The following is a 55,208-nucleotide window of genomic DNA, read 5'->3' as shown; positions in this document are numbered from 1 at the left end:
TGCCGGCCTTCGGCCATCCGTGACTTCTGGCCTAAGCGGCCAACGGCAGGCACGCCATAATCGGGGTTCCCCCACGCGGAGTCCCCCGATGCGCCGTCTATCCCTCACCCTGCTCGCCGCCGGCCTGCTGGCCAGCGGTATCGCCAGTGCCGCCACCACCATGATTCCCGCCGCGGCCGTTAAGACGGCCGAACAGCTGCGCGACCGTGCGCTGCACGACAACACCGCGTACCAGGTCACCGCCTCGCTGACCACCGAGGTCGGCGCGCGCCTGGCCGGCAGCGAAGCCGACCGCCGCGCGGTCGACTGGGCCGTGGCGAAGTTCAAGGAGCTTGGCTACGACAAGGTCTACACCGAACCGGTCACCTACCCGCTGTGGATGCGCCGCAGCGAGCACGCCGCGATCGTGGCACCGTTCCCGCAGCCGCTGACGCTGACCGCGCTGGGCTATTCGCCCGCTACGCCGAAGGGCGGACTGAGCGCCGAGGTGGTGAAGTTCGACAGCCTCGACGCGCTGAAGGCGGCCGAGCCGGCCAGCGTCAAGGGCAAGATCGTCTACGTCGACTACCGCATGGAGCGTGCGAAGGACGGCCACGGCTACGGTATGGGCTCGGCGGTACGCGTGGCCGGTCCGGTGCTCGCCGCGGAGAAGGGCGCGGCCGGCTATCTCTTGCGTTCGGCCGGCACCGACGCGCACGAGCGCGCGCCGCACACCGGCGTCACCGGCTTCCGCGATCCGGCCAAGGCGATCCCCGCCGCCGCGCTGGCCAACCCCGACGCCGACCAGCTCACCCGCGTGCTCGCCTACGGCAAACCGGTCACGCTGAAGCTCGACCTCGACTGCGGCGTGGTCGGCGAATACACCGGCGCCAACGTGATCGGCGAGATCACCGGGCGCAGGCACCCGGAACAGGTGGTCGCCATCGGCGGCCACCTCGACTCGTGGGACCTGGGCACCGGCGCGATCGACGACGGCGCCGGCGTGGCGATCGCGATGGCCGCCGGCAAGCTGATCCGCGACCTGCCGCAGCGGCCCGACCGCACGATCAGGGTGATCGCCTTCGCCAACGAGGAGATGGGTCTGTGGGGCGGCCGCGCCTACGCCGACAAGCACGCGGGCGAAGTGGCGAAGTTCCAGCTCGGCACCGAGTCGGATTTCGGCGCCGGCCCGATCTGGCGCATGAGCGCCAGCGTGAAGCCCGAGGCACGCGACGCGATCGGCCAGATCGCCAGGGTGCTGGAGCCGGTCGGCGTGGCCTACGACGCCACGCGTCCCGGCGGCGGCGGCTCGGACCTGTCGCAGATGCATGCCAAGGGCATGGCCGCGCTGTCGCTGACCCAGGACGGCACGAAGTACTTCGACTGGCACCACACGCCGAACGACACGCTGGACAAGATCGATCCCGCCGAGCTGGCGCAGAACGTGGCGGTGTACGCCGCGTTCTCGTACATGGCCGCCCAGGCCCACGGCGACTTCGGCTCCGCGCCGGGCGCGTTCGCCAAGGACGGCGCCGGCGAGTAGCTCCTGCTTTGCTCCCTCCCCTGCAAGTAGGGGAGGGTTGGGGTGGGGTCGCTCTTCGCCGCAAGATCAAAAGCCCCTCACCTGAAAGACTTTCTCCGGTCGCCTGCCTCCCCTTGCTTTGCAGGGGGAGGAGCACAGCGACGCTCACTTCGCGTAGTACGCACCCGACGCCACCAGCGGTTCGGGGATGCAGAACGTCTTCGGCATCACGGCGATCGCGATCGGCACCAGCACTTCCTTCTCCACGCCGCCCACGCTGGCGCAGGAAGCGTCCGGCGGCAGCCGGTAGTGGATGATGCGCACGGTGTATTGCGGGCAGACGTCCGAACAGGGAAATTCGGCAACCACCGGCACGTTGCGGTAGCGGCCCAGTTCCACCGTGGTGTTCATCAGCGCGGCCTTGTCCCACGGCTTGCCGGCCCAGGCCTGCAGGGCGGCGGCATCCATCTGCGCGGGCGTGCCGGCGCAGGCGGTGGCGCCGATGGCCATGCCGGCGACGGCGGCGAATACGGTGACGACCGATGTCAGGCTGCGCATGTCCGCTCCCTCGATGACGGAGCGGCCAGCCTAGTCGCGGACGGCTGAACGCTGCAAGCTACCGCGCCGGCAATGCCCGGCCCGATCGCGCGAAGCGTTGCTGCAGCTGGTCCATGTAGATGTAGATCACCGGCGTCAGGTACAGCGTGAGGATCTGCGAGAACACCAGACCGCCGACCACGGCCAGGCCCAGCGAGCGGCGCACCTCGGCGCCGGCGCCGATGCCCAGCGCGATCGGCAGGGTACCGGCCATCGCCGCCATGCTGGTCATCATGATCGGGCGGAAGCGCACGCGGCAGGCCTCGGCGATCGCCTGCGCCGGCGCCATGCCTTCCTCACGCTGACGTTCCAGCGCGAAGTCGATCAGCATGATCGCGTTCTTCTTGACGATGCCGATCAGCATCACGATGCCGACGAAGGCGAACAGGTCCAGCGAGGCGTGGAAGATCGCCAGGGTCAGCAGCGCGCCGACCGCCGCCGCCGGCAGGCCGGACAGGATGGTCAGCGGGTGGATGAAGCTCTCGTACAGGATGCCCAGCACCAGGTAGATCACGAACACCGCCAGCAGCAACAGCATGCCCATGCCCTGCATGGACTGCTGGAACGCCTGCGCGGTGCCCTGCACGCTGCCGCTGATGGTGGCCGGCAGGCCCAGCTTGCCCATCGCGCCGTTGATGCTGGCCACCGCGTCGCTGAGCGGCACGCCGGGCGCCAGGTTGAACGACACCGTCACCGCCGGCAGCTGGCCCTGGTGGTTCACCGTCAGCGCCTGCGGCTCGCGACTGAAGCTGGCCACCGCGCTGAGCGGCACCAGGCTGCCGCGGTTTGAGGTGACGTACAGCTGCGACAGCACCGCCGGGTCGTCCTGCAGCTTGCGTTCGACCTGCAGGATCACCCAGTACTGCGTGGCCGAACCGTAGATGGTGGAAACCTGGTTCTGGCCGAAGCCAATGCCCAGCGCGGTCTGCACCTGCGCCATGGTCAAGCCCAGCGGCGCCAGCTTGGCGCGGTCGACCTTGACCATGATCGACGGGCTGTTGAGGTCGAGGTCGTTGGTGACGTCCTCGAAGCCCGGCAGCGCGGCGAACGCGCGGGTCACCTTGCCGCTCCACTCGTACAACTGGTCGAGGCTCACCGACTGCAGCGTGTACTGGTATTGCGCCTTGGACTGGCGCCCGCCGATCTGGATCGCCGGCGTGTTCTGGATATAGCTGCGGATGCCCGCCACCGACGCCAGCTTCGGCCGCAGCTCCTGGATGATGCCGTCCGGGCCGAGCTTGCGCTGGTGCGCCGGCTTCAGCAGCAGCAGGATCGAGCCGTTGTTGATGGTGGCGCGCGGGCCGCCGGCGCCCACGGTGGACATGTAGCCGGCGATGTTCGGGTCCTTCGCCACGATGTCGACCAGCTGCTGCTGGCGCGCCAGCATGCCCTCGAACGACACATCCTCCGGCCCTTCCGTGTTGACGCGCAGCTGGCCGTTGTCGCCGGCCGGAATGAAATCCTTCGGCGTCGCGTAGAACAGCAGCGCGGTGGCCAGCAGGCTCAGCCCGAAACCGGCCAGCACCAGGCGCGGGCGCTCCATGCACCAGTGCAGGCTGTCCGCGTAGCCACGCTGCACGGCGGCGAAGCCGCGGTCGAAGCCGGCGATCAGCCAGTTTTTCCTGCTCTTGTCAGAGTCGCCATGGCCGTGCGCCTTGACGAAGCGGCTGCACAGCATCGGCGTCAGCGTGATCGCGACGATGCCGGAGATCAGGATCGCCACGCTGATCACCACCGCGAATTCATGGAACAGCCGGCCCACGATGCCGCCCATGAACATCACCGGGATGAACACCGCGATCAGCGACAGCGTCATCGAGAAAATGGTGAAGCCGACCTCGCCGGCGCCCTTCAGCGCCGCCTGGTACGGCGGCACGCCCGCCTCCATGTGGCGCACGATGTTCTCCAGCATCACGATCGCGTCGTCCACCACGAAGCCGACCGCCAGGGTCAGCGCCAGCAGCGAGAGATTGTCCAGGCTGTAGCCCAGCGCATACATCACACCGAACGTGCCGAGCACCGAGATCGGCAGCGCCACCGCCGGGATCAGCGTGGCGGACAGGTTGCCGAGGAACAGGTAGATCACGAACACCACCAGCGCGCCGGCCAGCAGCAGAGTGAACTGCACGTCGTCGACCGATTCGCGGATCGACTGCGAGCGGTCGTACAGCGTGTCCAGCGTGATCGACGGCGGCAGCCCGGCACGGAAGCCGGGCAGCACTGCCTTGATCCGGTCCACCGTGGCCACCGTGTTCGCGCCGGGCTGGCGCTGGATCGCCAGTACGATCGCCTGTTTGCCGTTGTACGAGCTGCTGCGCTGGTCGTTCTGCACGCTGTCGCGCGCGCGCCCGATGTCGCCCACGTGCACCGGTGCGCCGTTGCGGTACGCCACCACCACGTCGTTGTAGGCGGCCGCGCGCAGCAGCTGGCCGTCGCTGCGTATCGGCAACTGCTGGCGCCTGCCGTACAGCGAGCCGGTGGACTGGTTGACGTTGGCGTCGGCGATCGCGCTCTGCACCTGGTCGATGCCGATGCCGGCCGCGGCCAGCCGGTCCGGGTCCACGCCGATCCGCACCGCGTACTTCTGCGAGCCATACACGTTCACCTGGGCCACGCCGTCGATCATCGACAGCTGCTGCGCCAGCTCGGTCTCGGCGTACTCGTCGACCTGGGTCAGCGGCAGCGTGGAGGAGCTCATCGCCAGGTACAGGATCGCCGCGTCGGCCGGGTTCACCTTGCGGAACGTGGGCGGCGTGCTCATCTCCCGCGGCAGCTGGCGCAGCGCCGAGGAAATCGCCGCCTGCACGTCCTGCGCCGCCGCGTCGATGTTGCGGTCCAGCTCGAAGCTCAGCGTGATCGAGGTGGAGCCCAGCGCGCTGGTCGAGCTCATCGAGCTGATCCCGGCGATGGCCGACAGTCGCCCCTCCAGTGGCGTGGCCACCGCCGAGGCCATCGTCTCCGGCGAGGCGCCGGGCAGGCTGGCACTGATGCTGATGGTGGGGAAATCGACGTTCGGCAGCTCGTTCACCGGCAGCTGCGGATAGGCGACGATACCGAACACCAGCAGCGCCGTCATCAGCAGCGTGGTCATCACCGGGCGGCGGATGCAGAGCTCGGGGATATTCATCCGATCACCCCTTGACGACGGCGGCACTGCCGTCGACCAGCAGCATCTGGCCTTCGGTGACCACCTGCTCGCCGGCCTTCAGGCCCTTGTCGATGACGGTACGGCCGCCGCTGGTCGGCCCGGGGGTGACGAAGCGCTGCCGCACCTTGCCGTCGGCGCCGAGCACGAACACGAAATTGCCGCCGCTGGAACTTTGCAGCGCATGCACCGGCACGCTGACCACGTTGGCCAGGCGCGTGGTGGGCAGGCTCACCTGCACGAACTGGCCGGGGGTGAGCCGATGCCCGGCGTTGTCGAAGCGCGCCTTCAGCACGATCGTGCCGGTGGTGGCGTCGACTGCGTTGTCGATGAATTCCAGCGTGCCGGCCAGCGGCGTGCCCTTGTCGCCGGAAACGGTCACCTGCACAGCGACCGCGCCGCTGGCCAGCGCGGCGCGCACGGCGGGCAGGCTGTCCTCGGGAATGTTGAACGCCACGCGCACCGGCTCGACCTGGTTGAGCACCACGATGTCGGTGCTGTCGGCACTGATCTGCGCGCCAGGCCAGACCAGCGGCGCGCCAGTGATGCCGTCGAACGGGGCGACGATGCGCGCGTAGTCGAGCTGGGTCTGCGCCAGTTCCTGCGCGGCACGGTCGCTCTGCAGGGTGGCGCGGGCCACCGCCAGGTTGGCTTGGTACAGGTCGTAGTCCGCCTTCGAGACGAAGCCCTTGCCCAGCATGTCGGCGTAGCGCCGCTGGTCGGCCTGCGCCTTCTGCAGCAGTGCCAGGTCGCGCGCCACGCTGCCGCGTGCCTGGTCCAGCTGCGCTCGCAGCAACCGCGGGTCGATCTGCGCCAGCATGCTGCCCTTGCGCACCAGCGCGCCGGGCGTGAACGACAGCGACTGGAGCTGGCCGGAGACCCGCGCGCGCAGGCTCACCGTCGACCAGGCCTCGACCCGGCCGACCAGCTTCAGCGACAGCTCGACGTCGCCCCGGGTGGCGCTGGCCACCTCGACCGGCACCGCGGCCGGTGCCCTGGCGGCCTTGCTGCTGTCGCCGCGGCCGCGGCTGAAGTGCATGGCCAGGGCGACCGCCAGCAAGGCGGCCACGACGAGGGCGATTTTTTTCCAGGACATGCGCGAGAGCTTCTCGATCTTCGCGCCACGCGCGGTGGCGATGCGGGTTGATGCGGTCGGGGAACCGCCAGGCGGATGAGCACGCACCAAGCCCGTGACAACGCGCCCAGCGGCTTCGGGTTGACCCGGCGCGAGACGCACCAAGCGCCACTATGCCGCGATTTCCGCTGCGCAGGCCCCCGACCGATGGCACTGGCCAGCACCGCCGCAGGCGCGCCTCAGGACGTGCCGTCGCCCTGCTCCAGCGCCAGCAGGTTGTCCTTGATCCGGCCGATCACCGCCAGCGCCTGCTGCAGCTCGTCGTGGTCGATGCCGCGGGTGGCATCCTTGCGCAGCTCGCGCGCGATGATCTCCATGTCGCCCACGATCACGCGCGCCTGCTCGGTGACGTACAGCCGCCAGGCGCGCCGGTCTTTCGGATCCGGCCGGCGCTCGACGAAGCCTGCCGCCTGCAGGCGGTCGATCACCCGGCCCACCGCAATGGGCTCCATTTCCAGAAACTCGGCCAGCTCGGTTTGCCGCAGGCCTTCGCGGTGGTACAACACCTTGGTCGCACGCCACTGCGCGCGGGTCAGGCCGAATTTCACCGCGCGCCGGTCGAAGTGCTTGCGGAACAGCAAGGTCACGTCGCTGAGCAGGTAGCCGAAGGAAAGGTCTTCCGTTTTCGCCATGATCCGTTGCCGCTCCGCCGCGCCAATGCCTGCCCGAAGCATAAGGTAAGCCGTCGATCCATGCCCATCAAAGTCATTCATGCCGACATCACTCGCCTGGCGCCGGACGCCATCGTCAACGCGGCCAACTCCGGCCTGCTCGGCGGCGGCGGCGTGGACGGCGCGATCCACCGCACCGCCGGCCCGGCCCTGCTCAAGGCCTGCCGCGCGTTGCCGGAGATCGCTCCCGGCGTGCGCTGCCCCATCGGCGAGGCGCGCATCACGCCCGGCTTCGCGCTGCCCGCGCGCTGGGTGATCCACACGGTGGGGCCAGTCTGGCACGGCGGCGACGAGGGCGAAGCCGAATTGCTGGCGCGTTGCCACCGCAACGCGCTGCGCCTGCTGCGCGAACGGGCGCTGCGCACGATCGCGTTTCCGGCGATCAGCTGCGGCGTCTACGGCTACCCCGCCGCGCAGGCCGCCGCGGTGGCGGTGGCCACCTTGCGCGACGCGCTGGCTGCTGCGGACGACGACATCGAGGTGACGCTGTGCTGCTTCAGCGACGCCATGCGCGCGGTGTTTCAGCAGGCGCTGGCGCCGTAGGCGGACACCGCCCCGACCAGGCGAGGCAGCGCCCCCGCAGCGCAAGCCGCTCAGTGCAGCTTGAACGGATACAGCGGCGGCAACCCGGAGTCCTCGCTGGCCACCGCCGTGGCACGCCAGGCGAAGCCGCGCTTGAACGCCTCGGCCAGGTTCGCCCCGGCGTCCGGCGGCGCTGTGTCGGCGTAGCGGAGCTGCTGCAAGGCGTCGATGACGGCGCGCTGCGCCGCGTCGTCCAGTGCCGTGGCCAGTTCGCCCAGGTGCTGGATCGCCGGCCGCTCCGCGCGCGCCCATGCCAGCAGGGTGCGCGCCTGCGCGGCCGGATCGCTGCCGCGCGCCGCGGCGAGGAAGGCCAGCTGGCCACTGCGCACCGAGGTGCGCGCCGCCGCCGGCGTCACCGACGACGCGCGCCGGCGACGCCGCCACAGCCACCAGGCCAGCGCGCTGAGCAGCCACAGGCCGAGGCTGGCCAGCGCGATCCAGCGCCATGGCGTGGAGGCTGGCGCGGCGGCGGTGCCGGCTGGCGCGGCCGCGGCGCCGTGCACCGCCGCCGGTGCGGCGGGCGGCGGCGTGGCCGCCGCACTGATCGCCGGCAGCACGCTGACGCTGTGCGCCGGGATCTGCGCCACTTCCAACTTGTCGGTCAGCACGTTCCACCACTTCAGTGTGGTGGCGGGAATGGTCAGCGTGCCGGCGCGTTCGGGCACGATCGCGAACGACTGCTGGCGCCGGCCGATGATCCACTGGCCGTCCTGGCGGTTGCCGGTGACCGGCTTGTCCGGATACACCGTGGCGCCGTCCAGCGGCGGCAGGCTCAGCGCCGGCAGCGCCTCGTACGACAGCCCGCTGGCCTGCAGGTTCATGGTGAGGTTGAGCGGTTGGCCGACCCGTGGCGGCGCATTCTGCGCGGTGGGCCAGCCGTCCAGGCTCAGGCTCAGCTGGCGTGCCGGCAGCCACGCGCTGCCGCCCCAGTCGGCGGGCGCCGGTTTCACCGTGATCGTCTGCGCCGGTGCGCTGGCACTGACCGGCACGGTGGCGCCGAAGAAGCTGTTGGGATCGCGCGGGTCGGCGGCCTCGCCCTGGAAATCCACCGGGGGAATCTCGACCTGGCCGGCGTGCTGCGGGATCAGCGCGTAGCGCTGTTCCAGCACGTGATAGGTACGGCCGCCGCGCTCGGCGTCGTAGTTCAGGCCCTTGCCGAGCGCGCTGACTTCCACGCCGTCGACCTGCGGTGGTTGCGGCGCGTCGCCGCCGATGCGGTTGGCGTAGTACAGGCGCACCACGTAGGTCAGCTGCTGGCCGACGTAGCCGTGCGCCGGCTCGATCTGCGATTCCATGAAGACGTCGCGCTGCGTGGTGGCGGCCGTGGCCGGATCCGGCGCCGTCACGGTGAGCTGCAGCGGCGCGGTGCGGCTGCCGGCCACGCTCAGGGCGGGAATCTGCAGCACGCCGACGTGGCGCGGACGCAATGCCACGCCGAAGGTCAGTTCGGAGCTGGCCTGGCCGTTGATCACGCTGAGGCTGTTGTTCTGCGAAGTGCCGAGCAACTGGAAGTCCTGGCTCAGCGCGCGCAGGTCGGGCGCGGCGACGCCGCCGGTGTCGCCCTGGACGCGCACGTTGAGCGTCACCGTCTCGCCCAGTTGCACGTGGTCGCGATCCAGCGTGGCGGTCACCTCGACCGCACTGGCCAGCGCCGGGATCAGCGCCAGCATCAGCAAACAACTGCATACGACATGTCGAAACATCACGGCTGTCCATCCTCGCTCGGTGCGCCGCCGTGGCGCTGCTGGTATTCCAGTTCGAACTTGCGCCGCAGCAGGGCGCCGGGGTCGTCCGGCACGCGCTGCAGGGCGTGGCGCAGGTCGGCCGGCAGCTTCGCCTGCGGATCGTCCTTGGCCAGCGCGCCGAGTTGGTGCTCGGCCTTGCTCTCGCCCGGCTTTGCCAGCGCGGCGTCCATCTGCTGCTTCAATGCCTGTTGCGCCTGTTCCGCCTGCGCCTGCTGCTCTGCCTGCTGCTGTGTGGTCTGCGGTTTGGGCTGATCGGCGCCACCCTGCTCGGACTTGCCCTGCTGCGATGCGTTCTTGCCGGACTGATCCTGCGCCTGCGACTTGCCATCACGGCCCGGCTGGTCGGATGGCTCGGCGTCGTTCGCTGCGGATGACTGATCCTTCGCATCCTGCTTGCCGCTCTTGCCCTGCTCGCCCTGCGACGACTGGTTTTGCTTGCCGCCGTGGCCCTCGTGTTCCTTCTGGTCCGACGGCTGCTGTTGCTGGCGCAGCCAGTCCTCGACCGCCTGGCGGTTCGCCTTCGCGTCGGCGTTGGCCGGGTCGAGCTGCAGCGCATGATCGTAAGCCGCAAGCGCCTTCTGGTACGCGCCCTGCTTCGCCAGCGTGTTGCCGAGGTTGTACGCCGCGTCGCCGCCGGGCGCCTGTTGCAAGGCCTGCGCCGCGGCAGCGTAGTCGCCGGCGCGATACGCCGCCGCGCCCCGCCAGGCGGGATCGCGCGCGAGCTGTTGCGCCTGCTTCGCGTCGCCCGCATGCAAGGCCTGGGCAGCCTGCTGGTCGCGGCGCTGCCACAGGTCGTGCCACGTCGTCGCTTCGGCCGCACCCGGCCATAACGGCAGTACGACCAGCGGCAGCAACAGCAGCCAGCCGCGGCGGAACGCCAGCGCCACGACCAGCAGCAACGGCAGCAGCAGCCACGCGCCGCGATCCTGCCAGGCGTCGCCGACCTGCCCGTCGGCCAGCGTGGCCTTCGCGCTGCGCAGTTGCGCATGCAGCGCGTCGACGTCGCGCTGGTCCGCGCTCATCGCCACGTAGCGACCGCCGCCGGCCGCGGCCAGCGCAGCGAGCGCGGCATCGTCGCGACGGGCCAGCAGCATGCCGCCCTGCGCATCGCGCACGAAGCCGCCATCGGGCAACGGCACCGGCCCGCCCTGCGGCGTACCTACGCCAAGCACCGACACTCGCACACCGGTGGCGTTCGCCTTGCGCGCCGCAGCCGCGGCCGCGGCATCGGCCTGGTCGGTGATCAGCACCAGCGAACCGCCGCTGACCTTGCCGCCTTGGATCAGCGCCACGCCGCGCTCGATCGCCGCCGCCGCGTTGTCGCCGTCCACCGGCATGGTGTCCGGCGCCATCGCCTCGAGCAGGTCGTCGAGGCTGTGCGCATCGGAGGTCAGCGGCGCCACCACGAAGGCCTCGCCGGCGTAGCCGACCAGCGCGTTGAGCCCATCCTGGTTGGCGTGCAGCAGGTCGCGCGCCTTGTAGCGCGTGCGGTCGAGCCGGCTCGGCGCCACGTCGCGCGCCAGCATGCGCTGCGACAGCGAGATCGCCACCACCTGCGCCGCGCGGCTGGCGTACAGCGGCTGCTCGACGCGGCTCCAGGTCGGCCCGGCCAGCGCCAGCGCGCACAGCGTCCAGCCCAGCGCGAACAGCCACAGCGGCAGGCTGCGGTTGCCGGCACGCCCGCGCAACAGATGCGGCAGCAACTCGGCGTCGACCAGCCGCGACAGCTCCACCTGCGCCACGTTGCGGCGCACGCCGAGCCAACCCAGCGGCGGCAACAACAGCAGCGCAGCCAGCCACCACGGCCGCAGGAAATGGAATTGCTGCAGCAGCTCGCTCATGCGAGCAACCTCCGCGTGCGCGTGAAGCGGCGCGGCACGATCACCAGCAACAGCAGCGCGATCGCGGCCAGCAACGGCCAGCGGAACAGCTCATGCCGCGGACGCAGGCTGGGGCCGTGCTGCGGCATCGGTTCCAGCGCGTCGATCGCGCGATACGCATCGGCCAGCTCGCCGCTGTCGGTGGCGCGGAAGAAGCGCCCGCCGGTCTGCGTGGCGATGTCGGTGAGCATGTCCGCATCGAGGTCGGCCGAGGGATTGACCAGCTGGCTGCCGAAGAAACCGGGGATGCGCATGCGCGTGGCGCCGATGCCGATGGTGTAGATGCGCACGCCGGCCGCCTTCGCCGCGCGCGCCGCATCGCGCGGCGCGATGCTGCCGGCGTTGTTGACGCCGTCGGTGAGCAGCACCAGCACGCGCGCCTGCTCGGGCAGCGCGGCCAGCCGCTTCACCGCCACCGCGATGGCGTCGCCGATCGCCGTTTCGGTGCCGGCCAGTCCCACCGCCGCGCCCTGCAGCTGCGCGCGCACTGCACTGAGGTCGTAGGTCAGCGGCGTCACCAGGAAGGCCTGGCTGCCGAACAGGATCAGCCCCATCTCGTCGCCGCTGCGACGGCTGATGAAATCGCCGGCGATCGCCTCGACCGCGCCGAAGCGGCTGACGTCCTGGCCGGCCAGCTGCATGTCGCCGGTGCGCATGCTGCCGGACAGGTCCACCGCCAGCAGCAGGGCGCGCCCGCTGCGCTGCTGCGCCTGCGGCGGCCCCACCCATTGCGGCCGCGCCGCCGCGGCCAGCAGGCACAACCAGGCCAGCGCCAGCAGCCACGGTGTGGTGCCATGCGCGCGGCTGCTGGCGACGGTAGCCAATCGCACACCCGGCTGCGGCAGATGCAGCGCCTGCCCGGGCGCGGCCGGACGCAGCCAGCGGCGCAGCAGCCACGGCAGCGGCAGCAGCACGATCACCCAGGGCCAGGCGAACTCAGCCATCGGCGTGCTCCATCGCGGCCGGCTTCCAGCTCGCCGGCTTCAACGCCAGCCGCAGCCACGCCCGCACGGCCGCCACGCTGGCTGCATGGTCGAACGATGCGGGGGGTCGATAGATCTGCTGGTCCAGCGCCAGCAGTTGCTGCAGCGTGGCGGCATCGACCGGCACCCGCATCAGCGTCTGCCGCCAGGCGTCGCCGCGTTGTCGCGTGGCCTGCGCATCATGTTGGCGCGCCACTCGTCGGAGCAACTGGTGCAGCGCACTCGCCAACGCAAGCCCATCGCCGTCGTGCCGATGCTGCTGTGCGAGTCGATCGAGTTCGCCGAGCACCTGTCGGCGTTGACGAAGCGTGCGGCGCTGCCGTCGCCACCACCAGATGCCGGCCAGCAGCAGCGCCAACAGTAGCACGGCCAGCGTCCACCAGCCCGGCGCCGGCGGCCACCAGAACGGCTCGGGCGGCAGGTGGATATCGCGCAATGGCGGACCGGGCAACGACGCGGGCTGGGCGGACGACGGCATCATCGCGCCGGCCTCCGCGCGCCAAGCAGGCCGCTGACCGCGTCGAACGCATCGGCGGTGGTGTCGATGCTGTTCCAGCGCAAGCCCAGCGATTGCGCCAGCTCACCCAGCCGGGCCGGGCCGGCACCCAGCGCACGCTGGAAATCGCTGCGCTGACGCTCGGACTGCAACAACACTTCGCAACGTTCGCCGGCATGTTCCAGCGGATAGCGTCCCGGTGGGGCCGGTGCCAGTTCCAGCGCATCGGCCACCACCAGCACGCTGACCCCGGCATGCCGGCCCAGGTCGAGCAAGCGCTGTCGCGCCGACGCGTCACAGCTGAATCCGTCGCTGACCAGCAGCACGCGGCTGGCACCATGCAGCACGCGGCTGGCGCGGGCCAGCGCATCGGACAACGGCTCGAGGCGATCGGACGCGGCCTGTGCATCCCACTCGGCCAGCGCGCCGCACACCGCCAGGGCACCGCGCGACCCGGCCTGCGGCCGCAGCAACTGATCGGCGTGGCCAAACGCCATCACCCCGACCCGCTCGCCGGCGCGCACCGCGTACCACGCGGCGGCGGCGGCGGCGCGCGCCGCCTGCACCGACTTGAAGCGCGCCCGCGTGCCGAAACGCATGCTGGCATGGGTATCGAGCAGGATCAGCAGGCAGCCTTCGCGATCTTCCTGGAACAGTTTGGTGTGCAGCTTGCCGCTGCGCGCGGTGAGCCGCCAGTCGAGCCGACGCACGTCGTCGCCGGCCTGGTAGACGCGCGACTCGGCGTAGTCCATGCCACGGCCGTATAGACGGCTGGACTGCTGGCCGCTGCGCGCGGCACGGCTGAGCAGCGGCGCCATGCGTACGCGGCCGACCCGCGCACGCAGCGCAATCAGCTCGGCCAGCGCAACCCGGCTGCGGCCGTCGCCGTCCGCGCGATGTGAAGCGACGGCGTTCACGGCAGCGGCACGAGATCCAGCAGACGAGCGATCACCTGGTCCGGCCGCACGCCCTCGGCCTCCGCCTCGTAGCTGAGCAGCACGCGATGCCGCAGCACTTCGTGGGCGATCGCGTGCACGTCTTCCGGCAGCACGTAATCGCGACCGGCCAGCCACGCGTGCGCACGCGAACAGCGGTCCAGCGCGATGGTGGCGCGCGGGCTGCCACCCCAGGCGATCCAGCGCTTCAGTTCCGGCCCGTAGCGGCCGGCATCGCGGGTGGCCAGCACCAGCTGGGTCAGGTACTCCTCCAGCGCCGGCGCCATGTGCACCGCCATCGCCGCATCGCGCGCGGCGAACACGTCGGTCTGGCTGAGCAACGCCGGTGGCTTGGCAACGGGATGCGCGCGACGACTGGCCTGCTCACGCGCCAACTTGAGTATCGCCAGTTCGGCGACCGCATCCGGATAGCCGATCGTCACATGCATCAGAAAGCGGTCGAGCTGGGCCTCCGGCAGGGCGAACGTGCCTTCCTGCTCGATCGGGTTCTGCGTCGCCATCACCATGAACAGCTCGGGCAGCGGCCAGGTGCGGCGGCCGACGGTGATCTGCTGCTCGGCCATCGCCTCCAGCAACGCGGACTGCACCTTGGCCGGAGCACGGTTGATCTCGTCGGCCAGGACGATGTTGTGGAACAGTGGGCCGCGCTCGAACTCGAAGCTGCCGGATTGCGGGCGGAACACGTCGGTGCCGGTGAGGTCGGCCGGCAGCAGGTCGGGGGTAAACTGCACGCGGTGGAAATCCGCCTCGATGCGCGCCGCCAGCGCCTTCACTGCGGTGGTCTTGGCCAGGCCCGGCGCACCCTCGACCAGCAGGTGGCCGTCGGCCAGCAAGGCCACCAGCAGGCAGTCGATCAGGTGCGGCTGGCCGATGATGCATTGCTGCAGGTCGTCGCGCAGCTGCGCGAACGACTGTTGCAGGCGGCTTGGTGCTGGGGTTTCGGGCATATCCATGAGCGGGTTCCGTTCTTGACGTGACAGCGGCGCGACCCGGCGCGCGGCGGGGCGCAGGCCGGACCGGATGGCGTGCTACAGACCATCGGCAACGCCGGAAGTTTAATCGGCCTCCGGCAGCCTGGCCGGCGCGCACAAAAAAAGAGGCGGCCGAAGCCGCCTCTTTCACTGCAAGCTTGCGCGCTTACTGCAGCGTGTCGCTGAGGATGCGCGGCGTCACGAAGATCAGCAGCTCGGCCTTGGTGTTGGTCCGCGAGGTCTTGCGGAACAGCACGCCGACGCCGGGGATGTCGCCCAGGCCGGGCACCTTGGTCATCGTGTTGGCCTTGTTGATCTCGTAGATGCCGCCCAGCACCACGGTCTGCCCGTTGTCGACCAGCACCGAGGTGTTGATCTCGCGGGTGTCGATGGTCGGGATCTTGCCGCTACCCGGGGCGTCCACGTAGCCGGCCAGCGCATCCTTCTTGACGTTGATCATCAGGTAGACGCGGTTGTCGGCGGTGATCGTCGGGGTCACCTTCAGCTCCAGCACGGCGTCCTTGAACTGCACCGTGGCGGTGCCGCTGCCGGCGCCGCTGCCGGCGCTGTTCTGGAACGTGACGTAGCCGATTTCCTGGCCCTGGCGGATCACCGCTTCCTGCTGGTTGGCGGTGATCACGCGCGGACTGGAGATCACTTCGCCACGACCCTCGGTCTGCGCCGCGGAGAGTTCCAGGTCGATCGCGTAGTTCGCGCCGAGGATGGCCAGGCCGAAGCTGCCGGCCGCCGGGGTGACCGGCAGGTTCACGTTGAGGCCGCCCGAGGTCACGTTGCCGCCGCCGAGGCCGGCGGTCAGCGCCGGCGTGGCGGCGGCGGCGTTCTGGAACTCGGTGTTATTGATGCGGCCGTTGACGCCGAACTTCGCGCCCAGCTCGCGGGTGAAGTCGTCGCTGGCGACCACGATGCGCGACTCGATCAGCACCTGTTGCACCGGCTTGTCCAGCACCGCGATCAGCTCACGCAATTGCCTGATCTTCTCCGGCGTGTCGTTGAGCAGCAGCGTGTTGGTGCGCTCGTCGAACGAGACGCTGCCGCGCGGCGACAGGAAGCCGCGCTGGGTGTTGCCGCCGCTGCTGCCGCCGCCGCCCTGCATGCTGCCGCTGGTCAGCAGCTTGGCGATGTCGGACGCCTTGCCGTAGCTGATCGGCACGTAGTCGGTGATCAGTTCGGCGGTGTCCTGCGCCTTCAGCTTGGCGTCGGCGAGGTCCTGCTCGTACTTGGCCAACTCGGCCTGCGGCGCGACCCACACCACGTTGCCGTTGCGGCGCTTGTCCAGGCTCTTGGCGCGCAGGATCACGTCCAGCGCCTGATCCCACGGCACGTTGACCAGGCGCAGGGTGACGCTGCCGCCGACGCTGTCGGAGGCGACCAGGTTGAGCCCGGAGATGTCGGCGATCAGCTGCAGCGCCGAGCGCACCGGGATGTCCTGGAAGTTGAAGGTGACGCGCTTGCCGTTGTAGCTCGGCTCCTGGCCCAGCCGGGCCAGCTTGGCGTCCTTACTGGCGTCGGCCTTCTTCGGCGCCACTTCGACCACGTACTGGTCGGCGGTCTGGTAGGCTGAGGTCTCGACGTTGCCCTTGACCGCGATCTCCATGCGCGCGCCGCCGCCCATGCCCGCGCGGGTGACGATGGATTGCACCGGGGTGGCGAAGTCCAGCGTATCCAGACGCTGGGCGAGGTTGGCCGGCAGGTTGGCATGGTCGATGGTGACCAGCACCTTGTCACCCTTGCGGGTCATTTCGGCATTCGCGCCGCTGCCGCTGAAGTCGATCAGCACGCGGCCTTCGCCGTTCGGGCCGCGACGAAAGTCGATGTTGGAGATGGCCGGACCGGCCGCCGACGACGGCAAGGCCTTGGTCGGGTCGATCGTGGAGGCGGTGGTCACCGACTGGTCCGTGCTGCCGTTGTTGACCGTCAGCACCAGGCTGTTGCCCTCGACGCGCGAGCGGTAACTCGACTCGCGCATCAGCTCGACCACCACGCGGGTGCGGCCGCCGGCGGCCACGGCGGATACGCCGGAGGTCGAGCCCTTGCCGATGTCCAGGTGACGCGGAGCCGCATTGTCGGTGTCGGCGAAGTCGACCGCGATGCGCGGCGGATTGCCGGTGGTGAAGATCTTCGGCTGCGGCACCGGGCCATCGCCGAAGTCCATGTGCAGCTCGACGCTGCCGCCGGGCAGTGCGTCGTAGCTGATGTTCTTCAGCGTGGTGGTGGCTGCCATCGCAGCGCTGGCCCAGGTGGCGCCGGCGATCAGCAGGCCCATCAAGATGTAACGGCTCGCATGGCGCATGACACGGCCCCGGACGGATTGGATTTGGTTGGTCATTGCATCAGCCCCTGTCTACCTATTTCGCGTCGAGCGCGATGCTGGCCGGACGTTCCATCCAGCCACCATTACCGTTGGATACCAGCTCGACCAGGTCGATATGGTCTTCGCTGATCGCCGTGATGTGCCCGTAGTTCTGGCCCATGTATTCGTTGACATGGACGCGATGGATCACACCACCCGGGTCCTTGACCAGCACTTCCATGCTCGCGCCGGTACCGACTGTGCCGACCATCTTCAGGCTGTCCAGCGCGAACAGCTCCAGCGGCTGCTTGGCGCGATTGGCGTCCGGCCGCGGGCCGCTGGTGGCGACGCTGTTGTCCAGCTCGGCCGTGCTCGGGCTGAACGGGTCACGCCGGTCCTGGTCGCTGTAGGTAAAGGTCTCGAAGGTCTTGATCACAGGCAACGGCTGGATCGGTGCGCCCTTCTTGGCTTTTTCCTGGGCAACCCAGGTGCGCAGATCCGACATGCCGCGGGTGCAACCGGCCAGCACCAGCGCGGCGCCAAGCATCAGCACCAGCCGTGCGACGTTGGCGGGTTTGACGACAACAAGGTTCTTCATCACTTCGCCCCCCCGGCCGGCTTGCCCTTGTTCGCGGCGGCGCTTTCCTCGTCATCCAGGTAGCGGTAGGTCTTCACCGTACCTTGCAGGACCAGCTGGCCGCCCGAGGTGCCGTCCTTGCCCGCTGCTTTCGGCGTCAGCGAGACGTCGTGCAGGGTCAGGATCACCACCCGCGGCAGCGAGGCCACGCCGCTGATGAAGGTGCCGAACTGGTGGTAGGTGCCGGTGAAGCGCAGCGCAATGGGTTTCTCGGCGTAGAAGTCCTTCGGCGTCTCCGGGCCGGGCTGGAACAGGTCGCTCTCCAGGCCGGCGGCCTGCGCGGTCTGCGAGATGTCGATCAGCAGCTCGGGCATCTCGGTCTTGCTGGGCAGCTGGCGCAGCAGCTGGCGCAGCATGTCCTGCATCTCGTCGAGTTGCTGCTGCAGCGCCTCCAGGTTGACCGACTTGGCCTGCTTGGCGGAGAACTCCTGCTTGAGCTGGTTTTCCTTGCCGGCCAACGAATTCAGGCTGTCCTGCTGGTCGCTGACGAAGAAGTACCAGCCGACCAGCAGTACGAAGCCGAACAGCAGCGCGGTGAAGAAAATCTTGACCGTTTGCGGCCAACCACCGACGTTGTTGCGGTCGAGGTTCTGGATATCGTGGAGGAAACTCATGACCGGGCACCTCCCGTGGCGGCTGGCGCACTCACCGGCTTGGCTTCCGGGGCGGTCGTTGCCGCGGGCTTCGCCGGCGAAGCGGTCGCCGCCTTGGCTGCCGCAGCGGGCGCCGTCGAAGCCGCAGCGGTGCCGGCAGCGTTCGGCAACACCGGGGTCTTGCCGTCGGCCTCGTCGGCCTTCGGCTTGCTCAGCGTCACGTTCAGGCCGAACACGTACGGCATGCGGCTGCCATTATGGGTATTTTCGGTCTTGCGCAGATCGGCGTGCCCCATCCACGGCGAGCCCTCGATGTTGCGCATGTATTCGGCAACGCTGGCGTTGGATTGCGCCACGCCATCGAGCGACATCGACTGGCCGTTCTGCTTCAGCCCGCTCAGCCGGGCACTGGCGGGGATCGTCTTCACCAGCTCGTCGAACAGGTGCACCATCTGCGAGCGATCGGCCTGCAGCTGCTCGATGATCTGCTTGCGCGCCAAGAGGTGTTCGCGCACCTTCTCCAGATCCTTGATCTTCGCGATGCGCACGTCGAGCTGCTTGATCTCGGTCTGCAGGTAGGTGTTGCGATCGTTCTGGTTGTCGATGCGCTGATCCATCCAGAACACCCACAGCAACAGCACACCCAGCCCCGCCACGAAGGCGGCGGCGAGCTGCATGTAGAACTCGCGTTCACGTTGCTTGCGCCGTGCGACGCGCCACGGAAGTAGGTTGACGTGTGCCATCAGTCGAAGCTCCTCAGGGCGAGGCCGACCGCAATCATCAACGCGGGGGCGTCCTGCGCCAGCGACTGTGCCTGGACCCGCGGCGACAGCGACATGCGGGCCAACGGATTGGCGACGACGCAGGGCACGCCGAGCTGCTCTTCCAGCATCTGGCCGAGCCCCTCGATCGAGGCACAACCGCCGGCCAGCACCACCTGGTCGACCTTGCTGTACTCGCTGCCGGCAAAGAAGAACTGCAGCAGCCGGCTGATCTGCTGGATCAGCGATTCCTTGAACGGCTCCAGCGCCTCGGTCTCGTAGGACTCGGGCAGGCCGCCCTTGCGCTTGGCGCGGCCGGCTTCCTCGTAGGACAGCCCGAAGCGACGCATGATCTCGTCGGTCAGCTGCTTGCCGCCGAACACCTGTTCGCGCGAGTAGATCGTGCGCTGGTTGCGCAGCACCGACAGCGTGGTCATGGTGGCACCGATGTCGACCACCGCCACCAACGCGTCACGGCCCACGTTGAGCTGGTCGGCGATCATCGCGAAAGCGTTCTCCATCGCGAACGCCTCGACGTCGATCACCGCGGCGGTGAGCCCGCCCAGGTCCAGCGCGGCCACGCGCATGTCGACGTTCTCGGTGCGCGAGGCGGCCAGCAGCACGTTGTTCATGTCGGGGTTGTCGCGGACCGGACCGAGCACCTCGTAGTCGAGGCTGACCTCGTCGATCGGGTACGGGATGTACTGGTTCGCCTCGACCTGGATCTGGCCTTCCAGGTCGTCATCGGAAAGATCGCCGGTCATCGGAATGATGCGCGTGATCACGGCCGACCCGGCCACCGCGGCGGCGGCGTGCTTGAGCTTGGAGCCCGAGCGTGCCAGCGCGCGGCGGATCGCATCGCCCACCGCCTCGATCTCGACGATGTTCTTTTCGACCACGGCGTTCGGCGGCAACGGCTCGACCGCGTAATGCTCAACGCGATAACGGCCGCCCGCCTGACTTAACTGCAGCAGCTTGACGGCAGTCGAACTGATGTCGACACCAATCAGCGCCGGCTTCTTCGGTGTAAAGAGCCCCACGGTGTTTCCCCCTTGCCGCTGACGCCCGTAGCCAGAATCCTGGCGGGGTACGCAGTGGCATTAAATCGAAAAAATAACGCAATAGCAACGGTCTACGGGAACTTTCTCAAGTAATTGGCGTGATCCTCGCCACATTTGGGGGAACCCCGCCCTTGGCTCGACCCTTGCTTTGCGGACCGGCCTTTGCAATTGCTCGACCGCGCCTCATGCCGGGAATACTCCTACATCTATACTCTGTCATGTTTTGACTCAGGTCTCGCTATCCCCACACCATGCAAATTTTCAAACGCTTGCTGCGCTGGGCTCTGGTCCTGGCCTTTTCCGGTTTGCTCCTGGCAGTTGTCGCGGTAGGTGTGGCGTATTGGCTGATCGCCCCGAGGCTCCCCTCGGTGGCCGAACTGAAGAACTACCCGATGCAGGTGCCGCTGCGCGTGCTGAGCGCCGACGGCAAGCTGATCGCCAGCTTCGGCGAGACCCGGCGCATCCCGGTGGATATCGGGAACGTGCCGGACCGGCTCAAGCACGCCGTGCTGTCGGCCGAGGACGCGGACTTCTACCACCACCCCGGCGTGGACTGGCACGGCATCGCGCGCGCCGGCTGGCATGTGCTGGTAACCGGCGGCGACAAGGGCCCCGGCGGCTCCACCATCACCCAGCAGGTGGCCCGCAACTTCTTCCTGAGCCCCGAAAAACTGTATTCGCGCAAGCTCACCGAGATCTTCATCGCGCTGCGCATCGAGCATGAGCTGAGCAAGGACCAGATCCTCGAGCTGTATCTCAACAAGATGTTCCTCGGCCACCGCTCCTACGGCGTGGCCGCGGCGGCCGAGTATTACTACGGCAAGACGCTGGACCAGCTGACCGTGGCCGAATGCGCACTGATCGCCTCGACCTTCCAGCTGCCCTCGGCGGTCAATCCGATCAACAGCCCGAAGCGGGCGATGGCCCGGCGCAACTGGGTACTGGGCGAAATGCTGCGCCACGACTACATCACCCGGGCCGTGTACGAACAGGCGATCGCCGAGCCGAACCATGCCTACCCGCATGAGCAGCCGATCGAGGTGGATGCCCCTTACCTGGCCGAGATGGTGCGCCGGCAGGTGCTCGACCGCTTCGGCAACGATGCGCTGACCGAGGGTTACGTGGTCAGGACCACGCTGCAGAGCAGCCGCCAGCAAGCCGCCGTGGAAGCACTGCGCGACGGGCTGGTCGCCTATGACCGCCGGCACGGCTGGCGCGGACCGGAGGCCCACCAGGACCTGCCGGCCGGCGCCGGCGAGGCGGACCTCGACGGCCTGCTGTCCGCCTACGCCAGCGTCTCCGGCATGCAGCCGGGCGTCGTCACCGCCAGCGACGCGAAGCAGGCCACGGTCTACCTGTCCAGTCGCGAGAGCGTGATCCTCGACCTGGCCGCCGTCAGCTGGGCGCGTCCGCACATCAGCGACGACCGTGTTGGCGCGGCGCCGACCCGCGTCGACGGCGTGCTCAAGCGCGGCGACATCATCCGGCTGGCGCGCGACGACAAGGGCGAGTGGCAGCTGGCGCAGATCCCCGAGGCGCAGGCCGCGCTGGCCTCGATCGCGCCGGAGGACGGCTCGATCCAGGCGCTGGTGGGCGGCTTCAACTTCGTGCGCAGCAAGTTCAACCGGGCCGTGATGGCGGCGCGCCAGCCCGGCTCCAGCTTCAAGCCCTACCTGTACTCGGCAGCGTTCGAGCGCGGCTTCACCCCAGCCTCGATCATCAACGATGCGCCGCTCGCCCTGCCCGACCCCTCGCGCCCGAACGGCATCTGGACGCCCTCCAACGACGACGACAAGTTCGCCGGGCCGATGCGCCTGCGCGAAGCGCTGGTGCAGTCGAAGAACCTGGTCTCGGTGCGCCTGCTCGATGCCGTCGGCGTGCGTTACATGCGCGAGTACGCCACCCGTTTCGGCTTCTCGCAGGACGCGATGCCCGCCAACCTGTCGATGGCGCTGGGCACCGCCTCGGTGTCACCGATGGGCATGGCGCGCGGCTACGCGGTGTTCGCCAACGGCGGCTACCTGGTCACGCCGTACTTCATCCACGAAATCGACGACCGCAACGGCCAGGCGGTCTACGTGGCCAACCCCGCGCGCGCCTGCCGCAACTGCCAGGAGCGCCTGCTCGACACGCAGCCGCCCGGGCCGCCACCGGCCGGAATGAATCCCACACCGGCCAACAACCTCGCCAGCACCTCGTCTGCGGCACCCGCTGGATCCAGCAGCATCGATGGCGTCGGCGACGCGGTACTGCCTGCCGACGCGCACGGCGACGGCGCGCACCCGCCGGTGCTCGCGCCGCACGTGATCGAGGCGCGCAACGACTACCTGGTGACCTCGCTGATGAAGGACGTGATCCTGCGTGGCACCGGCTCGGCCGCACGCGCGCTGGGTCGCGACGATCTGGCCGGCAAGACCGGCTCCACCAACGACCACCGCGACGCCTGGTTCGTCGGTTTCGACGGCGAGCTGTCGACCGCCGTGTGGGTGGGCTTCGACAACTACAACTCGCTCGGCCGCGGCGAGTTCGGCGCCAGGGCCGCGCTGCCGATCTGGATGTCCTACATGGGCAGTGTGCTGAAGGGACAACCGTCGAGCACGTTGCCGATGCCGCCGGGAATCAGTACGGTATGGATCAACCGCGACAGCGGCCTGCCCGCCTCGTCGGACGATCCGGACGGCATCAACGAGATGTTCAAGGTGGAAGACGTCGACCGGCTGCGCAGCCAGGCCGCCCAGCAGAAGGAACAGGACCAGCAGCACGCCTACGACATCTTCTGAGCCTTCGACGCGGCTTCCGGCAAGAGGAAGCTGCCGGTTACCGATCGATGAGGAGCGCGCCATGTCCCGAGGCGACCACCACCGCATCCACGCGCACGACCGCCTGCAGCGCAACCGCCTGCGGGTCGCCCAGGAAGCCGCAAGGCTGATGAGCGAACACGGCATCCGCGACTTCCACCACGCCAAGCTGAAGGCCGCCGAGCGGCTGGGCATCCTCGACAACCAAGCGCTGCCGCGCAACCTGGAGGTCGAGCAGGCCTTGCGCGAACACCAGCGCCTGTTCCTCGCCGACAGCCAGCCGCAACTGCTGCGCCAGCGCCGCGAGGCGGCGGTCGAGGCGATGCGTTTCCTGGCCGCGTTCGAGCCGCGCCTGGTCGGCAGCGTGCTCGAAGGCACCGCCGACGCGCATTCGGCGGTCTGCCTGCACGTATACAGCGACGACCCGGAAGCGGTCGGGCTGTACCTGCGCGAGCGCGGCGTGCCGATCGAGACCCAGGTGCGCCGGCTGCGCTACAGCCGCGACGACCAGCCCGAATACCCGGTGCTGCTGTTTGCCGCCGACGAGTTGCCGTTCGATCTCACCGTGCTGCCGCGCGATGCGCTGCGCCAGGCCCCGCTGGACCGCGCCGACGACCGGCCGATGCGGCGCGCCTCGCTGGCCCAGGTGGAAATGCTGCTCGACGAGGACGTCGGCGATGCCTTCGAGCAGCGGCTCAGCGCAGCCTTGCGCTGAGCCGGCCCGGCTTGCTGCACAAAAAGCCCCGGCTGAGGCCGGGGCTTTTTGTTGGCACGGCGCGGGCGATCAGCGCTTGGCGGTCGGCACGTAGTTGCGCACGTCGGCGCCGGTATAGACCTGGCGCGGGCGACCGATGCGCGATCCGGGCGTTTCGTGCTGCTCGATCCAGTGCGCGATCCAGCCGGCAGTACGCGCGATCGCGAACATCACGGTGAACATCTCGGTGGGAATGCCCAGCGCCTTGTAGATGATGCCGGAATAGAAGTCGACGTTCGGGTACAGCTTGCGCTCGACGAAGTACTCGTCCTTCAGCGCCGCCTCTTCCAGCTTCATCGCCACGTCCAGCAGCGGGTCGTTGACGCCCAGCTCGGCCAGCACCTTGTGGCACATTTCGCGGATGATCTTCGCGCGCGGATCGAAGTTTTTGTACACGCGATGGCCGAAGCCCATCAGGCGGAAGCTGTCGTTCTTGTCCTTCGCGCGCAGGATCGCCGACTCGACGTTGTCCGGCGTGCCGATCTCCTGCAGCTGCTTGAGCACGGCCTCGTTGGCGCCGCCATGCGCGGGGCCCCACAGCGCGGTGATGCCGGCGGCGATCGACGCGTACGGGTTCGCACCGGTGGAGCCGACCAGGCGCACGGTCGAGGTGGACGCGTTCTGCTCGTGGTCGGCATGCAGGATGAACAGCAGATCCAGCGCCTTGGCCGCGACCGGGCTCATCTGCAGCGGCTCGCTAGGCACCTCGAACATCATGTGCAGGAAGCGGTCGACGTACTCCAGGTTGTTGCGCGGATAGCGCATCGGCCAGCCGATCGAGTAGCGGTAGCAGGCAGCGGCGATCGTCGGCATCTTGGCGATCAGGCGGATCGCGGCAAGCTTGCGGTCGGCCGGGTCGTCCACGTTGAGGTCGTCGTGGTAGAACGCCGACAGCGAGGCCACCGCGGCGGCCAGCATCGCCATCGGATGCGCGTCGTGGTGGAAGCCCTGGAAGAAGTTCTTCAGCGACTCGTGCAGCATCGTGTGATGCGCGACGTCGTGTTCGAACGTGGCGAACTCGGCCGGCTTCGGCAGCTCGCCGTTGAGCAGCAGGTAGGCCACCTCGAGGAAGCTGGAGCTCTCCGCCAGCTGCTCGATCGGGTAGCCGCGATACAGCAGCACGCCCTTGTCACCGTCGATGTAGGTGATCGCGCTCTTGGTGCTGGCGGTCGAGCCGTAGCCGGGGTCGTAGGTGAAGTGGCCGGTGTCCTTGTACAGCGTGGCGATGTCGATGCACGCCGGACCGAGCGTGCCGCTGATCAGCGGCAGTTCGCTGCTGCGCTTGCTCGACTCATCCACCAGCTTGACGGTCTTGGGATCGGACACGGAAACCTCCTTACATGTGGGTCGTCGCCGCCGGCAACCGCAGGGGCGGCGCCGGCCGGCGAAGGAATGCTTGGGGCATGGCGTGCCGGGGAAACACGCGATGCGACCGGCGTGGCAACGCCAGTTCACCAACCATTATCGCACAAGGTCAGGTTTGCATTCGATGGCGAATGGTCGAATGGCAAACGCAAAAAGACACGGGGCAGGCCTGCGCCTGCCCCGTGTCCCGAACGGCATCCGCACGACCGGCGCCAGGCGCCGGCCGTCGCCGTCACTTATTCCTTGATCGAACCCGCGTAGCGGCGACGGAACTTGTCGACGCGACCGCCGACGTCCAGCGTCTTCTGCTTGCCGGTGTAGAACGGGTGCGAATGGCTGGAGATATCCACCTTGATCAGCGGGTACTCATTGCCGTCTTCCCACTTGATGGTTTCCTTGCTGGACATGGTCGACTTGGTCAGGAACGCGAAGTCGGACGACAGGTCCTGGAACACCACCGGGACATAGTTCGGATGGATATCAGGCTTCATGGCTGGCTCTAAAGCGGCGGTGAAAAGAGCGGCATTGTAACGAGGAAGCGGCTGTGCCCGCAAGTCCGCGTCAGCCTGGCACGCCCAGCGCACGCCGCACCATCGCGGCAAAGCGGATCTGGTCCACTTCCAGCACGATGTTCGCCCGGGCTGGCCGGCCCAAGCGTGCGCTCCAATCGACCACGGTGGCGCCGCGGGTCAGGCGACCGTCCAGTTCCACCGCCACCGCCCGGGTCTCGCGGCGGGTCACGATCGAGGGATCCAGCGCCACCGCCATCGCCAGCGCATCGGCGGCGATCACGCCACGGCGATCGTGCTTCGCGTTGTAGCGGCGCGCCGCGCCCATGATCTTGCCGAAGAACGCCGCGCGCCGGTCGCCGGCGGCCAGCCAGCGATCGAACTCGGCATCGTCGAACGCATGCCGCAGGGTGGCTTCCCAGTCGACCAGGTCGAACGCCGGGAACGCCTCGAACACCACGTGCGCCGCCTCCGGGTCGAAGCCGACGTTGAACTCGGCCGGCACCTTGCCGGTGTTGCCGTGGCCGGTGACCGCGCCGCCCATCACCACCAGCCGCGCCACCCGCCCGGGCAGGCCCGGGTCGAGCCGCAGCGCCAGCGCCAGGTTGGTCAGCGGGCCCAACGCCACCAGGGTCAGCTCGCCCGGCCGTTCGCGGGTCAGCCGCAGCAGGGCCAGCGCGGCCGGCTCGTCGGCCAGCGCGGCGGCCGGCTCGGCAAAGCCGATATCGCCGAAACCGTCCTGGCCATGCACGAACGCGGCATCCTCGTCCGCCGCGCGCACCAGCGGCGTGCTGCAGCCGGCGAACACCGGTGTGGCCGCGCCGGCCAGGTCAACCAGGGTGCGCGCGTTGCGCACGGTGTGGCCCAGGCCCACGTTGCCGGCGGCGATACTGAGGCCGGCGATATCGGCGTGGGCGTAGGCCATCAGGATGGCCAGCGCGTCGTCCACGCCGGGATCGGTGTCGATCAGGAGTTGCGGCTTGCTCATGGGTGTCGTCCAGGTTCCAGCCGCCCAGTGTATGCGATGGGAGCCAGCCATCACGCATGCGCATAGCGCGCCGCGCCACCGATCCAGCGTTCGATCAGTTGCCCGGTTTGCTGCGAGTGTTCGGCCAGCATGTGTTCGCCGACCTGCTGCACCGCCGGCAGCAGGTGCGCGTCGCGGGCGAGATCGGCGATACGGAAGCTGAGCTGGCCGGTCTGACGGGTGCCCAGCACCTCGCCGGGGCCGCGCAGTTCGAGGTCCTTCTCGGCGATGCGGAAACCGTCGTTGGTGTCGCGCATCACCTGCAGCCGCTCGCGCGCCAGCTGGCCCAGCGGCGGCTGGTACAGCAGCACGCAGTTGGAGGCCACCGCGCCACGACCGACCCGCCCGCGCAGCTGGTGCAACTGGGCCAGGCCGAGTCGTTCGCTGTTCTCGATCACCATCAGGCTGGCGTTCGGCACGTCCACGCCCACCTCGATCACCGTGGTGGCCACCAGCACGGCCAGTGCGCCGGCCTTGAACGCGTCCATCACCGCCTGCTTTTCCTTCGGTTTCATGCGACCGTGGATCAGGCCGACCCGGAAGCCGGCCAGCGCGGCGGACAACTCCACATGCGCCACCTCGGCCGCCTGCGCGCGCAGCTGCTCGGATTCCTCGATCAGCGTGCACACCCAGTACGCCTGGCGACCCTCGCCGCAAGCGGCATGGATGCGCCCGATCACCTCGCTGCGCCGCGCGTTGGAGATCGCGACGGTCTGCACCGGCGTGCGCCCGGGCGGCAGCTCGTCGATCGAGGACACGTCCAGGTCGGCATAGGCGCTCATCGCCAGCGTGCGCGGGATCGGCGTGGCGGTCAGCACCAGCTGGTGCGGCACCCGTTCGCCGTCCCTGCCCTTGTCGCGCAGCGCCAGCCGCTGCTGCACGCCGAAGCGGTGCTGCTCGTCGACGATCACCAGGCCGAGCCGCGCGAACGCCACGCCTTCCTGCATCAGCGCATGCGTGCCGACCACCACCGGCGCGCCGGCGGCCACCCGCGCCAATACCTGCTTGCGTGCCTTGCCGGTGACCTTGCCGGCCAGCCACTCCACCTCGATGCCGAGCGGCTGCAGCCAATGCCGGAAATTGTGCAGGTGCTGTTCGGCCAGCAGTTCGGTCGGTGCCATCAGCGCGACCTGGTGCCCCGATTCCACCGCCGCCAGCGCCGCCAGCGCGGCAACCACGGTCTTGCCGGATCCGACATCGCCCTGCACCAGCCGCAGCATTGGCTGCGGCCGGACCAGGTCGCGCGCCACCTCTTCGCCGACACGCTGCTGGGCCGCAGTCAGCCGGAACGGCAACCCCTGCAGCAGCCGCCGGCGCAACTCGCCCGTGCCGCCCAGTTCCGGCGCGCGCCGCCGCCGTACCGCCGCGCGCATGCGCTTCAGGCTCAGGTGCTGGGTCAACAGTTCCTCGAACGCCAGGCGCTGCTGCGCCGGATGCCGGCCCAGCATCAACTGACCCAGATGCGCATCCGGCGGCGGACGGTGCACGTACAGCAACGCGTCGCGCAACGAGGTGAGCCCGTGCTTCGCGCACAGCTCGGGCGGGATCAGCTCCAGTTGCGCCGCTGGCGGCAGCAGCGCCAGCGCCTTGCCGATCACCCCGGCCAGCCGCTTCGGGCCGAGCCCCTCGGTGGTCGGATAGACCGGGCTGAGCGACTCGTCGACGGCGGCGACCGTCGCCCCGTCCAGGCGCCGATAGTTCGGGTGCACCATCTCCAGGCCCTGCGCGGCATGGCGTACCTCGCCGTAGCAGAGCAATCGCGTGCCCGGCAGCAGCTGTTCGGCCTGTGCGCGGTTGAAGTGGAAGAAGCGCAGCAGCAGAGTCTGCCCACTGGCGTCGCCGATCGCCACCTTCAGCTGCGGGCGATAACGAAAGCCGCGCTCGACCGCCTCGACCACACCCTCGACCTGCGCGCGATCGCCCGCGCGCAGGTCGGCGATCGTGCTGATCCGGGTCTTGTCCTCGTAGCGCAGCGGCAGGTGGAACCACAGGTCCTGCACCCGCTCCAGCCCGAGCCGCGCCAGTGACGCCACCAGCGCCGGTCCGACGCCCGGCAGCGCACCGACAGACGTGATGCCCGGGTCGGTACCGATAGCGGGAGCGGGACGAACGGGGCGGGTGGCCATGGCCTGCAAGCCTAACCGAGCACCGTCTCCTGTCGTAAGCCGCACGCCGACAATGAGTGTCGGCGCCGGGCGCCGACCGGGTTCAGTCCAGCACCATCACCGCATCGACCTCGACCTGCGCCGCCTTCGGCAGACCGGACACCTCGATGGTGGAACGCGCCGGGTACGGCTGCTGGAAGTACTCGGCCATCACCGCATTGACCGCGGCGAAGTTCGCCAGGTCGGTAACGTAGATACCGACGCGCACGATCTGCGCCAGCGAGCCGCCGGCCGCCGCCGCCACCGCGGTGAGGTTGTCGAACACGCGCCGCGTCTGCGCACTGATGTCGCCGTCGACCAGCGCGCCGGTGGCCGGGTCCAGCGGGATCTGGCCGGAGAAGTACACGGTCTGGCCGGCACGCACGGCCTGCGAATACGGGCCGATCGCGGCGGGGGCTTGCTCGGTGGAGATGATGCTGCGGGACATGGGCTTGCCTCGAGTGAAGATGGACATGATTGTAGGAGCGCGCCCTGTGCGCGGAAAGGCCGGGTTCAATCGCCTGCCGGCTTTCGCGCACGCGGTGCGCTGCTACAGCGGGTAGCGATAGGCGCCGCTGACCACGCCGGTGCGGCGCACGCGGCGGATCACGTCGGCCAGATGCTTGCGGCTCTTCACTTCCATCGCGAACAGCAGCGTCGCCGCGGCGGCATCGCGCTCGACGTATTCCACGTTCTCGATGTTCGAGTCGGCGGCGGCGATCGCGGCGGCCACGGTGGCCAGCACGCCGGGGCGGTTGATCACCTCGATGCGCAGCTCGGCGCGGTAGTCGCCCTGCACGTCGCGGTCCCACTCGATCGCCACGCAGCGTTCGGGCGACTTGCGCAGCTCGACCACGTTCGGGCACTCCTCGCGATGCACCACGATGCCCTTGCCCGAGGACAGGTAGCCGATGATCTCGTCGCCCGGCAGCGGATGGCAGCAATTGGCGAAGCTGAGCACGCCGCGCTCGGCGCCGGTGATGCGGATCTTCTCGTGTGCGTGCGCCGACGCCTGCGGCTTGCCGGCTTTCCGCCCGCGCGACGCCAGCAGCTGGCTGGCGACCACGTCGGGCATGCGGTTGCCCAGCGCGATGTCGGACAGCAACTCCTCCAGCCGTTTCAGCTTGGAGGTATCCAGGAACCGGTCCAGCACCGCCGGCGGGATGCCGTCCAGGCTGCTGCCCTGCGCGTCCAGCGCGCGGTCGAGCATGCGGTGGCCGAAATCCACCGCGTCCTCGTGCTGCAGGTGTTTCAGGTACTGGCGGATCGCGGTGCGCGCCTTGCCGGTGACGACCACTTCCAGCCACGCCGGGTTCGGTACCGCCGACGGCGCGGTGATGATCTCCACCAGCTGGCCGGACTCCAGCTTCGCGCGCAGCGGCAGCAGCTTCTTGTCCACGCGCGCGGCCACCGCGTGGTCGCCCACGTCGGTATGCACGGCGTAGGCGAAATCCAGCGCGGTGGCGTTGCGCGGCAGCGACAGGATGTCGCCGCGCGGGGTGAACAGGTAGACCTCGTCGGGGAACAGGTCGATCTTGACGTTCTCGATGAATTCCGACGACGACACCGTGCTCGCCGAGCTGTCGACCAGCGAGGACAGCCATTCGCGCGCGCGCGCCTGCGCGCTGTTGGCCGGCCCCGAATCGGTCTTGTAGGCCCAGTGCGCGGCGACGCCGCGCTCGGCCACCGAATCCATCTCGGCGGTGCGGATCTGCACCTCGATCGGCGCGCCGAACGGCCCCAGCAGCACGGTGTGCAACGACTGGTAGCCGTTCGCCTTGGGGATCGCGATGAAGTCCTTGAAGCGGCGGTCGACCGGCTTGTACAGCGCATGCACCACGCCGAGCGCCATGTAGCAGCTCATCGCGCTGTCCACCACCACGCGGAAACCGTAGACGTCCATCAGCTGGGCGAAACTCTTGTGGTCGTTGCGCATCTTCGAATAGATGCTCCACGGCGACTTGATCCGGCCGACCACGCGCGCCGGCAGGTGGTCGGCGGCCAGCCGCGCGGACAGCGCCGCCTCGATCTTGCCCATCGCCTCGCGCCGGTTGCCCAGCGCGGCGCGGATGCGTTCGCTGATCACCCGGTAGCGGTCCGGGTACAGCGCGCGGAAGCCCAGGTCCTGCAGCTCCGCCTTGAATTTGTTCATGCCCAGGCGCTGCGCGATCGGCGCGAAGATCTCCAGCGTCTCGCGCGCGATGCGGCGACGCGAGGGCGCGTCCTTGGCGCCGAGCGTGCGCATGTTGTGCAGGCGGTCGGCCAGCTTGATCAGGATCACCCGGATGTCGCGCGCCATCGCCAGCAGCATCTTGCGGAAGCTTTCCGCATCGGCTTCCTGGCGGCTGCCGAAGCGCATCTTGTCCAGCTTGGTGACGCCGTCGACCAGCTCGGCCACCACTTCGCCGAACTCGGTGGCTAGCGTCTCGCGGCTGAGCTCGGTGTCTTCCAGGGTGTCGTGCAGGATCGCCGCGATGATCGTCTCGGCATCCAGCCCAAGTTCGGCCAGGATGCCGGCCACCGCCACCGGGTGGGTGATGTACGGCTCGCCGCTCTTGCGCTCCTGCCCGGCGTGTGCCTGCGCGCCGAGCTGGAACGCGCGTAGCACACGATCGATCTGCGCTTCGGGCAGATAGGCGATGCGTTCTTTCAGCGCCAGCGCGTAAGGCGGCAGCGCGGACAGGTCGACCGTGGCGGAGGGGGTGGCCGCAGTCATCGGTGCCGGCGCCTGTTCAGGCGCCTACCTCGCGGCAGGTGTAACGGGTGGCTGCGCGGCGTGCGCCGACCGTCGCACCGGACGCGCCGGCGCGACAGGGACGCTTGCTACAGCAGCCGCCGTCCATCAGTCGTCGCCGCCCTTGGACAGGTCGTCGTCGACCTCGGCCGCGGCCCATTCCAGCGCCTCGCGCTCGGCGCGCTCGCGCTCGGCCTTGTCGATCTGGTCGATCGTGGCCTGGTCGATGCGACGGGCGGCGATCTCGCGCAGCGCCAGCACGGTCGGCTTGTCATGGTCCGGGTTGACGGCCGGCTCGGCGCCCTTTTCCAGTTGGCGGGCGCGCTTGGTCGCCATCAATACCAGTTCGAAACGGTTGTCGACCACCTCGAGGCAGTCTTCCACGGTAATGCGTGCCATGCGAAATCCTTAGAGAATAAAATGACTTATATGGCCTGACAGTGTAGAGGAGCGGATGCTTTGCTGGCAATGCGCGCGACGCGTATCATGGCGGGCTGGCCGCACCGCGGGATGCCGCCGATGGAAGCAAGCTGAAAGCCGTGCACGATATAAAACCAGACAGTACACTTACTCTTCCCCGACGCGAATCCCCGCACCGATGCACTCACCGCTTCGATTACCCAAGTTGAGCCGCTGGTTGCCCGTGCTCGCGATCGCGCTGCTGGCCGGCTGCACCATTGCCAAGCCGCGCACCGACGATCCGCTGGAGAAATTCAACCGCGGCGCCTACAAATTCAACGACGCCGTGGACCAGGCGGTGATCCGTCCGGTCGCACTGGGCTACCGCAAGGTGACCAATCCGCCGGTGCGCCGCTCGTTCAGCGACTTCTTCACCAACATCCGCATGCCGGTCACGGTCGCCAACGACGTACTGCAGGCGCGCCCGAAGCAGGCGCTGCAGAGCACCGGTCGCTTCCTGGTGAACCTGACCCTGGGCATCGGCGGCTTCTTCGACCCGGCCAGCCAGCTCGGCCTGCCGATCGAAGACAACGACTTCGGCATCACCCTGGCGCGCTGGGGTGCCCCGGAAGGCGACTTCCTGATGTTGCCGTTCTTCGGCCCCAATACCGCCCGCGACGTCTGGCGCCTGCCGGTCGACAGCTACTTCTTCGACCCCTTGAGCCTGTACGCCAACAACCATCACTACAACGGCCTGCAGTACCTGCCGCAGGCGATGTATCTGGTGACCTTGCGCTCGCGTGCCATCGACGCGGAGAGCTTCCTGCAGTCCGCCTACGATCCGTACGTGTTCATTCGCGACGCGTACCGGCAGCAGCGCCTGTACAAGATCTACGACGGCAACCCGCCGGTGGAGATCATCCAGCAGATGCAGGGCCTGGACGAGCAGAACTTCGACCCCGAGGAACTGCTGGACCAGCAGCACCAGTGGGAAAACAAGCACCCGGACAAGACCGGCAAGCAGCAGTGACCGCGACCGCACGGCGGACATGAAGAAGGGGCCTTGCGGCCCCTTCTTTCCTTGCGTGGCCCGGGGCCTTAGGTCAGGCGAGCAGCCGGTCGACCTCGCAGACTTGCGCCAGCGACTGCATGCCGACCGGCATGCGCACGACCCGCAGCGTCTGCCCGCGCCGGGCCGCATCGGCCGCGATCGCCAGCACGCAGGCCAGCCCGGCGCTGTCGCTGTGCCGCACGTCGGCCAGGTCCAGCTGCGACACCGGAGCACCCGCCAGTGCGGAGCGGATCGCCTGCCACGCGGCAGCCGCGGTATCGAAGCTCAGCTCGCCGCGCACGCCCAGCGTGCCGGGCGTGCCGGTATCCAGCTGGAAGCCGGCGGCGGTCTGCGTCATGACTTGTCCTTGTTGTCCTTGGCCATCGTGTCCAGCGCCTTGGAGCCCTGGCTTTCGATATTGCTGATCAGCTGCTCGATACCGACCTTGCGGATCTCCGCGTCCACCTGGTTGCGGTAGTTGGTGACGTAGGAGATGCCCTCGATGATCACGTCGTAGGCCTTCCAGTCACCGTTGCGCCCCTTGCGGAAGGCATAGTCGACCGACACCAGCTTGCCGTCGTCCAGCACCACCTGGGTGCGCACCACGGTGCGCTTGTCGTTGAGGTCGCCCTTGAACGGCAGCACCTTGACCCGGCCGCGGGTGTAGTTGAGCAGGCCTTCGGCGTAGCGGTGGGTGATCGAGTTGTAGAACGCCCGGGCGAAGCGCTCGCGCTGTGCCGGGCTGGCTTCGCGGGCATGCTGGCCGAGTACCAGGATCGAGGCGTAGTCGATGTCGAAGTGCGGCAGGAACACCTCATCGATGACGCTGATGAGCTTCTCCTGGTTCTTCTTCAACTCGTCGCGATGCCCCTCGATCGCCGTGGCCAGCTGGTCGGCGATGGTCTGCACGACCGCCACCGGAGCCTGCTGTGCGGCGGCCGGGGCCACGGCATCCGTCCGGGCGAAGGCCGGGGCCGCGATGACGGCACCGAATGCGATGGCGGTGGCAAGAGCCAGACTGCGCAACATGGGTAACTCCTTGGGCAGAGCCGGCTCGGCGAGCCGGCGGGGAATGGCGGGCTATTTGTTGCCGTTGCCGGCATCTTTCTTGTCGCCGGGCGAACCGTTGACCAGGAACTTGCCGATCAGGTCCTCCAGCTGCAACGCGGACTGGGTCAGGATCATCTCGTCGCCGTCCTTGAGCGCATCGGGCGAACCGCCCGGCTGGATCGCAACATACTGGCTGCCGATCAAACCGCTGGTGAACACCGCGGCGGACGAATCGTCGGGAATCGCGTCGTAGCGCTTGTCGATCGACAGCACCACCTCGGCATTCAGCTTGACCGGGTCGGCATGCACCGACTGCACGCTGCCGATCACCACGCCGGCCATCTTCACCGGCGCACCGGCCGACAGCGTGCCGACGTTGGTGAAGGCCGCCTTGACCGCATAGCTGCCGCCGACATTGTCGACCACGCCGCCGGCGCCGAAGAACTTGCCCAGCATCTCTTCCAGCGGCTGGGTCGACTTGGTGCGCGCCAGTGTGCCCCCGGCGGCCACCATCTGCTTCGCGCTGCCGTACTCGATGCCCACGTACTGGTCGCCGAGCAGACCACTGGTGAAGATCGTCGCCACCGAATCCCGCGGGATGCGGTCATAGGTCTTGTCGATCGACAGCTTGACGTCGGCCACGTCGCCGCCCGGCTTCAGCGCGATCGACTGCACCTGGCCGACCCGCACGCCGGCGATCTTCACCGGCGCGCGCTCCTTCAACTGGCCGATGTTGGTGAACTGCGCATCGACGACGTAGCTGTCGCCCTGGCGCACGTTCGCCACCGAGCTGGTTTGCGTCGCCAGGTAGGCCAGCGCGGCGAAGCCCAGCACGATGAACAGGCCGGTGCCGACGGCGTAGGAACTTCTCGGTTGGCTCACGGCAGGATCCTCGGAAAACGACAGGTCATGGCAGTCACATCAGGAAGGCGGTAAGGACGAAATCGAGCGCCAGGATGGCGATCGACGACGCCACCACGGTGCGGGTGGTGGCATAGGCCACACCCTCGCTGGTCGGTGGCGTGGTGAAACCCTGGAACACCGCGATCAGCGAGACCACCGCGCCGAACGCCAGGCTCTTCAGCAGCACGCCGTTGACGATGTCGGTGTGCACGTCGACCTGGGCGGTCATGTTCGACCAGAACGTGCCGTTGTCGATGCCGAGCCAGGTCACGCCGACCAGGTGGCCGCCGAAGATGGCCATGGCGCAGAATACGCAGCACAGCAACGGCATCGCGATCAGCCCGGCCAGGAAGCGCGGCGTGGCGACGTAGGCGATCGGGTCGACCGCCATCATTTCCATCGCGGAAATCTGGTCGGTGGCGCGCATCAGGCCGATCTCGGCGGTGATCGCGGTGCCGGCGCGCCCGGCGAACAGCAGCGCGGTGACCACCGGCCCCAGCTCGCGGTACACCGACAGCGCCACCACCATGCCGCTGGCCGAGGTGCCGCCGAAGATCGACAGCACGTGGTACAGCTGCAGCATCAGCACCATGCCGACGAACAGGCCGCAGACCATGATGATGGTCAGGCTCATCGCGCCGACAAACCACAGCTGGCGGACGGTTTCGCGCAGGTAGCGGAAGCTGCGCGGCACCGCCCCCAGCAGGGTCAGCAGGAACAGGCCACAGGCGCCGATCTGCGCCAGCGACTGGGTCACCACATTGTTGCCTTGCGGCGCCCGTGCGTTCATTTCGCCGCTCCGGCAAAGCCCAGCTCGGTGGCGTAGTCGGCGGCCGGGTAGCGGAACGGGATCGGCCCATCCGCCTCGCCGCCGAAGAACTGCCGCGTCCACGGCGAGCCGTCGTCGGCGATCGTCGCCGGGTCGCCCTGTGCCACCACCTTGCCGTTGGAAAGCAGGGCCACGTGGTGGGCGATGCGCTGCACCGCGGGCAGTTCGTGCGAGACCAGCACACTGGTGATGCCGAGGGTCTGGTTCAGCGTCTGGATCAGCTTCAGCACCTGATTCAGCGCCACCGGGTCGAGCCCCACGAACGGTTCGTCGTACAGGATCAGCTGCGGGTCGAACACGATCGCCCGCGCCAGCGCCACCCGCCGCGCCATGCCGCCGGACAGTTCGTTCGGCATCAGCCGCGCGGCGCCGCGCAGGCCCACCGCCTGCAGCTTCATCAGCACCAGGTTGCGGATCAGCACCTCGGGCAGCTTCGTGTGCTGGCGCAGCGGGAACGCCACGTTCTCGAACACGTCGAAGTCCGTCAACAGCGCGGAGTTCTGGAACAGGTAGCCCACGCCTTCGCGCAGCTTGTACAGCTGCTCGCGCGACAGCCCGGCCACGTCGCGGCCGTCGAGGTGAATGCTGCCGGCGTCGGCGTACATCTGTCCGGTGATGTGCTTGAGCAGGGTAGTCTTGCCGGTGCCGCTGGGGCCCATGATCGAGGTGATCTTGCCGCGCGGAATGTCCAGATCCAGCGCGTCGAAGATGGTCTTGCCGTTGAGCACCGTGGTCAGGCCGCGGATGCGCACCAGGATAGCGTCGTCAGGCGTGGCGCGGGCGGTTTCGTTCATGGGCGACAGCAACGGTGGGGGAAGCGGACAAGGTAGCGGAAGCGTCGGGCTAAGACCATGCGCTGGCGCTACGGTTCAACCGGCCTCGTCGGCCAGCAGCTCGGCGATCAGCGCCTCGTGCCGCCGCCACTGCAGCGTACCGCGCAGGCGCACCGCCCGCACGATCGCCTGCAGGCCGGCCAGCGCCTCGTCGAACACGTCGTTGACCAGGATGTAGTCGAACTCGTGCGCATGGGCGATCTCGCCGCGCGAATTGCGCAGCCGGCGCTCGATCACCTCGGCGCTGTCCGACCCGCGCCCGCGCAGGCGCCGTTCGAGTTCCGCCCGCGACGGCGGCAGGATGAACACGCTGACGCAATCGGGCTTGCTCGCGCGGATCTGCTGGGCGCCCTGCCAGTCGATCTCCAGCAGCACGTCGCGGCCCTGCCCCAGCAGCTCCTGCACCGTGGTGCGCGAGGTGCCATAGAGGTTGCCGTGCACCTCGGCATGTTCGAGGAAGATGCCTTCGGCGATCTCGCGCTCGAATTCCGCGCGCTCGACGAAGTAGTAGTGCCGTCCGTACGTCTCGCCCGGCCGCGGCGGCCGCGTGGTGTGCGACACCGACAGCGAAATAGTGCTCTCGCGCTCGAGCAGCGCGTTGACCAGGGTCGACTTGCCGGCCCCGGACGGCGCGGCGACCACGAACAGCGTGCCTTCGATGGAGGCGTTCATTCGATGTTCTGCACCTGTTCGCGCATCTGCTCGATCAGTACCTTCAGTTCGACGGCCGCGTTGGTGCTGCGCGCGTCGACCGACTTGGAGCCCAGCGTGTTCGCCTCGCGGTTGAACTCCTGCATCAGGAAATCCAGCCGGCGGCCGACCGGCTCGGCCAGCCCCAGCACGCGGCGCGTCTCGCCAATGTGCGTGCTGAGCCGGTCGAGCTCCTCGTCGACGTCGGTACGGCTGATCTGCAGCACCAGCTCCTGTTCCAGCCGGCCCGGCTCGACTGGCTGCTTCAAATCGGCCAGCCGCGTTTCCAGCCGGGTACGCAGCGCGGCGCGGATCTCCGGCATCCAGCCGCGCACGTCGGCGACCACGCGTTCGATCGCGTCCAGCTTGTCGCGCAGGATCCCACCCAGCTTCTCGCCCTCGCGCTCGCGGGTGGCGGTGAGCGCATCCAGCGCGCGGTCGAGTACCTCGAACAGCGCGGCCTGCTGCGCTTCGGGATCGACTTCGGCCTGCTGCATCACCCCGGGGAATCGCAGCAGCTCGGTGAGCTGCACCTGCAAGCCGGGAAACAACGCGGCCAGGTCCAGGTTCAGTTCCGACAGACGCGACAGCAGCGCGATGTCCACGTGCAGCGAATCGCCGCGCGCCGCGCCGCCGCGCAAACGCACGGTCAGGTCGAGCTTTCCGCGCGACAGCTTCGCCGCGACGCGTTCGCGCAACTGCGACTCGAAACCGCGCAACTCGTCCGGCAACCGCGGGCTCAGCTCAAGATAGCGGTGGTTGACCGTGCGCAGCTCGCAGCTGAGCGTGCCGGCGGGGCCGGTGGTTTCGGCACTGGCGTAGGCCGTCATGCTGCGGATCATCGGCGCCTTCCGGACGTGGGGAAAGGACGCAATGGTAAACTCTCCGGTCCAACCTTGCCCAATCCGGCCACCCCCCATGAATTCCGTCACCCGCCCCAGTGGCCGCACCAGCGACCAGCTGCGCAGCGTCAGCATCGAACGCCACTACACCCGCCACGCCGAAGGCTCGGTGCTGGTCAGCTTCGGCGACACCCGCGTACTGTGCACCGCCAGCATCGAGGACCGCGCGCCGGCCTGGCTGCGCGGCAAGGGCGAGGGCTGGATCACCGCCGAATACGGCATGCTGCCGCGCGCCACCAACACCCGCACCCAGCGCGAGGCCACCCGCGGCGGCCAGGGCGGGCGCACCATGGAAATCCAGCGGCTGATCGGTCGCAGCCTGCGCGCCTGCGTCAACCGGCAGGCGCTGGGCGAGCGCGTGATCACACTGGACTGCGATGTGCTGCAGGCCGACGGCGGCACCCGCACCGCGGCGATCACCGGCGCCTACGTGGCCCTGGTCGACGCGGTGAACCTGCTGATGAAGCGCGAGAACCTGAAGCGCAATCCGGTGGTGGGCGCGGTCGCCGCGGTCTCGGTGGGCATCTACAAGGGCGTGCCGGTGCTCGACCTCGACTACGCCGAGGATTCCGACTGCGACACCGACATGAACGTGGTGATGAACGACGGCGGCGGCTTCATCGAGGTGCAGGGCACCGCCGAAGGCCACGCGTTCCGCCGCAATGAAATGGATGCGCTGCTGGCGCTGGCCGAGAAAGGCATCGGCGAACTGGTCGCGGCGCAGCGCGCGGCACTGGCGCAGGGCTGAGCACGATGTCGCGCATCGTGCTGGCCAGCAGCAACCCGGGCAAACTGAAGGAGTTCGGCGCACTGCTCGCCGGCAGCGGCCTCGACGTCATACCGCAGGCCAGCCTGGGCATCCGCGACGCCGACGAAACCGGCCACACCTTCATCGAGAATGCCCTGCTCAAGGCGCGCCACGCCGCGCAGGCCAGCGGGCTGCCTGCGCTGGCCGACGACTCGGGCCTGTGCGTGGACCACCTGCACGGCGCGCCGGGCCTGTATTCGGCGCGCTACAGCGGCGGCCACGGTGACGCCACGGCAAACAACGCGAAGCTGCTGCGCGAACTCGATGGCGTGACGGTCGAACGGCGCGGCGCGTTCTTCATCTGCGTGCTGGTGCTGCTGCAGCACGCCGGCGACCCGGCTCCGCTGATCGCCGAAGCGCGCTGGCACGGGCGCATCCTCACCGAAGGTCGCGGCAGCGGCGGCTTCGGCTACAACCCGGTATTCCTGCCCGACGGCTACGAGCAAAGCGTGGCCGAAATGGACGATGCGCTGAAGAACCGCCTCAGTCATCGTGGCCAGGCGCTGGCGAAACTGCACGACCGGCTGCGCGAACTTCGCCCATGAGCCTCATCGCACCGCCGCTGTCGCTGTACGTGCACATGCCGTGGTGCGTGAAGAAGTGCCCGTACTGCGACTTCAACTCGCACGGCCTGCGCAGCGAACCACCGCCGTATGCCCAGTACATCGACCACCTGCTGGCCGACCTCGACGCCGATCGCGCGGATTTCGCGCCGGCACTCGAAGGCCGCCCGGTCGTCAGCGTGTTCTTCGGCGGCGGCACGCCCAGCCTGTTCGCGCCGGAGCTGATCGCGCGCCTGCTTGACGGCGTGCGCGAGCGGCTGCCGCTGGCGGACGATGTCGAGATCACCCTGGAGACCAACCCCGGCACGGTCGAGCACGGCAGCTTCGACGGCTATCTCGCCGCCGGGGTCAACCGCATCTCGTTCGGCATACAGAGCTTCGACGACGACAAGCTGCGCCGGCTCGGCCGCATCCACTCGGCCGGCGAGGCGGAAGCCGCGGTGAAGTCGGCACAGGACGCCGGCTACGCCAACATCAACCTCGACCTGATGTACGCGCTGCCGAAGCAGGAACTGGACGGTGCGCTGGCCGACGTGGAACGCGCCGTGGCGCTCAAGCCCACCCACATCTCGCACTACCAGCTGACGCTGGAGCCGAATACCGCGTTCGCCGCCAACCCGCCGCCGCTGCCCGACGACGACCACGCCTGGGCGATGCAGGAGGCCTGCGAGGCGCGCCTGGCCGCCACCGGCTATGGCCAGTACGAAATTTCCGCGTATGCGCAGCCCGGCCGGCGCTGCGTGCACAACCTCAACTACTGGCAGTTCGGCGACTACCTCGGCATCGGTGCCGGCGCCCACGGCAAGCTCAGCGATGCCGCCGGCGGTCAGGTGCGCCGGCGCTGGAAGACCCGCGGCCCGCGCGCCTACCTGGACGCCGCCGGCGGTCCGGCCCGGATCGGCGGCGACCACACGGTCGGCGCGGGCGAGCTGCCATTCGAATACATGCTCAACGCGCTGCGCCTGGTCGATGGCGTGCCGATGGCCGCGTTTGCCGAGCGCACCGGCCTGCCGCCGCAGCGGATCGCCGCCGCGCTGGCGGCAGCGGTCCGCCGCGGCTGGCTGCACGACGACCCGCAGCGGTTGCACACCACCGTGCTGGGCCAGCGCTTCCTCAACGACGTGATCGGCACATTTCTGGACTGAACGTCGCACCGCGACGGCCTGCACCCAATGGCATCGCTGTCGCAACCGGCATAGACTTGCCGCTCCGGGGGAATTGGCAGGTTCATGCATGGATGTCGGGCACGATCGACGTCACTCGTCCGCGTCGCCGCAGGGCGGCCGCGTCGGCAACGCACGCTGGCCGGCGCGTACGCAACGCCTGCTGGAAGCCAGCTACCACCACTGCGTGGAAGGCTTGCAGGAACCTCTGCGCCGCTGCCTGGGCGAATTCGAGAAACAGCTGTTCGCGCTGGCCGAACGCGCGCACCATGCCGGCGAGCAGCAGGACTGCTTCGCCAGTCGGCAACACGTGCTGCAGGGACGCACCGCCTACACGCAGCGTTTCATGGAGCGCCTCGGCAGCGTGTTCAACGACATCGACCGCGCCAGCGCCGCACCGCCCGCCACCCATCCGAAGCCGTGGCAGGCGCTGACCCTGGTCGACCCCGGCGAGCAGGAAGTGTCGATGGCCCTGGAACAGCTGGGTGCCCGCGGCGAGGTGCGCCATGCCAGCGTGCTGTACGAGCTGGGCCACCGGCTGGCGGTGCTGGTCGGTGCGCCGCCGCTGGAGGGCCAGGCGTTGCCGCTGGGTCCCTATGCGCTGGCCCGGGCCTGCCATGAGGCCAGCGCCGAACTGGAACTGCCGCTGCCCCATCAGCTGCTGCTGCTGCAGCACTTCGACCAGTGGGTGCTCCAGGCGCTGGCGCCGTTGTACGACATCATCAATGCACAGCTGCAGGGCGACGGCATCCTGCCGCAGTTGCGCAGCATCCCGATTCCGCGACACGTCGGCAAACGGGCACGCCCCGCCACCGCCGGCAGCACCGGCGCAGCCGGCGAGCCGGCGGCCACCGGTACCGCCACGGCACACGCCGGCGGCGCCGGAGCCGGCCCGACCGGCGGCAGCGGCGCGCCGATCGAGGTGCTCGAGTCCCTGCGCGACCTGCTCGCGCGGCAGCGCGCCAGCCAGAGCGGCATCAGCGGCCAGGCGGTCGGCCGGGCCGCCAGCGAACAGGAACTGCAATCCGCGCTGGGCGCGTTGCAGCAACACCTGGCCCAGGTCACCGACCAGGCCGGCCGCGAACTGCGCAGCGCGGCCCGGCTGCGCGAGGAACTGCTGGCCCAGCTCAATGTGGGCAAGCCCGGCGACGCGCCGCGCACCCAGCTCAGCGACGAGCAAGGCGACAAGGTGGAACTGGTCGCGCGGCTGTTCGAACAGCTCGGCCAGCAGTTGCAGCAGGGCGGCAACGCCCATCAGCTGCTCGGCAGCCTGCAACTGCCGGTGCTGCGCATGGCGGTGGCCGACCGCGGCTTCTTCGAGAAACGCGAGCATCCGGCACGCCGCCTGCTCGACACGGTGACCGCCGCGGCGAACGACTGGCTCGACGGCAGCGACGACGAGAGCAACCGCCCGCTGGCGACCAAGCTCGAGCAGCTGGTCAGCCGCGCCAGCCAGGAACCGCCCAGCGCCGGCCTGTACACCACGCTGCTGGCCGACATCGAGCATCACCTGGCCCTGCTCACGCGCAAGGCACAGGCGGCCGAACGGCGCCACGTGGAAGCCGCGCAGGGGCGCGAGCGGCTGGACCAGGCCCGCCACCGCGCCGGCGAGCTGATGGCCGAACGCTTCGCGCAGTCGCCGCCGCGCGGCCTGTTGCGCGCCCTGCTCGACCGCGCCTGGTCCGACGTGCTGGCGTTGACCCTGCTGCGGCACGGCGAGGACAGCGAAGCATTCGGCATGCAGCTGGCGATCACCGACCAGTTGCTCGGCCGCCTGCCGGTGGGCGACCGCCTGCAACTGCAGGCGGAGGTGGAGTCCGGCCTGCAGCAGATCGGCATGCACGTCGAGGAAGCCGTGCAGGTGGCGCAGCGGCTGCTCGGCGCGGGCAAGCCCGACCCGGCCGTGGAGTTGCCCAGCGCCACCGACCTCGCCTTGCGGCTCAAGCAGCACCAACGTCTCGGCCAACTGCAGTCCACCCCGCAGCACGAACCGGCGGCGGCCGCCCAGCCGGACCCGGCGCCGGCACCCAGCCCGCGTGAACGGAGCATCGAACAGCACCTGCGCGAGCTGCCGTTCGGCAGCTGGTTCGAATTCGTCGACCCGGGCACCGGAACGATCGCCCGGCGCAAGCTGGCCTGGCACTCGCCGATGTCCGGACGCTGCCTGCTGGTCAGCCGGCGCGGTCAGCGCGGTGAGGAGATGAGCCTGGCGCAACTGGCCCATGAAGTGGCCAGTGGTCGCGCCTGCGAGGTGCCGGCGCAACCGGAGAGCCTGCTCGACCGCGCCTGGCGCAGCCTCACCGGCAGCCTGCGCCAGACGACCGCCTCCCGCCACCCCACTCCGCCAGAGGCCGCGCGCCGATGAGCACCAGCGACCAGCGCCGCGCCGAGCGCAAGCGCGCCAACGCCAACGCCATCGTCACCGATGCGATCAGCGGCCTGCCGATCGGCCACCTGGGCAACCTGTCGATGACCGGCATGCTGCTGATCAGCGCGCAGGCGCCGCGCAGCGAGGCGCTGTACCAGGTCAGCATGACCCTGCCCGGTTCGGAGCGGATGCTGGCCCAGTCGCAGCCGATCGAAGTGGGCATCCAGGAGCAGTGGCACGAATCGGCCGCCAGCACGGGGCAGATCTGGGCCGGCTACCGCATCGTGGCGATTACCGACGCCGACGCCGCCCGCATCGAGAGCTGGCTGGCGCAGGACTGACGCCGCGCCGGCAGCTGGCTGGCGGTCGCCGCGCGCACGCGCCATCATGCACGCGCGTCCCTTTCCCCAGTTCACCACGGGTTGTACCGGCCCTGTGCGCACGCCTCCCGGCGACGGCCAGCGAGCAGGCAGCCGGACGGCCCGCCGCCGAGGAGTCACCATGCACCAGCCGTCCGCCCCGCTGTATGCGCAGCACCTGGCCACCCTGTGCGAACGTGCCGACAGGGCATTGGCGCAGGGCGGTTTCGACCACCTGCTGGTTGCCGCCGGCACGCCGCCGCGCAAGTTCCTCGACGACCAGGATTACCCGTTCGTCGCCAACCCGCACTTCCGGCACTGGCTGCCGCTGGACGGCGCCCCGGGCAGCTGGGTCGCCTACACCCCGGGTGCGAAGCCGAAGCTGGTGTTCGTACAGCCGCACGACTACTGGCACGTGGTGCCGGAAGCACCGCACGGCTACTGGGTCGAACATTTCGACATCGTGATCGTGCGCAGCGCGGCGGACGCCGTCGCGCAGCTGCCGCGGGGCCGCGGCGCGGTGCTCGCCCCGGCCTGCCCGGGCATCGACGGCGTGGAGATCAACAACCCGCAGGCCGTGCTCGACTGCCTGCACTGGCACCGCAGCTACAAGACGCCGTACGAACTGGCACTGATGCGCGAAGCCAATCGCATCGGCACCCGCGCACACCGCGCCGCCGAGGCCGCCTTCCGCGCCGGCCGCAGTGAATTCGGCATCCACCTGACCTACCTCGCCGCCGCGCGCCAGATCGACGCCGAGCTGCCGTACGCCAGCATCGTGGCGCTGAACCAGCACGGTGCGGTGCTGCACTACACGCACTTCGACCGCATGCCGCCGGCGCAGGGCCGCTCGTTCCTGATCGACGCCGGCGCCAGCGCCGCCGGCTACGCCAGCGACATCACCCGTACCTACGCCGGCACGCAGGCGGGCGAGTTCCAGGCGCTGATCGACAGCATGGATGCCGCCCAGCAGGGCTTCGTGGCGAAGGTGCGCGCCGGGCAGAGCTACCCCGAGCTGCACCTCCACGCCCACCACGTCATTGCCGGCGTGCTGCGCGAGCACGGCTTCATCCGCCTGAGCGCGGAGAGCGCGGTCGAGTCCGGCGTGACCGGCACCTTCTTCCCGCACGGGCTGGGTCACCCGCTCGGCCTGCAGGTGCACGACGTCGCCGGCTTCCAGCAGAGCGAGCGCGGCGGCAGCATCCCGCGTCCGGACGGCCACCCCTACCTGCGCATGACTCGCGTGCTGGAGCCGGGCATGGTGGTGACGATCGAGCCGGGCCTGTACTTCATCGACATGCTGCTGGCAGAACTGCGCGACAAGCCGGTGGCCGCCGACATCGACTGGGCGAAGGTCGACCATTTCCGCCAGTACGGCGGCATCCGCATCGAGGACGACGTGGCCTGCACCGACGGCGCACCGGAAAACCTCACGCGCGACGCGTTCGCTTCGGCCTGAGTCGAAGCAGTCCCCCGCTTGTTCATTTGCCCCCTTCGGCAGCGAAACCGCTTTCGGCCTCCGCAGGGAGGGCGAGCGACTTTTCGCTGCGGGTAACCGTACGCACCGGGGCAGTCGCCGCTGCGACATTCGTCCACACCGTGACGACATCCGTGCGGCGTATGCTGCGCGGCAGGTAGTGCACGGATTCGTCGCATGTCCCGCCCCGCGATTTCCAGCGTTCCACCTGAAGGTCTGCACACGCCGCCGCGCCCGCTGCGGCGGCTGACGTTCGAGTTGTTCGGCATCGTCGCGCTGAAGATCGCGGCGCTCGCGCTGATCTGGTGGGTGGTGTTCGCGCCGCAACCGAAACCCGACGCCAGCCCCGATGCGATCGCGCAGCGGTTGGCGCCTTCTGCCCCCGTGTCGCCGGAAGCCCAGCCATGATCCTGATCGACGCCGACGTCGTCACGCTGTCGCGCCTGCAGTTCGCGCTGACCGCGCTGTACCACTTCCTGTTCGTGCCGCTGACGCTGGGCCTGGTGTGGATCCTGGCGATCATGGAAAGCGTCTACGTGATGACCGGGCGCGAGGTATGGAAGCGCATGGTGCAGTTCTGGGGCGTGCTGTTCGGCATCAACTTCGCGATGGGCGTGGCCACCGGGGTGACCATGGAGTTCCAGTTCGGCATGAACTGGGCGTACTACTCGCACTACGTGGGCGACATCTTCGGCGCGCCGCTGGCGATCGAGGGGCTGATGGCGTTCTTCCTCGAAGCCACCCTGGTCGGCGTGTTCTTCATGGGCTGGGAGCGCATCTCGCGGATCAAGCACCTGCTGGTGACCTGGTTCCTGGCGCTGGGCACCAGCCTGTCGGCGCTGTGGATCCTGGTGGCGAACGCGTGGATGCAGAACCCGGTCGGCGCCGCGTTCAACCCCGAAACGATGCGCATGGAAGTGACCTCGTTCTCCGCGGTGCTGTTCAACCCGGTGGCGCAGGACAAGTTCGTGCACACGGTGAGCGCCGGCTACGTGCTGGGCGCGATGTTCGTGCTGTCGATCAGCGCGTGGTACCTGCTGCGCGGGCGCAACGTGGATTTCGCCAAGCGCTCGATGACGGTGGCGGCCAGCTTCGGGCTGGCGGCGGCGCTGTCGGTGGTGGTGCTGGGCGACGAGTCCGGCTACAGCGTGTCGCTGAACCAGAAGATGAAGATGGCCTCGATCGAGGCGATGTGGGAGACCGAACCGGCGCCGGCGCCATTCACCCTGTTCGGCCTGCCCGACATGCAGCAGCGCACCACCCATTACGCGCTGAAGATCCCGTGGGTGATGGGCCTGATCGGCACCCGTTCTCTCGACCAGACGATGCCCGGCATCAACGAACTGGTGGACGACGCGAAGGGACGGATCGGCAACGGCATCCAAGCCTACGACGCGATGCTGATGCTGCGCCGGGACAAGGACGACGCGCAGGCGAAAGCGACACTCGCCGCGCACGACCAGGACCTCGGCTATGCGCTGCTGCTGAAGAAGTACGTCGACGACCCGCGCCGGGCCACGCCGGCGGATATCCAGAAGGCCGCCGACAGCACCATCCCGAACGTGCCGGTGCTGTTCTGGTCGTTCCGCATCATGGTCGCCTGCGGCTTCTATTTCATCGCGCTGTTCGCACTCTCGTTCTGGAAGGCCAGCAAGCGCACGCTGGACCGCCAGCGCGGGTACCTGCGCCTGGCGCTGTGGAGCCTGCCGCTGCCGTGGATCGCCATCGAGCTGGGCTGGATCGTGGCCGAGTACGGCCGCCAGCCGTGGGCGATCGAGGGCGTGCTGCCCACCGCGCTGGGCGTGTCGGCGGTGAGCACCGGCCAGATCCTCACCTCGCTCGGCGGTTTCCTGCTGTTCTACACCGCGCTGGCGGTGGTCGACGCGGTGCTGATGCTGAAGTTCGCGCGCAAGGGGCCGGACGGGCTTGGCCTCTGGCCACCGGCGCTCGCCACCCTTCCCTCCGACCGGCCCTGAGGAATCGCCATGCTCGACTACGCCACGCTGCGGGTGATCTGGTGGGCCTTGCTCGGCACGCTGCTGATCGGTTTCGCGATCATGGACGGCTTCGACTTCGGCGTCGCCGGCCTGCTGAAGGTACTCGGCCGCGACAACGAGGAACGGCAGGTGCTGCTGGAAGGCATCGAGCCGACCTGGGAAGGCAACCAGGTGTGGTTCATCCTGGCCGGCGGCGCCACCTTCGCGGCGTGGCCGACGCTTTACGCGGTGTCGTTTTCCGGCATGTATTTCGCCATCGCGCTGGTGCTGCTGGCCTTCATCCTGCGCCCGGTCGGCTTCAACTTCCGCGGCAAGATCCGTGACCCGCGCTGGGCCTCGCTATGGGACTGGGTGCTGACCGGTTCCGGACTGGCGGTGATGCTGCTGGCCGGCGTCGCCTTCGGCAACCTGTTCCTCGGCCTGCCGTTCCGCTTCGACGACGACCTGCGCATGAGCTGGCTCGGCGGCTTGCTCGACCTGCTGCATCCGTTCGCGCTGCTGTGCGGGTTGGTCTCGCTCGCCATGCTGCTGGCGCACGGGGCGTGCTTCGCCGCGCTGAAGGCCGATCACGCGATCGCCGCCAGGGCGGTGACGATCGCACGCTGGACGACGCTGCTCTTTGCCGTGCTGTACGTGTCGGCCGGCATGTGGCTGGCCTGGGGCATTCCCGGCTACGCGACCGTCGGGCCGGTGGCGACCGAAGGCGTTTCCAATCCGCTGTACAAGCAGGTCGCGGTCGGCGGCAGCTGGTTTGCCGGCTACCTGCAGTACCCGTGGTTCTGGGCTGCGCCGACGCTGGCGCTGGCCGCGGCGGTCGGCGTGCAGGCGCTGGTCGGTCGGCGCGGGGTGAGCGGCTTCATCGCCAGCAGCCTGATGGTTGGCGGCACGATCGCCTCGGCCGGCTTCGCGCTGTTTCCGTTCCTGCTGCCGTCCAGCCTCGACCCGCGCTCCAGCCTCACCATGTGGGACGCGTCGTCGAGCCGCGGCACGCTGCAGCTGATGCTGGTGGCTACCCTGGTACTGCTGCCGGTGGTGATCCTCTACACCGGCTGGGTGTACCGGGTGATGCGCGGACGGGTCACGCTGGAGCAGGTGCGCAAGGCGCACGGCGGCTATTGAATGGGCAGGAGTGCAGCCCGCGCGCAATGGCTTCTGGCCATGTTCACGAAGAGCCATCGCGCACAGGGTGCGCTCCTGCACAACGAACGGGAGGTGATCTGACCATGTGGTATTTCTCGTGGATTCTCGGGCTGGGCCTGGCCTGCGCCTTCGCAATCCTCAACGCGATGTGGTACGAGGTGCACGCCACCGACGAGGCGAACCGTCTGCGCGAGGATTCCGAACTGTCGGACGCGTTGACCTAGGGACGCCCTGAACGGGCCAGGGCGCCCCTAGCGCCCGGCCAGCAGCGCCTCGATCGCCTCGGCCTCTTTCGGCATCGCGGCGGAGAGCACCTCGTTGCCGTCGCGGGTCACCGCCACGTCGTCCTCGATGCGGATGCCGATGCCGCGCCAGCGCTCGGCCACCGAGCGGTCGTCCGGCGGCACGTACAGGCCCGGCTCCACCGTCAGCACCATGTCCGGCTCGAGCAGGCGCGAATCGCCGCCGACCCGGTAGTCGCCGACGTCGTGCACGTCCAGCCCCAGCCAGTGGCCGGTCTTGGCCGGGAAGTAGCGCCGGTAGCTGCCGTCGGCGATCGCCGCGTCGGCATCGCCCTTGAGCAGGCCCAGCTCGCACAGCCCGGCGGTCAGCACGCGCACCGCCGCCGTGTGCGCGGCACCGAACGGCCGTCCCGGGCGCACCTCGTCGATCGCCGCCAGCTGCGCGGCCAGCACCACTTCATACAACGCGCGCTGCTCGCGGCTGTAGCGGCCGCCGACCGGGAACGTGCGGCTGACGTCGGACGCATAGCAGTCCAGTTCGGCGCCGGCGTCGACCAGCAGCAGCTCGCCGTCGCGCAAGGCGGCGCGGTTGCTCTGGTAGTGCATCACGCAGGCGTTTGCGCCGCCGGCGACGATCGGCGGGAACGCCGGCACCGCGCCCTGGCCACGCACCACGCGCAGCAGCTCGGCCTCGACCTCGTACTCGTGGCGGCCCGGCGTGGCAATCCGCATCGCGGCGAGGTGCGCGTCCACCGCGATCGCCGCGGAGGCGCGCATCAGCTTCAGTTCGGCGCGCGACTTGTACAGGCGCAGGTCGTGCAGCAGGTGGCCCAGCGCCACGAACTCCTTCGGCACCACTCCGCCGCCGCGCAACTGGCGCAGGCGGCGCATCCATCCAAGCAGTTGCGCGTCGAACTCCGGCTCGCGGCCGAAATGGCAGTACACCCGGCCGCGGCCCTCGATCATGCCGGGCAGGATGTCGTCGATGTCCTCGATCGGGAACGCGTCGTCCAGCCCGAAGTCGGCCACCGCCCGCTCGGTGCCGATCGACGGCCCGTGCCAGCGTTCGCGCGCCGGGTCGTGTTCGCGGCAGAACAGCACCGCCTCGCCGTGCCGGCGCCCCGGCAGCAGCGCCAACACCGCGTCGGACTCGGGAAAGCCGGCCAGGTAATGGAAGTCCGAATCCTGCCGGTACGGCCATGCCGCGTCGGCGTTGCGCATGCGTTCGGGCGCGGCGGCGACCAGCAGCACCGCGTCCTCGCCCGCCATCTGCATCAGCTGGCGCCGGCGTCGCGCGAATTCGTCCGGGCCGATCGCCAGCGCGGCCAGCTTCGGGGCGCTCGGGATCAATGCACGCTGCCGCTGGCGGACGGGCCGGGTGCAGCACACTCGGCAAACAGCAGCATCGCGGCGACGCGCACGAACTCCTGCACCTCGATCAGCGCGTCCTCGTCTTCGTCCTCGCTGCCGAAATCGAACGAGGACGCGGCGATCGTGCCGAGGTCGCGCAGCACTTCCTGCGCCTCGTCCGACAGCTGCGCATGCGCCGCCGTGCCGGCCAACCCGAAGCCGCCGAGGAAGCCGCGGCACCAGTCGACCGTCGCCTCGGCCCGCTCGGCCAGCGGGCGGTCGTCCTCCGGCAGCAGCGGCTCGAAGCCCAGCTCGGCATCGGCCAGTTCGGTTTCGCTCTGCCGCGCCAGCCGGCCGAGCAGGGCCAGATCGTCCGCACCGATGTCGGTCGCCTCGCCGTCGAGCTGCAGCGCGGCCAGTACCGAGCTGCCGTGCAGCGAGCCGCCGCCGGCCAGATAGCCGCACAACGAGCCGTGCAGCTCGCTGGCCGTGGTGCCCAGGCGCAGGCGCCTGAGCAGCGCGTCGATGTCGTCGTGGCCCACAAGCCCGGGTGCCGTCATGGCGGTGCTCCGTCAGGTAATGGCCGCCAGTTTAATGCAGTCGCCGGGGCCGTCATCGCGGCTGTCGCGGGCGAGCTGTTTTCCGTCGGCGTCCTGTTATAGTTTCGTGCATGAGTACGCCCGAGCCCATCCAGCCCGATCCGGTCCATCAGGAATTGGCCGCCCTGGCCCAGCAGCTTGACCGGCTGCTGGACACGGTGCACCGGCTCAGCGAGGAAAACCGCAGCCTGCGCCAGAGCCAGGAGCAGCTGTCCGGCGAGCGCGCGGGCCTGCTGGCCCGCAACGAGCAGGCCCGCAGCCGCGTCGAGGCGATGATCCAGCGGCTCAAATCGCTTGAAAGCAACGGCTGATAGAACCCATGTCCAGCAGTGAACCGGTCGCGCTGCGACTGATCGACCGAGAATTCCTGATTGCCTGCGCGCCGGAAGAGCGCGACGGCCTGCTCGAGGCCGCCGGCTTCCTCGACCGCAAGATGCGCGAACTGCGCGCGAACGCGAAGGCACCCAGTTTCGAGCGGCTGGCGGTGCTCACCGCGATCAGCGTGGCGCACGAGTTCCTCAGCCTGCGCAAGCAGCACGACTACCAGGAGCAGCGACTCAGCGACGGCCTCGCCGCGCTGCGGAACAAGCTCGATGCCGCGCTCGACAGCGAGCCGGCCAAGCGCTAGAAACGGCGCGTCCGGCGAACCGCGAGCGGTCCCCGGCAGTGGCACATTCGCGATCAAGCGCCTAGAATCGTCCCCGGCGTTTTCTGCGATGTGCGCCAGCACACTCTTACATTTGCCTTGTTCCTAAATACGGCCCCGGGTCGGCTTCACATCGGCTGTTGTGCATGTCCGCCACGTGCGGAAAGCCTTGAGGCCATGTAGCTCTCCCACCTGATCCATCGTGGATCAAGGTCGTTCGGTGGGCAGCGGCATCGCGGTGACGCCACTCATTCCCCGCCCCGTTCGTCCCGCGACGAACGGGGCGAACTACGACGGAGTTGCGCGAAACGTGGACGCCACCGCCCGACGACGCGAGCTTCGCCAGCGCCTGGCCGATCAGCGTCGCACCCTGCCACCGAGCGCACGCATCGCCGCCGCCCAGGGCCTGCGCCGCAGCCTTGAACAGCTCCCCGAATACCTCACCGACACACGCGTGGCCGGCTACTGGGCCAGCCACGGCGAGTTGCCGCTGAACCTGGCGATCGCGCCGCTGGCCGGCCGCGGCCAGCAGTTCCTGCTGCCGGTGATCGGCGCGGGCAAGCATTTGCGCTTCGCGCCGTGGCAAGCCGGCGACGACGTGCAGCCGAACCGCTACGGCATCCCCGAGCCGGCCGCGCCGACCGAACTGCTGGAACCGTTCCAGCTCGACCTGGTGTTCGTGCCGCTGCTCGGCTTCGACCGCCGCGGCAACCGTCTCGGCCACGGCGGCGGCTATTACGACCGCAGCTTCGCCTTCCTCAACGAGCAGGTGCGCCCGACCGAACCGTTGCTGGTCGGCGTCGGTTACGCGTTCCAGGAACTGCCGCAGGTCGAGGAGGAAGCGTGGGACGTGCCGCTCGACTTCATCGCCACCGAGCGCGAGCTGATCGACTGCCACCCGGAAGCAAACGCATGAACCACTGGCTGATGAAGTCCGAACCGGACGCGTTCTCGATCGACGACCTGAAACGCAAGAAGCGCGAAGCCTGGGACGGCGTGCGCAACTACCAGGCGCGCAACTTCATGCGCGACGGCATGCGCGTGGGCGACCCGGTCTTCTTCTACCACTCCAACTGCGCCGTACCCGGCATCGTCGGCATCGCCGAAGTGGCCATGGATGCGTACCCCGATCCCAGCCAGTTCGACCCCAAGAGCAGGTACTTCGACCCCGGCAGCTCGCGAGACAAACCGCGCTGGATGCTGGTCGACGTGAAGTTCGTGAAGAAGCTCAAGCGCACGATCAGCCTGGACGAACTGAAGAACGACCCTGCCCTCACCGACATGCCGCTGCTGCGCAAGGGCAACCGGCTCTCGGTGATGCCGGTCGACGCGGCGCACTGGAAATACATCCTCGCGCTGGAATGAGCGCGAGCCGACCACCCTCCACCGGAATCCACCGATGAGCAACGCCAACGAAAAACGCCAGGCCGGCGAAGCCGCGATCCGCTACGTCGAGGACGGCGCCATCGTCGGCGTCGGCACCGGCTCCACCGTGGCGTTCTTCATCGACGCGCTGGCCGACCTGAAGCAGCGCATCCAGGGCGCGGTGTCCAGCTCGGAGCAGTCCACCGCGCAGCTGAAGAAGCTCGGCATCCCGGTGCTCGACCTCAACGCCACCGGCCCGTTGACGCTCTACGTCGACGGCGCCGACGAATGCGATCCGTACAAGCGCCTGATCAAGGGCGGCGGCGCCGCGCTGACGCGCGAGAAGATCGTCACCGCGGCGAGCGAGAAGTTCGTCTGCATCATCGACTCCAGCAAGCGGGTCGAGCTGCTCGGCAAATTCCCGGTGCCGATCGAGGTGATCCCGATGGCGCGCAGCCTGATCGGCCGCGAGATCGTCAAGCGCGGCGGCCACCCGGTATGGCGCGACGGCGTGGTCACCGACAACGGCAACTGGATCATCGACGTGCACGGCTGGCAGATCGTCGACCCGGCCGCGCTGGAAAGCGAGCTGAACCAGCTGCCCGGCATCGTCACCGTCGGCCTGTTCGCGCGGCGTCCGGCCGACGTGGTGCTGATCGGCGACCAGTTGATGGGCTGACGGCGGCGGCGGGCGTCGCTCGCTCGGCGCAATCATCGCGCGTGCCTTGATTCGTGCGCGGTCCCGCCCTGGACCGCCTCAGCGGATCACGCCACGCCCGCCGGTTTTTCCGATTTGCCGAGCTTGATGTGGCGGCCCTTGAAGCGCGCCTCGCGCAGACGCCGCGCATGCGCAGCGAGAATGTCGCCCCGCGTGATGATGCCCACCAACCGATGCGGATCGTTCTTGCTCACCACCACCAGTCGCCCCACGCTCTCGGCGACCATGTGGTCGGCGGCCTCACGCAGTGAATGATCTTCGGTGACCGCGATCGGCGGCCGCGTCAGCAACTCCCCCAGCGCCAGGGTGTAATGCCATTGCGGATCGAGCAGGCTGCGCCGGGTCAACACGCCTTGCACGCGGCCCTGTTCGTCCACCACCGGATAACCCTGATGCTGAGTATGCGAGGCCTCGTCGGCCAGCCAGCGCCGCACTTCGGCAAGCGTCTGCGTGGTTCGCAGGGTAGTCACATTGCGCGAACAGGCCGTGCCCACGCTGACCTGCTCCAGGTAGTCGGCGGCATATTCCGACGGCACCTTCACGCCGCGACGGGCGATTTTCTCGGTCATGATGGTGTTGCGCATGAGCAGGGCCGAGATCAGGTAGGCAGCGGTGCAGCCACCCAGCAGGGGCAGCAGGCTGGCTGGCTGACGCGTGGTTTCGAAGGCGAAGACCACCGCCGTCAGCAGCGCGCGCGACGAGCCGGCGAAAATGGCCGCCATGCCCACCAGCGCCGCGATGCGCGGGTCGATGCCGAAGCCCGGCAGAAAATGATTGATGCCGATGCCGATCACCGCACCCAGCGAACCGCCGATCATGAACAGCGGTGCCAGCGTACCGCCGGAGGTGCCGCTGCCAAGCGCGATCACCCAGGAGACAAACTTCAATGCGCCAAAGCTGAGCAGCATGGTGAGACCGAAGTGGCCCTGTACAAGGGCGTCGATGTTGTCATAGCCCACGCCCAGGGTTCGCGGCTCGATCCAGCCGACGAAGCCGGCAACCAGCGCCCCCAATGCCGGCCACCACATCCAGTGAACCGGCAGTTTCTCGAACATGTCCTCAACGCCGTAAACCGCCTTGGTCACCCACACCGAGGCGTAACCGACCAGACCACCGATCAGGACGAAGCTGATCAGCGCCCAACCTCCTGGCTGCAGCACGTCGGGCATGGGAAACACCGGCGCGGCGCCGTAGGTCGCATAGCGCACGCCAACTGCCGTCACCGCGGCCAAGGCCACCGGGATCAGCGAGCGTGGACGCAGTTCGAACAACAGCAACTCCACCGCCAGCACCAGCGATGCCACCGGTGCACCGAACACCGCCGCCATGCCGGCCGCCGCACCGGCAGCCAGCAGCACCTTGCGTTCGTTGGCGGTGACTCGCAGGAGCTGGCCAATCAGCGAACCCATGGCGCCGCCGGTGGAGATGATCGGCCCCTCGGCACCGAACGGGCCGCCGGTGCCAATGGCAAATGCCGACGACAGCGGCTTCAACCAGGTGATCCGCGCCGGGATGTTGGATTCATTGGTGAGAATCTGCTCCATTGCCTCGGGAATGCCGTGCCCCTGGATCGCCCGCGAACCCCAGCGCGCCATGACGCCCGCAAGCAGGCCACCCACGACCGGAATCAGGATGACCCATGCCCCCAGCTGGTTGTCGGCCGGCGACAGCACGAACGAGCCCGTACGCGCATGCGGGCCGATTACGTCCGACACCCGACCGTAGAAGCACAGGTCGGTGATCAGGTTGATCGTGAGCATCAGCAGTTGCGCGACATAAGCCGCGACGACACCCAGAATCACCGCCAGTACGCTGATCAGCAGAATGCGGCGCGTGACCAGGGTGGATTTGCGCGGCATCCGCGCGGCATCCAGTGAAAGGCCCAGCGCAGGGGCAATCGGCAGTGCATCCGTGCTGCCTACCGTGCGCACATCGGTATGCTCCACGGGGGTGTCAGTGGCTGGCGTCATGAAATCATCACGGGGGTGAAAACGGGGATTTTACTCTGGTGCACTGCAAAACCGAAGGGACGAAGTCCATGAATTTGCACGCAATATCTTGCTGCTTCGCGACAACGCCTCGGCTCGAAAGCGGTGACGCTCAGTCCCGGCGTGCTTTCGGCCGGAACGAAAAAGCCCGCCATGAGGCTAATGCCAGTCAGTTAAGGTATTGACGAAGCCGGAACGACCCAAGAGGCTCATGGTTTTCCATGAGCCTCTTGCTTTGATCTCAGCCCTGCAAGCCAACTTTGATGCGGTAGGCGATCTGTCTCCCGACGCGTTTGATCGTTTCAGCCAGCTCATTCCGGCCGCCTGGATCGAGCAAGCATTGCAAGCGACTGGCACGACGTCACTGCGCCGTCGACGTCTGCCGGCCGAGCGATTGATCTGGCTGGTCATC

At 68.8% G+C, this 55,208-nt stretch carries 53 protein-coding genes and 1 other RNA gene; 22 read left to right on the top strand and 32 right to left on the bottom strand.

The genetic code is table 11. The annotated features are described in order from the left end of the window. Window positions 1-88: 88 nt before the first annotated feature. Window positions 89-1,522 carry a M20/M25/M40 family metallo-hydrolase gene (locus RHOOR92_RS0108545; protein ID WP_027490050.1) on the top strand — a complete coding sequence of 478 codons (1,434 nt, stop codon included), beginning with the start codon at window positions 89-91 and terminating at the stop codon, window positions 1,520-1,522. Window positions 1,523-1,666: 144 nt separating this feature from the next. Here RHOOR92_RS0108545 and RHOOR92_RS0108540 read toward each other — a convergent pair whose 3' ends face one another. The 4 genes from RHOOR92_RS0108540 to RHOOR92_RS0108525 all read right to left on the bottom strand — a co-directional run bounded on the left by RHOOR92_RS0108540 (window position 1,667) and on the right by RHOOR92_RS0108525 (window position 7,010). Next, the gene (locus tag RHOOR92_RS0108540; protein WP_027490049.1) at window positions 1,667-2,059 is read right to left on the bottom strand and encodes a hypothetical protein; all 393 of its coding nucleotides are present in this window, start codon (window positions 2,057-2,059) and stop codon (window positions 1,667-1,669) included. Window positions 2,060-2,117: 58 nt separating this feature from the next. Next, on the bottom strand, window positions 2,118-5,225 hold the full coding sequence (locus RHOOR92_RS0108535) for an efflux RND transporter permease subunit (protein ID WP_027490048.1): 3,108 nt from the start codon (window positions 5,223-5,225) through the stop codon (window positions 2,118-2,120). A gap of 4 nt (window positions 5,226-5,229) precedes the next feature. Further along, window positions 5,230-6,339 carry an efflux RND transporter periplasmic adaptor subunit gene (locus RHOOR92_RS0108530; protein WP_027490047.1) on the bottom strand — a complete coding sequence of 370 codons (1,110 nt, stop codon included), beginning with the start codon at window positions 6,337-6,339 and terminating at the stop codon, window positions 5,230-5,232. 218 nt (window positions 6,340-6,557) lie between these two features. Then, entirely contained in the window at window positions 6,558-7,010 is a 453-nt protein-coding gene (locus RHOOR92_RS0108525) for a MarR family transcriptional regulator (protein ID WP_007509473.1), read from the bottom strand. A gap of 60 nt (window positions 7,011-7,070) precedes the next feature. Here RHOOR92_RS0108525 and RHOOR92_RS0108520 point away from each other — a divergent pair, with 60 nt between their 5' ends. Beyond that, window positions 7,071-7,592 carry an O-acetyl-ADP-ribose deacetylase gene (locus RHOOR92_RS0108520; protein ID WP_007509476.1) on the top strand — a complete coding sequence of 174 codons (522 nt, stop codon included), beginning with the start codon at window positions 7,071-7,073 and terminating at the stop codon, window positions 7,590-7,592. A 50-nt stretch (window positions 7,593-7,642) separates the two neighbouring features. On the opposite strand, the gene RHOOR92_RS0108515 is transcribed toward RHOOR92_RS0108520, so the two are convergent. The 11 genes from RHOOR92_RS0108515 to RHOOR92_RS0108465 form a co-directional block, all read right to left on the bottom strand. Next, window positions 7,643-9,301, bottom strand: coding sequence for a BatD family protein (locus tag RHOOR92_RS0108515; RefSeq protein ID WP_051281167.1), 1,659 nt, complete (start codon window positions 9,299-9,301; stop codon window positions 7,643-7,645). 32 nt (window positions 9,302-9,333) lie between these two features. Next, the gene (locus RHOOR92_RS0108510; protein ID WP_027490045.1) at window positions 9,334-11,217 is read right to left on the bottom strand and encodes a tetratricopeptide repeat protein; all 1,884 of its coding nucleotides are present in this window, start codon (window positions 11,215-11,217) and stop codon (window positions 9,334-9,336) included. After that, on the bottom strand, window positions 11,214-12,200 hold the full coding sequence (locus RHOOR92_RS0108505) for a VWA domain-containing protein (protein WP_007509483.1): 987 nt from the start codon (window positions 12,198-12,200) through the stop codon (window positions 11,214-11,216). Before RHOOR92_RS0108505 ends, RHOOR92_RS0108510 begins: the two co-directional genes overlap by 4 nt. Next, on the bottom strand, window positions 12,193-12,720 hold the full coding sequence (locus tag RHOOR92_RS0108500) for a DUF4381 domain-containing protein (protein WP_027490044.1): 528 nt from the start codon (window positions 12,718-12,720) through the stop codon (window positions 12,193-12,195). The genes RHOOR92_RS0108505 and RHOOR92_RS0108500 overlap by 8 nt, the downstream gene beginning before the upstream one ends. Further along, a complete protein-coding gene (locus RHOOR92_RS0108495; RefSeq protein WP_027490043.1) occupies window positions 12,717-13,652 on the bottom strand; it encodes a DUF58 domain-containing protein in 936 nt (311 codons plus the stop codon). Before RHOOR92_RS0108495 ends, RHOOR92_RS0108500 begins: the two co-directional genes overlap by 4 nt. Continuing rightward, window positions 13,649-14,644, bottom strand: coding sequence for a MoxR family ATPase (locus RHOOR92_RS0108490; RefSeq protein ID WP_027490042.1), 996 nt, complete (start codon window positions 14,642-14,644; stop codon window positions 13,649-13,651). The genes RHOOR92_RS0108495 and RHOOR92_RS0108490 overlap by 4 nt, the downstream gene beginning before the upstream one ends. Before the next feature lie 184 nt (window positions 14,645-14,828). Further along, the gene (locus RHOOR92_RS0108485) at window positions 14,829-16,973 is read right to left on the bottom strand and encodes a type IV pilus secretin PilQ (protein ID WP_007509493.1); all 2,145 of its coding nucleotides are present in this window, start codon (window positions 16,971-16,973) and stop codon (window positions 14,829-14,831) included. Window positions 16,974-17,028: 55 nt separating this feature from the next. Further along, window positions 17,029-17,571 carry a pilus assembly protein PilP gene (locus RHOOR92_RS0108480; protein ID WP_027490041.1) on the bottom strand — a complete coding sequence of 181 codons (543 nt, stop codon included), beginning with the start codon at window positions 17,569-17,571 and terminating at the stop codon, window positions 17,029-17,031. Next, window positions 17,571-18,224 carry a type 4a pilus biogenesis protein PilO gene (gene pilO / locus RHOOR92_RS0108475; RefSeq protein WP_007509498.1) on the bottom strand — a complete coding sequence of 218 codons (654 nt, stop codon included), beginning with the start codon at window positions 18,222-18,224 and terminating at the stop codon, window positions 17,571-17,573. The genes RHOOR92_RS0108480 and pilO overlap by 1 nt, the downstream gene beginning before the upstream one ends. Continuing rightward, window positions 18,221-18,946: a PilN domain-containing protein gene (locus RHOOR92_RS0108470; protein ID WP_007509500.1), complete on the bottom strand. Its 726-nt coding sequence runs from the start codon at window positions 18,944-18,946 to the stop codon at window positions 18,221-18,223. The genes pilO and RHOOR92_RS0108470 overlap by 4 nt, the downstream gene beginning before the upstream one ends. Then, complete coding sequence (locus RHOOR92_RS0108465) at window positions 18,946-20,004, bottom strand: pilus assembly protein PilM (RefSeq protein ID WP_007509502.1); 1,059 nt, start codon at window positions 20,002-20,004, stop codon at window positions 18,946-18,948. Before RHOOR92_RS0108465 ends, RHOOR92_RS0108470 begins: the two co-directional genes overlap by 1 nt. Window positions 20,005-20,276: 272 nt before the next feature. Here RHOOR92_RS0108465 and RHOOR92_RS0108460 point away from each other — a divergent pair, with 272 nt between their 5' ends. Both RHOOR92_RS0108460 and RHOOR92_RS0108455 read left to right on the top strand, forming a co-directional pair. Beyond that, complete coding sequence (locus RHOOR92_RS0108460) at window positions 20,277-22,805, top strand: penicillin-binding protein 1A (protein WP_027490040.1); 2,529 nt, start codon at window positions 20,277-20,279, stop codon at window positions 22,803-22,805. A gap of 61 nt (window positions 22,806-22,866) precedes the next feature. Next, window positions 22,867-23,538, top strand: coding sequence for a hypothetical protein (locus tag RHOOR92_RS0108455; protein ID WP_027490039.1), 672 nt, complete (start codon window positions 22,867-22,869; stop codon window positions 23,536-23,538). Window positions 23,539-23,607: 69 nt separating this feature from the next. Here the strand turns inward: RHOOR92_RS0108455 and RHOOR92_RS0108450 are convergent, their stop codons facing one another. The 7 genes from RHOOR92_RS0108450 to rpoZ form a co-directional block, all read right to left on the bottom strand. Beyond that, the gene (locus tag RHOOR92_RS0108450; protein WP_027490038.1) at window positions 23,608-24,903 is read right to left on the bottom strand and encodes a citrate synthase; all 1,296 of its coding nucleotides are present in this window, start codon (window positions 24,901-24,903) and stop codon (window positions 23,608-23,610) included. Between the two features lie 275 nt (window positions 24,904-25,178). Beyond that, the gene (locus tag RHOOR92_RS0108445) at window positions 25,179-25,433 is read right to left on the bottom strand and encodes a type B 50S ribosomal protein L31 (protein WP_027490037.1); all 255 of its coding nucleotides are present in this window, start codon (window positions 25,431-25,433) and stop codon (window positions 25,179-25,181) included. 70 nt (window positions 25,434-25,503) lie between these two features. Beyond that, window positions 25,504-26,439, bottom strand: a complete 936-nt coding sequence (locus tag RHOOR92_RS0108440; RefSeq protein WP_027490036.1) for a nucleoside hydrolase — start codon at window positions 26,437-26,439, stop codon at window positions 25,504-25,506. Between the two features lie 50 nt (window positions 26,440-26,489). Then, window positions 26,490-28,604, bottom strand: a complete 2,115-nt coding sequence (gene recG, locus RHOOR92_RS0108435) for an ATP-dependent DNA helicase RecG (protein ID WP_027490035.1) — start codon at window positions 28,602-28,604, stop codon at window positions 26,490-26,492. An 82-nt stretch (window positions 28,605-28,686) separates the two neighbouring features. Further along, complete coding sequence (locus tag RHOOR92_RS0108430) at window positions 28,687-29,070, bottom strand: RidA family protein (RefSeq protein ID WP_007509521.1); 384 nt, start codon at window positions 29,068-29,070, stop codon at window positions 28,687-28,689. A gap of 102 nt (window positions 29,071-29,172) precedes the next feature. Continuing rightward, complete coding sequence (locus tag RHOOR92_RS0108425; RefSeq protein ID WP_015448763.1) at window positions 29,173-31,338, bottom strand: bifunctional (p)ppGpp synthetase/guanosine-3',5'-bis(diphosphate) 3'-pyrophosphohydrolase; 2,166 nt, start codon at window positions 31,336-31,338, stop codon at window positions 29,173-29,175. A gap of 126 nt (window positions 31,339-31,464) precedes the next feature. Continuing rightward, window positions 31,465-31,755 carry a DNA-directed RNA polymerase subunit omega gene (gene rpoZ / locus RHOOR92_RS0108420; protein WP_007509529.1) on the bottom strand — a complete coding sequence of 97 codons (291 nt, stop codon included), beginning with the start codon at window positions 31,753-31,755 and terminating at the stop codon, window positions 31,465-31,467. 199 nt (window positions 31,756-31,954) lie between these two features. Between rpoZ and RHOOR92_RS0108415 the strand changes: the two genes are divergently transcribed. Next, window positions 31,955-32,785, top strand: coding sequence for a VacJ family lipoprotein (locus RHOOR92_RS0108415; RefSeq protein WP_037115145.1), 831 nt, complete (start codon window positions 31,955-31,957; stop codon window positions 32,783-32,785). Between the two features lie 73 nt (window positions 32,786-32,858). Here RHOOR92_RS0108415 and RHOOR92_RS0108410 read toward each other — a convergent pair whose 3' ends face one another. The 7 genes from RHOOR92_RS0108410 to RHOOR92_RS0108380 all read right to left on the bottom strand — a co-directional run bounded on the left by RHOOR92_RS0108410 (window position 32,859) and on the right by RHOOR92_RS0108380 (window position 37,953). Beyond that, window positions 32,859-33,164 carry an STAS domain-containing protein gene (locus tag RHOOR92_RS0108410; protein ID WP_027490033.1) on the bottom strand — a complete coding sequence of 102 codons (306 nt, stop codon included), beginning with the start codon at window positions 33,162-33,164 and terminating at the stop codon, window positions 32,859-32,861. Further along, window positions 33,161-33,835: an ABC transporter substrate-binding protein gene (locus RHOOR92_RS0108405; RefSeq protein ID WP_027490032.1), complete on the bottom strand. Its 675-nt coding sequence runs from the start codon at window positions 33,833-33,835 to the stop codon at window positions 33,161-33,163. The genes RHOOR92_RS0108410 and RHOOR92_RS0108405 overlap by 4 nt, the downstream gene beginning before the upstream one ends. A 51-nt stretch (window positions 33,836-33,886) precedes the next feature. After that, window positions 33,887-34,738 (bottom strand): outer membrane lipid asymmetry maintenance protein MlaD, encoded by an 852-nt coding sequence (gene mlaD / locus RHOOR92_RS0108400; protein WP_007509539.1) that lies wholly within the window; start codon window positions 34,736-34,738, stop codon window positions 33,887-33,889. A 34-nt stretch (window positions 34,739-34,772) separates the two neighbouring features. After that, window positions 34,773-35,549: a lipid asymmetry maintenance ABC transporter permease subunit MlaE gene (gene mlaE, locus RHOOR92_RS0108395; RefSeq protein ID WP_007509541.1), complete on the bottom strand. Its 777-nt coding sequence runs from the start codon at window positions 35,547-35,549 to the stop codon at window positions 34,773-34,775. Continuing rightward, the gene (locus tag RHOOR92_RS0108390) at window positions 35,546-36,382 is read right to left on the bottom strand and encodes an ATP-binding cassette domain-containing protein (RefSeq protein WP_007509543.1); all 837 of its coding nucleotides are present in this window, start codon (window positions 36,380-36,382) and stop codon (window positions 35,546-35,548) included. Before RHOOR92_RS0108390 ends, mlaE begins: the two co-directional genes overlap by 4 nt. 75 nt (window positions 36,383-36,457) lie before the next feature. Continuing rightward, window positions 36,458-37,093, bottom strand: coding sequence for a guanylate kinase (gene gmk, locus RHOOR92_RS0108385; RefSeq protein WP_007509545.1), 636 nt, complete (start codon window positions 37,091-37,093; stop codon window positions 36,458-36,460). Next, a complete protein-coding gene (locus tag RHOOR92_RS0108380) occupies window positions 37,090-37,953 on the bottom strand; it encodes a YicC/YloC family endoribonuclease (protein WP_007509547.1) in 864 nt (287 codons plus the stop codon). Before RHOOR92_RS0108380 ends, gmk begins: the two co-directional genes overlap by 4 nt. Window positions 37,954-38,029: 76 nt before the next feature. Between RHOOR92_RS0108380 and rph the strand changes: the two genes are divergently transcribed. From rph to cydX, 10 genes are all read left to right on the top strand, one after another. Next, window positions 38,030-38,761, top strand: a complete 732-nt coding sequence (gene rph, locus RHOOR92_RS0108375; protein WP_007509549.1) for a ribonuclease PH — start codon at window positions 38,030-38,032, stop codon at window positions 38,759-38,761. A 5-nt stretch (window positions 38,762-38,766) separates the two neighbouring features. Further along, window positions 38,767-39,366, top strand: coding sequence for an RdgB/HAM1 family non-canonical purine NTP pyrophosphatase (gene rdgB, locus RHOOR92_RS0108370; RefSeq protein WP_007509551.1), 600 nt, complete (start codon window positions 38,767-38,769; stop codon window positions 39,364-39,366). Then, the gene (gene hemW / locus RHOOR92_RS0108365; protein ID WP_007509553.1) at window positions 39,363-40,529 is read left to right on the top strand and encodes a radical SAM family heme chaperone HemW; all 1,167 of its coding nucleotides are present in this window, start codon (window positions 39,363-39,365) and stop codon (window positions 40,527-40,529) included. The genes rdgB and hemW overlap by 4 nt, the downstream gene beginning before the upstream one ends. Before the next feature lie 88 nt (window positions 40,530-40,617). Continuing rightward, a complete protein-coding gene (locus RHOOR92_RS0108360) occupies window positions 40,618-42,912 on the top strand; it encodes a DUF1631 family protein (RefSeq protein ID WP_027490031.1) in 2,295 nt (764 codons plus the stop codon). Then, window positions 42,909-43,256, top strand: coding sequence for a PilZ domain-containing protein (locus RHOOR92_RS0108355; RefSeq protein WP_007509557.1), 348 nt, complete (start codon window positions 42,909-42,911; stop codon window positions 43,254-43,256). The genes RHOOR92_RS0108360 and RHOOR92_RS0108355 overlap by 4 nt, the downstream gene beginning before the upstream one ends. Before the next feature lie 160 nt (window positions 43,257-43,416). Beyond that, entirely contained in the window at window positions 43,417-44,733 is a 1,317-nt protein-coding gene (gene pepQ, locus RHOOR92_RS0108350) for a Xaa-Pro dipeptidase (RefSeq protein ID WP_007509559.1), read from the top strand. Between the two features lie 195 nt (window positions 44,734-44,928). Beyond that, window positions 44,929-45,159, top strand: coding sequence for a cytochrome oxidase putative small subunit CydP (gene cydP, locus RHOOR92_RS0108345; RefSeq protein ID WP_007509561.1), 231 nt, complete (start codon window positions 44,929-44,931; stop codon window positions 45,157-45,159). Then, complete coding sequence (locus tag RHOOR92_RS0108340; protein WP_015448773.1) at window positions 45,156-46,727, top strand: cytochrome ubiquinol oxidase subunit I; 1,572 nt, start codon at window positions 45,156-45,158, stop codon at window positions 46,725-46,727. The genes cydP and RHOOR92_RS0108340 overlap by 4 nt, the downstream gene beginning before the upstream one ends. 9 nt (window positions 46,728-46,736) lie before the next feature. Further along, entirely contained in the window at window positions 46,737-47,867 is a 1,131-nt protein-coding gene (gene cydB / locus RHOOR92_RS0108335) for a cytochrome d ubiquinol oxidase subunit II (RefSeq protein ID WP_027490030.1), read from the top strand. A gap of 104 nt (window positions 47,868-47,971) precedes the next feature. After that, complete coding sequence (gene cydX / locus RHOOR92_RS0108330; protein ID WP_007509567.1) at window positions 47,972-48,112, top strand: cytochrome bd-I oxidase subunit CydX; 141 nt, start codon at window positions 47,972-47,974, stop codon at window positions 48,110-48,112. A 27-nt stretch (window positions 48,113-48,139) separates the two neighbouring features. Here cydX and RHOOR92_RS0108325 read toward each other — a convergent pair whose 3' ends face one another. Both RHOOR92_RS0108325 and RHOOR92_RS0108320 read right to left on the bottom strand, forming a co-directional pair. Then, window positions 48,140-49,480, bottom strand: coding sequence for an aminopeptidase P N-terminal domain-containing protein (locus tag RHOOR92_RS0108325; protein WP_027490029.1), 1,341 nt, complete (start codon window positions 49,478-49,480; stop codon window positions 48,140-48,142). Then, window positions 49,477-50,040 (bottom strand): UPF0149 family protein, encoded by a 564-nt coding sequence (locus RHOOR92_RS0108320; RefSeq protein ID WP_027484574.1) that lies wholly within the window; start codon window positions 50,038-50,040, stop codon window positions 49,477-49,479. The genes RHOOR92_RS0108325 and RHOOR92_RS0108320 overlap by 4 nt, the downstream gene beginning before the upstream one ends. 110 nt (window positions 50,041-50,150) lie before the next feature. Here RHOOR92_RS0108320 and RHOOR92_RS0108315 point away from each other — a divergent pair, with 110 nt between their 5' ends. The 6 genes from RHOOR92_RS0108315 to rpiA all read left to right on the top strand — a co-directional run bounded on the left by RHOOR92_RS0108315 (window position 50,151) and on the right by rpiA (window position 52,769). Further along, on the top strand, window positions 50,151-50,390 hold the full coding sequence (locus RHOOR92_RS0108315) for a TIGR02449 family protein (protein WP_007509574.1): 240 nt from the start codon (window positions 50,151-50,153) through the stop codon (window positions 50,388-50,390). 8 nt (window positions 50,391-50,398) lie between these two features. Further along, on the top strand, window positions 50,399-50,707 hold the full coding sequence (locus tag RHOOR92_RS0108310) for a cell division protein ZapA (RefSeq protein ID WP_007509576.1): 309 nt from the start codon (window positions 50,399-50,401) through the stop codon (window positions 50,705-50,707). Window positions 50,708-50,784: 77 nt separating this feature from the next. Further along, a non-coding RNA gene (ssrS, locus tag RHOOR92_RS19255) (6S RNA) lies at window positions 50,785-50,971 on the top strand. 64 nt (window positions 50,972-51,035) lie between these two features. Further along, entirely contained in the window at window positions 51,036-51,641 is a 606-nt protein-coding gene (locus RHOOR92_RS0108305) for a 5-formyltetrahydrofolate cyclo-ligase (protein ID WP_007509578.1), read from the top strand. Next, entirely contained in the window at window positions 51,638-52,090 is a 453-nt protein-coding gene (locus tag RHOOR92_RS0108300; RefSeq protein WP_007509580.1) for an EVE domain-containing protein, read from the top strand. Before RHOOR92_RS0108305 ends, RHOOR92_RS0108300 begins: the two co-directional genes overlap by 4 nt. 34 nt (window positions 52,091-52,124) lie before the next feature. Further along, on the top strand, window positions 52,125-52,769 hold the full coding sequence (gene rpiA, locus RHOOR92_RS0108295; protein WP_007509582.1) for a ribose-5-phosphate isomerase RpiA: 645 nt from the start codon (window positions 52,125-52,127) through the stop codon (window positions 52,767-52,769). 86 nt (window positions 52,770-52,855) lie between these two features. Here rpiA and RHOOR92_RS0108290 read toward each other — a convergent pair whose 3' ends face one another. After that, complete coding sequence (locus tag RHOOR92_RS0108290) at window positions 52,856-54,778, bottom strand: chloride channel protein (RefSeq protein WP_027490028.1); 1,923 nt, start codon at window positions 54,776-54,778, stop codon at window positions 52,856-52,858. A 229-nt stretch (window positions 54,779-55,007) separates the two neighbouring features. Here RHOOR92_RS0108290 and RHOOR92_RS18615 point away from each other — a divergent pair. After that, the coding region (locus RHOOR92_RS18615; RefSeq protein WP_037115138.1) for a transposase domain-containing protein at window positions 55,008-55,208 on the top strand (201 nt) is incomplete at its 3' end.

This window comes from Rhodanobacter sp. OR92, from assembly GCF_000427545.1.
Taxonomy (GTDB): Bacteria; Pseudomonadota; Gammaproteobacteria; order Xanthomonadales; family Rhodanobacteraceae; genus Rhodanobacter; species Rhodanobacter denitrificans.
The sequence above is the reverse complement of the archived record's forward strand: the minus strand, read 5'-3'. Positions and strand labels throughout refer to the sequence as shown.

Excerpts from the sequence above, each read along its gene's own strand:
- RHOOR92_RS0108355 (WP_007509557.1), top strand. The coding sequence starts at position 42,909 with ATGAGCACCAGCGACCAGCGCCGCGCCGAGCGCAAGCGCGCCAACGCC.
- RHOOR92_RS0108480 (WP_027490041.1), bottom strand. The coding sequence starts at position 17,571 with ATGAAGAACCTTGTTGTCGTCAAACCCGCCAACGTCGCACGGCTGGTG.
- rpoZ (WP_007509529.1), bottom strand. The coding sequence starts at position 31,755 with ATGGCACGCATTACCGTGGAAGACTGCCTCGAGGTGGTCGACAACCGT.
- RHOOR92_RS0108300 (WP_007509580.1), top strand. The coding sequence starts at position 51,638 with ATGAACCACTGGCTGATGAAGTCCGAACCGGACGCGTTCTCGATCGAC.
- gmk (WP_007509545.1), bottom strand. The coding sequence starts at position 37,093 with ATGAACGCCTCCATCGAAGGCACGCTGTTCGTGGTCGCCGCGCCGTCC.
- RHOOR92_RS0108415 (WP_037115145.1), top strand. The coding sequence starts at position 31,955 with ATGCACTCACCGCTTCGATTACCCAAGTTGAGCCGCTGGTTGCCCGTG.
- RHOOR92_RS0108290 (WP_027490028.1), bottom strand. The coding sequence starts at position 54,778 with ATGACGCCAGCCACTGACACCCCCGTGGAGCATACCGATGTGCGCACG.
- RHOOR92_RS0108545 (WP_027490050.1), top strand. The coding sequence starts at position 89 with ATGCGCCGTCTATCCCTCACCCTGCTCGCCGCCGGCCTGCTGGCCAGC.
- RHOOR92_RS0108445 (WP_027490037.1), bottom strand. The coding sequence starts at position 25,433 with ATGAAGCCTGATATCCATCCGAACTATGTCCCGGTGGTGTTCCAGGAC.
- RHOOR92_RS0108425 (WP_015448763.1), bottom strand. The coding sequence starts at position 31,338 with ATGACTGCGGCCACCCCCTCCGCCACGGTCGACCTGTCCGCGCTGCCG.
- recG (WP_027490035.1), bottom strand. The coding sequence starts at position 28,604 with ATGGCCACCCGCCCCGTTCGTCCCGCTCCCGCTATCGGTACCGACCCG.
- RHOOR92_RS0108315 (WP_007509574.1), top strand. The coding sequence starts at position 50,151 with ATGAGTACGCCCGAGCCCATCCAGCCCGATCCGGTCCATCAGGAATTG.
- cydB (WP_027490030.1), top strand. The coding sequence starts at position 46,737 with ATGCTCGACTACGCCACGCTGCGGGTGATCTGGTGGGCCTTGCTCGGC.
- RHOOR92_RS0108525 (WP_007509473.1), bottom strand. The coding sequence starts at position 7,010 with ATGGCGAAAACGGAAGACCTTTCCTTCGGCTACCTGCTCAGCGACGTG.
- mlaE (WP_007509541.1), bottom strand. The coding sequence starts at position 35,549 with ATGAACGCACGGGCGCCGCAAGGCAACAATGTGGTGACCCAGTCGCTG.
- pilO (WP_007509498.1), bottom strand. The coding sequence starts at position 18,224 with ATGAGTTTCCTCCACGATATCCAGAACCTCGACCGCAACAACGTCGGT.
- rph (WP_007509549.1), top strand. The coding sequence starts at position 38,030 with ATGAATTCCGTCACCCGCCCCAGTGGCCGCACCAGCGACCAGCTGCGC.
- RHOOR92_RS0108540 (WP_027490049.1), bottom strand. The coding sequence starts at position 2,059 with ATGCGCAGCCTGACATCGGTCGTCACCGTATTCGCCGCCGTCGCCGGC.
- RHOOR92_RS0108360 (WP_027490031.1), top strand. The coding sequence starts at position 40,618 with ATGGATGTCGGGCACGATCGACGTCACTCGTCCGCGTCGCCGCAGGGC.
- RHOOR92_RS0108410 (WP_027490033.1), bottom strand. The coding sequence starts at position 33,164 with ATGACGCAGACCGCCGCCGGCTTCCAGCTGGATACCGGCACGCCCGGC.
- cydX (WP_007509567.1), top strand. The coding sequence starts at position 47,972 with ATGTGGTATTTCTCGTGGATTCTCGGGCTGGGCCTGGCCTGCGCCTTC.
- RHOOR92_RS0108535 (WP_027490048.1), bottom strand. The coding sequence starts at position 5,225 with ATGAATATCCCCGAGCTCTGCATCCGCCGCCCGGTGATGACCACGCTG.
- RHOOR92_RS0108505 (WP_007509483.1), bottom strand. The coding sequence starts at position 12,200 with ATGGCTGAGTTCGCCTGGCCCTGGGTGATCGTGCTGCTGCCGCTGCCG.
- RHOOR92_RS0108455 (WP_027490039.1), top strand. The coding sequence starts at position 22,867 with ATGTCCCGAGGCGACCACCACCGCATCCACGCGCACGACCGCCTGCAG.
- RHOOR92_RS0108470 (WP_007509500.1), bottom strand. The coding sequence starts at position 18,946 with ATGGCACACGTCAACCTACTTCCGTGGCGCGTCGCACGGCGCAAGCAA.
- RHOOR92_RS0108430 (WP_007509521.1), bottom strand. The coding sequence starts at position 29,070 with ATGTCCCGCAGCATCATCTCCACCGAGCAAGCCCCCGCCGCGATCGGC.
- RHOOR92_RS0108500 (WP_027490044.1), bottom strand. The coding sequence starts at position 12,720 with ATGATGCCGTCGTCCGCCCAGCCCGCGTCGTTGCCCGGTCCGCCATTG.
- RHOOR92_RS0108390 (WP_007509543.1), bottom strand. The coding sequence starts at position 36,382 with ATGAACGAAACCGCCCGCGCCACGCCTGACGACGCTATCCTGGTGCGC.
- pepQ (WP_007509559.1), top strand. The coding sequence starts at position 43,417 with ATGCACCAGCCGTCCGCCCCGCTGTATGCGCAGCACCTGGCCACCCTG.
- RHOOR92_RS0108310 (WP_007509576.1), top strand. The coding sequence starts at position 50,399 with ATGTCCAGCAGTGAACCGGTCGCGCTGCGACTGATCGACCGAGAATTC.
- RHOOR92_RS0108530 (WP_027490047.1), bottom strand. The coding sequence starts at position 6,339 with ATGTCCTGGAAAAAAATCGCCCTCGTCGTGGCCGCCTTGCTGGCGGTC.
- RHOOR92_RS0108460 (WP_027490040.1), top strand. The coding sequence starts at position 20,277 with ATGCAAATTTTCAAACGCTTGCTGCGCTGGGCTCTGGTCCTGGCCTTT.
- rdgB (WP_007509551.1), top strand. The coding sequence starts at position 38,767 with ATGTCGCGCATCGTGCTGGCCAGCAGCAACCCGGGCAAACTGAAGGAG.
- cydP (WP_007509561.1), top strand. The coding sequence starts at position 44,929 with ATGTCCCGCCCCGCGATTTCCAGCGTTCCACCTGAAGGTCTGCACACG.
- RHOOR92_RS0108520 (WP_007509476.1), top strand. The coding sequence starts at position 7,071 with ATGCCCATCAAAGTCATTCATGCCGACATCACTCGCCTGGCGCCGGAC.
- RHOOR92_RS0108515 (WP_051281167.1), bottom strand. The coding sequence starts at position 9,301 with ATGCTGGCGCTGATCCCGGCGCTGGCCAGTGCGGTCGAGGTGACCGCC.
- rpiA (WP_007509582.1), top strand. The coding sequence starts at position 52,125 with ATGAGCAACGCCAACGAAAAACGCCAGGCCGGCGAAGCCGCGATCCGC.
- hemW (WP_007509553.1), top strand. The coding sequence starts at position 39,363 with ATGAGCCTCATCGCACCGCCGCTGTCGCTGTACGTGCACATGCCGTGG.
- RHOOR92_RS0108340 (WP_015448773.1), top strand. The coding sequence starts at position 45,156 with ATGATCCTGATCGACGCCGACGTCGTCACGCTGTCGCGCCTGCAGTTC.
- RHOOR92_RS0108510 (WP_027490045.1), bottom strand. The coding sequence starts at position 11,217 with ATGAGCGAGCTGCTGCAGCAATTCCATTTCCTGCGGCCGTGGTGGCTG.
- RHOOR92_RS0108485 (WP_007509493.1), bottom strand. The coding sequence starts at position 16,973 with ATGCGCCATGCGAGCCGTTACATCTTGATGGGCCTGCTGATCGCCGGC.
- RHOOR92_RS0108320 (WP_027484574.1), bottom strand. The coding sequence starts at position 50,040 with ATGACGGCACCCGGGCTTGTGGGCCACGACGACATCGACGCGCTGCTC.
- RHOOR92_RS0108405 (WP_027490032.1), bottom strand. The coding sequence starts at position 33,835 with ATGTTGCGCAGTCTGGCTCTTGCCACCGCCATCGCATTCGGTGCCGTC.
- RHOOR92_RS0108490 (WP_027490042.1), bottom strand. The coding sequence starts at position 14,644 with ATGGATATGCCCGAAACCCCAGCACCAAGCCGCCTGCAACAGTCGTTC.
- RHOOR92_RS0108440 (WP_027490036.1), bottom strand. The coding sequence starts at position 26,439 with ATGAGCAAGCCGCAACTCCTGATCGACACCGATCCCGGCGTGGACGAC.
- RHOOR92_RS0108380 (WP_007509547.1), bottom strand. The coding sequence starts at position 37,953 with ATGATCCGCAGCATGACGGCCTACGCCAGTGCCGAAACCACCGGCCCC.